The sequence below is a fragment of the Plesiomonas sp. genome (genome assembly GCF_051652165.1).
In the GTDB taxonomy this organism is placed as follows: Bacteria; Pseudomonadota; Gammaproteobacteria; order Enterobacterales; family CAMTGL01; genus Plesiomonas.
The window spans coordinates 1-57,671 of sequence record NZ_JBOFTR010000009.1 but is presented as its reverse complement, the minus strand read 5'-3'; the positions used below and the strand labels follow the sequence as shown (position 1 = coordinate 57,671).

General features: G+C 45.6%; 47 protein-coding genes (1 of these 47 running past the window's edge). 21 read left to right on the top strand and 26 right to left on the bottom strand.

The window, feature by feature from the left end:
• Positions 1-475: the 3' portion of a nitrate/nitrite two-component system sensor histidine kinase NarQ gene (gene narQ / locus ACRC53_RS07520; RefSeq protein WP_438642874.1), read on the top strand. 1,229 nt of this gene lie to the left of the window's left edge; the window shows 475 of its 1,704 coding nt (coding positions 1,230-1,704); its start codon lies beyond the left edge, outside the window; it ends in the stop codon at positions 473-475.
• Positions 476-564: 89 nt separating this feature from the next.
• Complete coding sequence (locus ACRC53_RS07515) at positions 565-1,194, top strand: response regulator (RefSeq protein ID WP_438642873.1); 630 nt, start codon at positions 565-567, stop codon at positions 1,192-1,194.
• 88 nt (positions 1,195-1,282) lie between these two features.
• Here ACRC53_RS07515 and ACRC53_RS07510 read toward each other — a convergent pair whose 3' ends face one another.
• Both ACRC53_RS07510 and ACRC53_RS07505 read right to left on the bottom strand, forming a co-directional pair.
• Positions 1,283-1,702, bottom strand: coding sequence for a VOC family protein (locus ACRC53_RS07510; RefSeq protein ID WP_438642872.1), 420 nt, complete (start codon positions 1,700-1,702; stop codon positions 1,283-1,285).
• Positions 1,703-1,905: 203 nt separating this feature from the next.
• Complete coding sequence (locus ACRC53_RS07505; protein WP_438642871.1) at positions 1,906-2,196, bottom strand: helix-turn-helix domain-containing protein; 291 nt, start codon at positions 2,194-2,196, stop codon at positions 1,906-1,908.
• A gap of 277 nt (positions 2,197-2,473) precedes the next feature.
• Here ACRC53_RS07505 and ACRC53_RS07500 point away from each other — a divergent pair, with 277 nt between their 5' ends.
• The 4 genes from ACRC53_RS07500 (at position 2,474) to ACRC53_RS07485 (ending at position 5,446) form a co-directional block, all read left to right on the top strand.
• Positions 2,474-2,839: an ArsC family reductase gene (locus tag ACRC53_RS07500; protein ID WP_438642870.1), complete on the top strand. Its 366-nt coding sequence runs from the start codon at positions 2,474-2,476 to the stop codon at positions 2,837-2,839.
• A 100-nt stretch (positions 2,840-2,939) separates the two neighbouring features.
• The gene (gene dapE / locus ACRC53_RS07495; protein ID WP_438642869.1) at positions 2,940-4,067 is read left to right on the top strand and encodes a succinyl-diaminopimelate desuccinylase; all 1,128 of its coding nucleotides are present in this window, start codon (positions 2,940-2,942) and stop codon (positions 4,065-4,067) included.
• Complete coding sequence (locus ACRC53_RS07490; protein WP_438642868.1) at positions 4,064-4,732, top strand: M15 family metallopeptidase; 669 nt, start codon at positions 4,064-4,066, stop codon at positions 4,730-4,732. Before dapE ends, ACRC53_RS07490 begins: the two co-directional genes overlap by 4 nt.
• Positions 4,733-5,080: 348 nt before the next feature.
• Entirely contained in the window at positions 5,081-5,446 is a 366-nt protein-coding gene (locus tag ACRC53_RS07485; protein ID WP_438642867.1) for a DUF2897 family protein, read from the top strand.
• A 346-nt stretch (positions 5,447-5,792) separates the two neighbouring features.
• Here the strand turns inward: ACRC53_RS07485 and ACRC53_RS07480 are convergent, their stop codons facing one another.
• From ACRC53_RS07480 to dapA, 6 genes are all read right to left on the bottom strand, one after another.
• Positions 5,793-8,171 (bottom strand): tRNA(Met) cytidine acetyltransferase TmcA, encoded by a 2,379-nt coding sequence (locus ACRC53_RS07480; RefSeq protein WP_438642866.1) that lies wholly within the window; start codon positions 8,169-8,171, stop codon positions 5,793-5,795.
• A 244-nt stretch (positions 8,172-8,415) separates the two neighbouring features.
• A complete protein-coding gene (locus tag ACRC53_RS07475; RefSeq protein ID WP_438642865.1) occupies positions 8,416-17,097 on the bottom strand; it encodes a GH36-type glycosyl hydrolase domain-containing protein in 8,682 nt (2,893 codons plus the stop codon).
• Positions 17,098-17,513: 416 nt separating this feature from the next.
• The gene (gene ypfJ, locus ACRC53_RS07470; RefSeq protein ID WP_438642864.1) at positions 17,514-18,452 is read right to left on the bottom strand and encodes a KPN_02809 family neutral zinc metallopeptidase; all 939 of its coding nucleotides are present in this window, start codon (positions 18,450-18,452) and stop codon (positions 17,514-17,516) included.
• 483 nt (positions 18,453-18,935) lie between these two features.
• A complete protein-coding gene (gene purC / locus ACRC53_RS07465) occupies positions 18,936-19,649 on the bottom strand; it encodes a phosphoribosylaminoimidazolesuccinocarboxamide synthase (RefSeq protein WP_438642863.1) in 714 nt (237 codons plus the stop codon).
• Between the two features lie 174 nt (positions 19,650-19,823).
• Entirely contained in the window at positions 19,824-20,900 is a 1,077-nt protein-coding gene (bamC, locus tag ACRC53_RS07460) for an outer membrane protein assembly factor BamC (protein WP_438642862.1), read from the bottom strand.
• A gap of 15 nt (positions 20,901-20,915) precedes the next feature.
• Entirely contained in the window at positions 20,916-21,794 is an 879-nt protein-coding gene (gene dapA, locus ACRC53_RS07455) for a 4-hydroxy-tetrahydrodipicolinate synthase (protein ID WP_438642861.1), read from the bottom strand.
• A 152-nt stretch (positions 21,795-21,946) separates the two neighbouring features.
• Between dapA and ACRC53_RS07450 the strand changes: the two genes are divergently transcribed.
• Complete coding sequence (locus ACRC53_RS07450; protein ID WP_438642860.1) at positions 21,947-22,516, top strand: glycine cleavage system transcriptional repressor; 570 nt, start codon at positions 21,947-21,949, stop codon at positions 22,514-22,516.
• 105 nt (positions 22,517-22,621) lie between these two features.
• Positions 22,622-23,092, top strand: a complete 471-nt coding sequence (gene bcp, locus ACRC53_RS07445) for a thioredoxin-dependent thiol peroxidase (RefSeq protein ID WP_438642859.1) — start codon at positions 22,622-22,624, stop codon at positions 23,090-23,092.
• 87 nt (positions 23,093-23,179) lie between these two features.
• On the opposite strand, the gene ACRC53_RS07440 is transcribed toward bcp, so the two are convergent.
• Complete coding sequence (locus tag ACRC53_RS07440; RefSeq protein WP_438642858.1) at positions 23,180-24,250, bottom strand: AI-2E family transporter; 1,071 nt, start codon at positions 24,248-24,250, stop codon at positions 23,180-23,182.
• A gap of 24 nt (positions 24,251-24,274) precedes the next feature.
• A complete protein-coding gene (locus tag ACRC53_RS07435) occupies positions 24,275-24,496 on the bottom strand; it encodes a hypothetical protein (RefSeq protein WP_438642857.1) in 222 nt (73 codons plus the stop codon).
• A gap of 117 nt (positions 24,497-24,613) precedes the next feature.
• Between ACRC53_RS07435 and ACRC53_RS07430 the strand changes: the two genes are divergently transcribed.
• Both ACRC53_RS07430 and ACRC53_RS07425 read left to right on the top strand, forming a co-directional pair.
• Positions 24,614-26,125 carry a beta-barrel assembly-enhancing protease gene (locus ACRC53_RS07430; protein WP_438642856.1) on the top strand — a complete coding sequence of 504 codons (1,512 nt, stop codon included), beginning with the start codon at positions 24,614-24,616 and terminating at the stop codon, positions 26,123-26,125.
• A gap of 76 nt (positions 26,126-26,201) precedes the next feature.
• Complete coding sequence (locus ACRC53_RS07425) at positions 26,202-26,651, top strand: DUF2069 domain-containing protein (protein WP_438642855.1); 450 nt, start codon at positions 26,202-26,204, stop codon at positions 26,649-26,651.
• 39 nt (positions 26,652-26,690) lie between these two features.
• Here ACRC53_RS07425 and hda read toward each other — a convergent pair whose 3' ends face one another.
• The 3 genes from hda to upp form a co-directional block, all read right to left on the bottom strand.
• Positions 26,691-27,392: a DnaA inactivator Hda gene (gene hda / locus ACRC53_RS07420; protein ID WP_438642896.1), complete on the bottom strand. Its 702-nt coding sequence runs from the start codon at positions 27,390-27,392 to the stop codon at positions 26,691-26,693.
• 82 nt (positions 27,393-27,474) lie between these two features.
• The gene (locus tag ACRC53_RS07415) at positions 27,475-29,046 is read right to left on the bottom strand and encodes a DUF2066 domain-containing protein (RefSeq protein WP_438642854.1); all 1,572 of its coding nucleotides are present in this window, start codon (positions 29,044-29,046) and stop codon (positions 27,475-27,477) included.
• Between the two features lie 231 nt (positions 29,047-29,277).
• On the bottom strand, positions 29,278-29,904 hold the full coding sequence (upp, locus tag ACRC53_RS07410; protein ID WP_438642853.1) for a uracil phosphoribosyltransferase: 627 nt from the start codon (positions 29,902-29,904) through the stop codon (positions 29,278-29,280).
• A gap of 234 nt (positions 29,905-30,138) precedes the next feature.
• Between upp and purM the strand changes: the two genes are divergently transcribed.
• Entirely contained in the window at positions 30,139-31,179 is a 1,041-nt protein-coding gene (purM, locus tag ACRC53_RS07405; RefSeq protein ID WP_438642852.1) for a phosphoribosylformylglycinamidine cyclo-ligase, read from the top strand.
• A complete protein-coding gene (gene purN / locus ACRC53_RS07400) occupies positions 31,179-31,829 on the top strand; it encodes a phosphoribosylglycinamide formyltransferase (RefSeq protein ID WP_438642851.1) in 651 nt (216 codons plus the stop codon). The genes purM and purN overlap by 1 nt, the downstream gene beginning before the upstream one ends.
• A gap of 136 nt (positions 31,830-31,965) precedes the next feature.
• Here the strand turns inward: purN and mscS are convergent, their stop codons facing one another.
• The 8 genes from mscS to ACRC53_RS07360 form a co-directional block, all read right to left on the bottom strand.
• On the bottom strand, positions 31,966-32,850 hold the full coding sequence (gene mscS, locus ACRC53_RS07395) for a small-conductance mechanosensitive channel MscS (protein ID WP_438642850.1): 885 nt from the start codon (positions 32,848-32,850) through the stop codon (positions 31,966-31,968).
• 496 nt (positions 32,851-33,346) lie between these two features.
• Complete coding sequence (gene fbaA, locus ACRC53_RS07390; protein WP_438642849.1) at positions 33,347-34,423, bottom strand: class II fructose-bisphosphate aldolase; 1,077 nt, start codon at positions 34,421-34,423, stop codon at positions 33,347-33,349.
• Positions 34,424-34,533: 110 nt separating this feature from the next.
• Complete coding sequence (gene pgk, locus ACRC53_RS07385) at positions 34,534-35,697, bottom strand: phosphoglycerate kinase (protein ID WP_438642848.1); 1,164 nt, start codon at positions 35,695-35,697, stop codon at positions 34,534-34,536.
• A 114-nt stretch (positions 35,698-35,811) separates the two neighbouring features.
• On the bottom strand, positions 35,812-36,828 hold the full coding sequence (gene epd, locus ACRC53_RS07380; protein WP_438642847.1) for an erythrose-4-phosphate dehydrogenase: 1,017 nt from the start codon (positions 36,826-36,828) through the stop codon (positions 35,812-35,814).
• A gap of 159 nt (positions 36,829-36,987) precedes the next feature.
• On the bottom strand, positions 36,988-38,985 hold the full coding sequence (gene tkt, locus ACRC53_RS07375) for a transketolase (RefSeq protein ID WP_438642846.1): 1,998 nt from the start codon (positions 38,983-38,985) through the stop codon (positions 36,988-36,990).
• Between the two features lie 232 nt (positions 38,986-39,217).
• Positions 39,218-39,664, bottom strand: coding sequence for a flavodoxin (locus ACRC53_RS07370; protein ID WP_438642845.1), 447 nt, complete (start codon positions 39,662-39,664; stop codon positions 39,218-39,220).
• A gap of 78 nt (positions 39,665-39,742) precedes the next feature.
• Positions 39,743-40,573 carry a tRNA pseudouridine(65) synthase TruC gene (gene truC, locus ACRC53_RS07365; protein WP_438642844.1) on the bottom strand — a complete coding sequence of 277 codons (831 nt, stop codon included), beginning with the start codon at positions 40,571-40,573 and terminating at the stop codon, positions 39,743-39,745.
• Positions 40,573-40,896, bottom strand: a complete 324-nt coding sequence (locus tag ACRC53_RS07360; protein ID WP_438642895.1) for a YqcC family protein — start codon at positions 40,894-40,896, stop codon at positions 40,573-40,575. Before ACRC53_RS07360 ends, truC begins: the two co-directional genes overlap by 1 nt.
• 103 nt (positions 40,897-40,999) lie before the next feature.
• Between ACRC53_RS07360 and ACRC53_RS07355 the strand changes: the two genes are divergently transcribed.
• Together ACRC53_RS07355 and ACRC53_RS07350 are read left to right on the top strand one after the other, a co-directional pair.
• Positions 41,000-42,058, top strand: a complete 1,059-nt coding sequence (locus ACRC53_RS07355) for a DUF3549 family protein (protein WP_438642843.1) — start codon at positions 41,000-41,002, stop codon at positions 42,056-42,058.
• A 1,984-nt stretch (positions 42,059-44,042) separates the two neighbouring features.
• The gene (locus ACRC53_RS07350) at positions 44,043-44,324 is read left to right on the top strand and encodes a hypothetical protein (RefSeq protein WP_438642842.1); all 282 of its coding nucleotides are present in this window, start codon (positions 44,043-44,045) and stop codon (positions 44,322-44,324) included.
• Here ACRC53_RS07350 and syd read toward each other — a convergent pair.
• A complete protein-coding gene (gene syd, locus ACRC53_RS07345; RefSeq protein WP_438642841.1) occupies positions 44,321-44,932 on the bottom strand; it encodes a SecY-interacting protein in 612 nt (203 codons plus the stop codon). The genes ACRC53_RS07350 and syd overlap by 4 nt on opposite strands.
• A gap of 60 nt (positions 44,933-44,992) precedes the next feature.
• Between syd and queF the strand changes: the two genes are divergently transcribed.
• The 5 genes from queF to xni all read left to right on the top strand — a co-directional run bounded on the left by queF (position 44,993) and on the right by xni (position 52,295).
• Positions 44,993-45,847, top strand: coding sequence for an NADPH-dependent 7-cyano-7-deazaguanine reductase QueF (gene queF / locus ACRC53_RS07340; RefSeq protein WP_438642840.1), 855 nt, complete (start codon positions 44,993-44,995; stop codon positions 45,845-45,847).
• Between the two features lie 142 nt (positions 45,848-45,989).
• Positions 45,990-48,305 carry a tetratricopeptide repeat protein gene (locus ACRC53_RS07335; RefSeq protein WP_438642839.1) on the top strand — a complete coding sequence of 772 codons (2,316 nt, stop codon included), beginning with the start codon at positions 45,990-45,992 and terminating at the stop codon, positions 48,303-48,305.
• 115 nt (positions 48,306-48,420) lie between these two features.
• Positions 48,421-49,941: a diguanylate cyclase gene (locus ACRC53_RS07330; RefSeq protein ID WP_438642838.1), complete on the top strand. Its 1,521-nt coding sequence runs from the start codon at positions 48,421-48,423 to the stop codon at positions 49,939-49,941.
• 142 nt (positions 49,942-50,083) lie between these two features.
• Entirely contained in the window at positions 50,084-51,445 is a 1,362-nt protein-coding gene (gene ppnN, locus ACRC53_RS07325; RefSeq protein ID WP_438622799.1) for a nucleotide 5'-monophosphate nucleosidase PpnN, read from the top strand.
• 79 nt (positions 51,446-51,524) lie between these two features.
• Entirely contained in the window at positions 51,525-52,295 is a 771-nt protein-coding gene (xni, locus tag ACRC53_RS07320) for a flap endonuclease Xni (protein WP_438622798.1), read from the top strand.
• Positions 52,296-52,503: 208 nt separating this feature from the next.
• On the opposite strand, the gene rlmM is transcribed toward xni, so the two are convergent.
• The 3 genes from rlmM to ACRC53_RS07305 form a co-directional block, all read right to left on the bottom strand.
• Positions 52,504-53,625, bottom strand: a complete 1,122-nt coding sequence (gene rlmM, locus ACRC53_RS07315) for a 23S rRNA (cytidine(2498)-2'-O)-methyltransferase RlmM (protein ID WP_438642837.1) — start codon at positions 53,623-53,625, stop codon at positions 52,504-52,506.
• Positions 53,618-54,010, bottom strand: coding sequence for a DUF423 domain-containing protein (locus tag ACRC53_RS07310; RefSeq protein ID WP_438622796.1), 393 nt, complete (start codon positions 54,008-54,010; stop codon positions 53,618-53,620). Before ACRC53_RS07310 ends, rlmM begins: the two co-directional genes overlap by 8 nt.
• Before the next feature lie 94 nt (positions 54,011-54,104).
• Entirely contained in the window at positions 54,105-55,019 is a 915-nt protein-coding gene (locus ACRC53_RS07305) for a transcriptional regulator GcvA (RefSeq protein WP_438642836.1), read from the bottom strand.
• A gap of 490 nt (positions 55,020-55,509) precedes the next feature.
• On the opposite strand from ACRC53_RS07305, the gene csdA reads away from it, so the two are divergent.
• Both csdA and csdE read left to right on the top strand, forming a co-directional pair.
• Entirely contained in the window at positions 55,510-56,754 is a 1,245-nt protein-coding gene (gene csdA / locus ACRC53_RS07300; RefSeq protein ID WP_438642835.1) for a cysteine desulfurase CsdA, read from the top strand.
• 1 nt (position 56,755) lies between these two features.
• Positions 56,756-57,190 (top strand): cysteine desulfurase sulfur acceptor subunit CsdE, encoded by a 435-nt coding sequence (gene csdE, locus ACRC53_RS07295; RefSeq protein WP_438642834.1) that lies wholly within the window; start codon positions 56,756-56,758, stop codon positions 57,188-57,190.
• Between the two features lie 7 nt (positions 57,191-57,197).
• On the opposite strand, the gene ACRC53_RS07290 is transcribed toward csdE, so the two are convergent.
• Complete coding sequence (locus tag ACRC53_RS07290; RefSeq protein ID WP_438629869.1) at positions 57,198-57,458, bottom strand: hypothetical protein; 261 nt, start codon at positions 57,456-57,458, stop codon at positions 57,198-57,200.
• Between the last annotated feature and the right edge of the window lie 213 nt (positions 57,459-57,671).

Genomic DNA, 57,671 nt, shown 5'->3' with positions numbered 1-57,671 from the left:
ACAAGCACTGACCGATGCCTACCGGCAACTGCGTGAACTACTGGCCACATTCCGCCTGACGGTTCAAGAAGCAGACCTACATCAAGCACTTGAGCAGATCCTCGCGCCGTTACAAGCACAAACCTCTGCGCACATCAGCCTTGATTGTCGCCTACCTTCACAGGTATTAACCGCTCAACAGCAGGTGCATGCACTGCAAATTGTTCGTGAAGCCGTACTTAATGCGATAAAACATGCGAATGCCCATGTTATCCGTGTCAGCGGACACATCGCCGACGATGGCTGCAATATCCTGAGTATTGCCGATGATGGCATAGGTATTTGCAGCACAGAAGAACCTGAAGGCCATTATGGATTAAGTATTATGAGTGAACGAGCAACCCGCTTAGGAGGGGAGCTTCGTATTCAACGTACCGAACCACATGGCACAGAGATTCAACTCACCTTTCGGCACCACCCAGCACATCCTCATTAGATTAGCGGTAATCTTTAGCACTTTGAGTTACATTACCGCCTACTTAATGAGGATAATAACACCATTAACGCAGTACTGAAGGTAACGTCGTGACCGAACAATATACCCTTTTGATTGTTGATGATCACCCGCTGATGCGGCGTGGAGTTCGCCAGCTTGCTGAACTTGAGCCGATATTCTCTGAAATCCGCGAAGCCAGTAATGGCAGTGAAGCCATTGCATTGGCTCATGCTAAGCAGCCTGATATGATCCTGCTCGACCTGAATATGAAAGGCATGTCAGGGCTTGATACACTCAAAGCATTACGCCATGAAAATATTGATAGCCGGATTATTATCCTAACAGTTTCTGACTCACGTGCTGATATCTATGCACTGATCGATGCCGGTGCTGACGGTTATTTGCTAAAAGATACTGAACCCGATTTATTGCTGGAAAAACTGCAGCAGGCAGCAGAGGGAAAAACCGTTTTCAGTGATATTGTGTATGAATATTTGCAGTCAAGAAACGATAACCCAGCACCGCTGGCCGGGCTAACCGAACGTGAGCTCGATGTGCTTAAAGAGGTGGCACTTGGCCAGTCAAATAAGCAAATTGCGCTGCAACTGCACATTTCAGAAGAGACTGTAAAAGTGCACATCCGTAATATGCTTCGCAAGTTAAATGTCAGGTCACGGGTTGCTGCTACGGTATTATATCTAGAACAACGCGGTAGTTAATAAGTGCTATTACAGCCATAAAAATAACCCGTGGTTAAGGGCTGGCACAATATAGCGTTGCTAGATCCTTAACCTAAGGTTAGGCTATCTACACACGATGATGTGCCTTATTTAATTGCAATAAATCCCATTTGTTTCCATAAAGATCTTGAAACACAACTACTATGCCATACTCTTCAATGCGCGGCTCTTCATTAAAAATCACACCATGAGTTTTCATTAACTCATAATCTCGCCAAAAATCATTTGTTTGCAAAAATAAGAACACACGGCCTCCAGCCTGATTACCGATACACTGAAACTGTTCTTTTGTACTCGCTTGAGCAAGCAGCAAATGTGTGCCATTAGAATTTGGTGGTGAAACTTGAACCCACCGTTTACCAGCCCCTAAATCGGTATCTTCACACAACGTAAACTGAAGTTTTTTTGTATAAAACTCAATGGCATCATCATAGTTTTCTACAACTAAGGCGATATTGCCAATGTGCTGTTGAATGGAAGTTGACATGTCAGTATCTCAATAAATTTGATAACCCGATTTTACACAGCTTCAGTATTTTTCGATAAAAGACATAACAGCCTATAACAAGAAAGTCAGCGCCTAGCTCTACACTGAAAGCTGACTTAATGTGCCATTTGATACTGTTATTTAATGGTATCAATCAATAGAGATGTTCATTTCCAGATAGACGCTGATATCGAGGCTATAATCTAAGGCTGATCAGATATCAACACCGTTTGAATTTCATCGAGGTGATCAGCAACCCACTGTGCCTCTAATGGCCCCCAGTTTTGCAACTGATAATAACCGTCATTATTACGAATACCATCTTGCACAAAATGGACTTCAACCCCTAACCCGTGCAAAGCTTTCATTGCATCTTGCAGTGTGCGGCGTGGCCAGCCGGTTGTCGTCATTAAAAAAGGGATATTTGGCCGCTCAGTTGTGGCTAATAAATGACATAAATACAAACGGCGGGCAAAAACAGAATTTAGACGCATAATGCACTCCTTGGCAAACATCATATTTGCCATTATTCCACCGCCTGATCATCTCATACGTATTAAAATCCCATAACTGTGATCCAATAAGAATTTTACTCGCGCTTTAACCCCCTCTTTACCTACATAGCAAGCTCGCGGTATAACGTCTGCATAAATACACGGGTATTTCCCTTTTGGGTTTCTCAAACTATATACACTATCGTCTAAAACAAAATGGGTGTAAAAATGGGTGTATTAGTGGCTATCACGTAAAAGTAAAAAAAGAGACAATCTCATGTGTGTGATGTACGGAATAAAAAACTGCGATACCGTGAAAAAAGCCCGCCGCTGGCTTGATGATCACAATATTGCCTATCGTTTTCACGACTACCGTGCTGATGGCCTTGACGCTGATTTACTCAACACATTTGTGGAACAACTCGGCTGGGAAGCACTGCTCAATACCCGAGGCACAACGTGGCGAACGCTGTCTGACAGCGATAAAGCAGATCTCTCTGTAGAAAAAGCCTGCGTGCTAATGCTACAACATCCAGCTATGATCAAACGCCCGCTGTTGGTCTACCAAAACCTTACTGGCAGCCAACCGCAATATCTACTTGGTTTCAAAGATACGCTGTATCAAGCAACATTTGCAGGCTAATGCCCGCCAATTATTGGTAGGTAGAGATGATAAAACGATAAAAAATGCAGGCTAAAAACCGGCCTGCATTCCTACATTTTACAGGGAGAGTACCTGCACCATGACAACCGTTGTTGATTTAGCCAGTGAATTGATTCGCCGCCGTTCAGTCAGCCCTGATGATGCCGGCTGCCAAACACTGTTGGCCGACCGTTTAGCCGCCGCAGGTTTTACCCTTGAGTGGATGCCCAACGGTGATACCCTCAATCTGTGGGCCAGACGCGGCACCGCACGCCCCTGTTTCACCTTTGCCGGACACACCGATGTTGTGCCAAGTGGCGATACAACCCAGTGGCAGACCGACCCTTTCACGCCTACTCTTCAAGACGGCATGCTCTACGGACGCGGGGCGGCAGACATGAAAGGTTCACTGGCCGCAATGGTGATTGCCGCCGAGCGTTTTGTGCAGGCAAACCCCGATCATCAAGGTTCGTTAGCATTTTTGCTGACCTCAGATGAAGAAGCCAGCGCGGTGAACGGCACGGTTAAAGTTGTCGAAACGTTGATGGCACGTGATGAGATGATTGATTACTGTCTGGTTGGTGAACCATCAAGCACCACACAAGTGGGTGATGTGGTGAAAAATGGTCGCCGTGGTTCAATGACCGGCAATCTGTATCTAAAAGGTGTGCAAGGGCATGTTGCCTACCCACATCTAGCCGATAATCCGGTGCATAAATCGCTGACCTTTTTGAATGACTTGGTCAATATTGAGTGGGATCAGGGCAATGAATTTTTCCCGCCAACCAGTTTGCAAATAGCCAACGTGCAGGCAGGTACAGGCAGTAATAATGTGATCCCCGGTGAACTGTATGTGCAGTTTAATCTGCGTTTTAGCACCGAAGTGACTACCGCTCAAGTTCAGCAGCGGGTTGCAGATTTGCTGGCACAGCACGATTTACCCCATACACTAACATGGGCTATCTCTGGCCAACCGTTTTTAACTGCACAGGGCCAACTGGTGGATGCAGTGACTACAGCCATCCAACACTCAACAGGCATTACTCCACAATTGCTGACCACTGGTGGCACATCTGATGGGCGCTTTATTGCCCAAATGGGCAGCCAGATTGTTGAATTGGGGCCAGTTAACGCCACTATCCACAAAATTAATGAGTGTGTGCGGGTTGCCGATCTGGAACAATTAACCGATATGTATCAGCATACACTGGAGAATTTACTGTTGTGATCACCGCGTTTGACCCGCTCTGTTTAACTGGAAAGAGCCGCCGGCATTTGCAACCGCTGGATAATCACCATGCCTTGCAACCACAAGCCTGTACCGCGTTCATTGCACTGCAACAGGCAGCCAAGCAGCAGGGGTTCAACCTGCAAGCAGCCAGCAGTTTTCGTGATTTTGCCCGCCAGCAGACTATCTGGAATGCAAAATTTTCCGGTCAACGGCGGGTACACGATGATCAAGGGCAAACAGTGAATGTGCTGACACTGGATGAACTGGCTCGCTGCCATGCCATTTTACGCTGGTCAGCGTTGCCAGGAGCGAGCCGACATCACTGGGGAACCGAGATTGATATTTATGATCCCGACTGTTTACCGGTTGGGCAACATTTGCAACTCGAACCGTGGGAGTATCAAGATGGCGGTTATTTCAATGATCTGACGCTCTGGCTGCTCGATGCACTGCCACAATTTGATTTTGCCCTGCCTTTTACCCATGATAAGGGAGGGATAGCGATAGAGCCATGGCATATCAGCTATCTGCCACTGGCTGAAAAACTGGCTCAACAACTGACGCCACAATCTCTCATCAATGCATGGGAACAAGAAGATATTGCAGGAAAAACAACCCTGATCACACACCTTGATACGCTGTTTGAACGCTATATTCGCTAAAGATCTCCTCTTTCATCAAGTGGATTTCTATTGATAGCGATACCGGTTCAATACCTTATGATTTGCTCTTTAATCACCATAGCGATTTAGTCACTATCGTTATTTAAGAAGAGTAATCATTTAAAAACTATCGTTATTTAAAACCTACGGCGCTATTTAAAACCTACGGTGCTATTTAAAACCTGCAGTGCTGTAAAAACAGTAATCACTCACAACAATGGCTATTGAAACGCCATTGTTGTGTAACAGCTTATGCCCACTTGTACTCAGCTACGGGTTCATTGCATTTTTGCTAAATTATCAGCAATCAGGCAACAATGCGTCACAAAACAACAAGGGATGGTATTTATGGCACTGCTTGCTGACATATTTTCCTATAAATGGCTCATTATTATTACTGTGATTGCCATTATTGGTGGCAATCTGGCGTTGTTAAAAGCAACCGCTCACATGAAAATGCCGAAAGGGAAGCCCTATCCTCCTCCACGCACACCCTATGACAATGATGAAGATAACGACCAAGATGATGATAATTGGGGATATAATTCGCAAAAAGAGGCAAAAATAGAGCCTGCATGTGTAAAAGATACGCTGCGAGATCTTAATACCTTATCAGAGATAAACGATGCTTCTCTGATAAAAAATGCAACCACTACGCAACAAACTAAAGTCGGTAGGAAAGAAGATCACAATCGTAACAATGGCCTACAATAACTTCAGCAGTACGTCACGTTTCTGTAGGAATCCCTCTTTTAACCACAGTGAAAGTGGCTATTCTTAGAGCACTTATTACAACAGGGAGGACATGAATGACTTACCACGATGAGTATGAAAAAGCAGTTGCTGAATATTCAGAAAATCAGTCAGCAATGCCTCTTACTCCTGATGAAACGCCCGTTACTGAATCTATAATGTAACGGTTTTATCTTTCCAGCGCACTGTCTCCTCCTTATTTCCTACAGTGCGCTGACTTTTCTTTTATCCCATGTCATCCACCTCCTTACAATAAGCTTGTATCCTATCAGGTGATTTTATTTTCGTTATCTTATGGCCTTTTTTTTCAAACCCACTTCAACTCACCTGACTCTAGTTCTGCAGCAACTTCATGTCGGCATGCACGTAACCATGCTTTGTAATTCAAGTGTTTTTCACTGTATGGCTGTAATAATGCCTCTTTTAACGGGTATGTGGGCAACAAAATACCTGAACGCAAATTTGGTAATGCTGCCACAGAAGCTTTAAGCAATCGACATAGCGAAGGCCAACTGGTTTCAAGTGTACGATGAGTATATGCAAACCCCTCTAGTTCACGCCGGTCAGCCGGTGACAGTAGCCAGTCAGGTTGTGCGCTGAGTGCCAAGGGAAGATGCGCGTTGGTGGGAAAATCCATCCAATCACTGGCAGCAATCAGCGGCCAACGGTGAGCTAAGTCTGCTTGTGCGTGCAGACATAACTGCGCGCCTTGTGCTGAACACGCTTTTAGCGCCATCGCCGCATAACAGCCGCTACTAGCCTCTTTTTGTGTACCAATACGAGCCAGAACAAAGCCACAGTGCTGCCAAAACAGCCAAAGTTCCGGTGTAAAACCAAAGCTGACCGACACAAAATCAAGCCCCGATACCGCAGCATGCTCAACCACCTGATCCACCAGCTTGGCCGCCAGCCCTTGCCGACGGTAATCAGGCGCAACCGCAATCCGGCTGATCCGTACTGAGTTCAATTGGCAGGCTTGCGGTAAATCTGCGTGTGCAGCCAGTGATTGCACCAGTAAATTCCCACGCGGACGGCGCTCTCCCCGCCAAACCGCCTGTGCCAGTTCAGCACTTAACCCGCCCTCATTAATTAGCCAAACACCGCCAAGTAGTGTAGGTGTGGATACTGAACCTGTTTTATCTACTGTCTGACACTCGGCCAAAAGAGAGTGGTTATCTGACGCATCCAATAACCGCCGTAAATCCAGCGGCGTGGTGCGGTAGTGCGCACTGGTTAGCAACGCATAAAAACGCTTCAGGCGTTCAGGTTGTTGTCTGAAATCTGCGGTGATACAGCGGTTATACTCAATCAAATCAGGTAATGCCGCCGGTCTATCACCGAGTGCTGTGGCCGCAAGGTTTATTTCATGCTCGGCCTCCAGCAACAGCAGATCGGCAATGGTCTGCTCTAGCGGATCACCCGCTGCCCAGCGCATCGGTTGTTGTAGTCGCAACGCCTGCCAGTGATAACCTTGCTGGGCGAGCCCTGCACAAAATTTCAGCTCAAAACCGCGCCCCGTCCCCTCATACCCCTGAACTGTAGTTAACAGCAATATTCGCGGGAAAAAAGGCAGCAATGCCTGTAACAACGGTGCGGGTATCGCTGCCGCTTCATCAACCAGTAACCAGTCTGTTTGTGCAAAAATCTGTGAGCGACCCTGTTGCTGACAGTGTGCTAATAAAGCATCAGGAGCATAAAACTCGGCATGCTCAGTTGCATACAAAAACAGTGTATCAACGGAAGCACGCTTAGGTGCTGTTACCCATACTTTACCGCTACCTGACCAGTTAGCCGCCAACATTCCTGCCACAGCAGATTTTCCCCGACCACGTGCGGCCGTCAGGCTCAATATCCCTGATGTAGTAGCCAGCAAACGCTGCAAAACATCCCGCTGTTCTGTGGTCGGTGTGCCATCTGGCGGCAACCATTGCACCGGTGATTTAGCATATGCTGATGTATTACTTTGTGACCACGCTGTCAGCCATGAGATAGAAGGAAGCGATATAGCGGTAGATTGTGTGTTAGCAGACTGTATACCGGTAGGCTGAGAATCTGTAGTTTGTCTCTCAGTGAACGGAGCGGCAGTAAATGGAGCGGTATTCAATAACACATCGGCCACACGCTGTTCACGCTCATTCTCCTCGCACCAACAAAAAACAGACGACTGTGCAAAAACACGCTGGCAGTGTGCCACAAAATGCGGTGTTGCAATCGGTGAAGTCTGTTCTGACCAGCGTAAGCTATCGCTATCAGGCGTGGCAGCCCACTCAGCCCAGCGGGGCAGCAGCAAAACCAACCAGCTTCCTGCGGTTAATGTTCCGGCCACAATTGCCAATGCCTGTACATCAAATCCGGCACGGGCATCAAACACTGCATGCTGAAACTCCTGCCCAAGCAGAGTTTGTGCAGATCGAAACACCACCTGCTCAGGCATCTTAAGCCAATCCCCCCGCAATCGTTGTTGTATCAACAAAGATTGCCTATCAACCCAATCAGCTGAACCACTGATCACCAATAAACGGCGATGACCGGCCAAATGCAGCCGTGCCGTTTCCGCCACACTCTGCTGTAACCATTGTGGGTAAGCAGTATCAGGCATATCAGAGATAACAGCGTTTGGTATCACAAACTGGGGATCAGAATTGACAGGTGTAACCATGCGGGAATAACTCGGTGATGGATTCATAAAGGTAATTCATGCAGATATTGCATATTGCCTGCATGGAGATCTGTTTATTATGCAGAGGTGGCGGAAAAACTGCACCTGAAACAGAAAAAGAAAATCACGGGCAGAGGTTGTCTGCCCGTGATTTGGATTGTAGTCACCAAACGTGGTGCGCTATATCTCGGCTAACCATTGCGTTAGCCGTTGAACTAGCCATTTGGTTTGTAATAACCGTTCCTGAGATTTATGCCAGCGGGCGCGCTGGTTATGCCCGCTGGCGCGTTTCACGCTTATCGGGCAACCCCTTTTCCCGCAACACACGAATACTCACCTGATGCGTTTTTCTATCATTATGTAACTGAACACCCTCGTGCGGGCTGGCAACACCATCAATGGTTATCCCTGCATCGCTATCTACCTGCGATACAATGATCAAATACAGCGTATCTTGATACTGGTAACGCAGGCTATAACTCTCCCACTCCTCCGGCAAGCACGGTTCAATCAGCAAACGTGTACCACTGCGGCGAATACCCAGCAGTGACTCGCTCATCAAACGGTACATCCAACCGGCAGAACCGGTATACCATGTCCAGCCACCGCGCCCTGTATGAGGCTCAACTGCATAAATATCGGCAGCGGCCACATATGGCTCGACCTTATATTGTGCTACCTGTGCCAGTGTTTTACCGTGGTTAATCGGGTTTAGCATGCGGGTTAACTCCCAAGCCCGCTCTTTATCCCCCAACTTGGCAAAAGCCATGGTTGCCCACACCGCCGAATGGGTGTATTGGCCACCGTTCTCACGCACGCCGGGAACATAGCCTTTGATATAACCGGGGTTGAGTGCCGCCTGATCAAACGGTGGGTCAAGTAACTGAATAATATTTTGTGGCCGTCTGACCAGATGGGTATTGAGCGAGTGCATCGCCAAGCGGCTACGTTCAAGTGCAGCCGACTCTGACAATACCGACCAGCTTTGTGCGATAGAATCAATACGGCACTCGATATTACTTGCTGAACCGAGCGGTGTGCCATCATCAAAATATGCACGGCGATACCATTGGCCATCCCAGCCTGATGTCTCTAAATTCGCCTGTAACTGCTGGGCCTGATCTAAACAGAGTGCGGCCATGTGCAGATCATCAGTTCGTTCAGCCAAATCAGCAAAGCGTTGCAATACATCGTACAGGAAAAAGCCCAGCCACACGCTTTCCCCTTTCCCTTCAATTCCGACCTGATCCATACCGTCATTCCAGTCTCCCGACCCCATTAACGGTAAACCATGTACGCCAAAACGCAGACCGTGCATCACCGCACGAACGGCATGTTGGTAGAGGCTTTCACTCAGCTCACTGATCTGCGGAGCATCGTAATATGACTCTTCACCTTCTCTGAGGCTGCGCCCTTGTAGGTAGTGAATGGGCTCGTGCAAAATGCTGATATCACTGGTGCTGGCTACATAATGGCACAACACATACGGCAGCCAGAGGTAGTCATCAGAACAGCGAGTACGCACCCCTTGCCCCATTGGTGGATGCCACCAGTGTTGTACATCGCCCTCGGAAAACTGGCGAGATGCAGCCAGCAGTAAATGCTGGCGTAACAGTTGCGGAGCCGCATGAACCAGCGCCATACAATCTTGCAACTGATCACGAAAACCAAATGCGCCGCCTGATTGATAATAACCACTTCGGGCTTCAAAACGGCAGGTCAGGGTCTGGTACAATAACCAACCATTGAGCAGCAGATCGAGCTCTGGCTCCGGCGTTGTTACTTGCAGTGCACCCAGCGTGGTGTGCCAGAAACATTGTACGGTGGCAAATTCCTGATCAGCATGTGCTACCAGTGTCATCGTGCTGTCAGCACCTATCCCACGTAAATGCTGTAAAAGTGCCACGGCCTGCTCTGGTGAGTCTTCTGCCCCCAGCATAAACACCACTTCACGCTCTTCACCCGCCAGTAGCATCAAGCTAACTTGCAAAGCGGCACAAGGGTCAACGGCACCGGTTTTACCGTTGCTACTGGCCGTATTGCCTGTCCCCTGAGTCACAAATGCGGTATTCAACCCAACCGGCTGACTTTCACGACCCAATGCACCTAAAAATGCGCGCCTGTCAGTACAGAGCGTACGCTCAGGTAAGTTGACATCAAAAAAGACCGTGCGAGTATCCCCCGATTGGTTATAGCTGTTCCGTGCCAGTACCGCACGGGTTTGCGGTTCAACCGACGTGACTACGTGTGCCGCAGTTTTATTTTTCAGATCACCTAAAATCCACTCAACGAATCCGGTAACACTCAAACGCCGACGCTCCGTTGAACGGTTAATCAATTTCAGATGGAAGAATTTTACTGGCCGTTCACGCGCGACAAACACACGCAACTCAGAGGTAATTCCGCGCTCGGTATGCTCAAACAAACTGTAACCAAACCCGTGTCGGGTACGATACTCCCCCGTACCGGGGCAAGGTAATGCCGTTGGCGACCAAACTTGCCCACTGTCTTGATCACGAATATAGAAAGCCTCACCGCTGCTATCACTCACCGGATCATTATTCCACGGCGTTAAGCGGTATTCGTGCGCATTTTGATACCACGTATAGGCTTGCCCGCTTTCACTGATCACTGAGCCAAAACGTGGGTTTGCCAGAATATTTGACCATGGTACTGGCGTTCTCCGCTCTTGATCGAGCAGCATCACATACTCACGGCCGTCTGTGCTAAAACCGCCTAATCCATTAAAAAAGCGCAGATCACTCTGGGGATAGTGGCAGACCGGTTCACTCTCTATTTCTCTTGCAGGCGATATATTTTCAGGGATATCAAGCTGACGAGGGAAAGATCGAGCAACACTGAGCTGATCGGGTAGCGATCCGAACTGATCGTCAAGAATCAGCGCGGCAACCGACTGTAATAAACGCCGATCATCTGCCGGCATCGCCTGACTTGCGCGTAAAAAGACCCCAGCGGGTTGATCAATACAGCTTGCAGCAGGGCCTGAGGTGAGTAGGCTGCCTAAGTGAGTTTGCAGCTCTTGCCGATAACCGGCCACCTCTTCGTTCAATATCACCAAATCAAACGCAAAACCTTTCAAGCGCAGATAGGCATGCGCTTGTACCAACTGTTGCATCAAGCGAACACCGTCTGCTTGGTGGATAAAGAGCAACACGATAGGGTAATCGCCCGAAATGGCATACGGCCATAAGCCCGATTGCCCCAACCGATTCTCAGCCAGTATCTCGGCAGCAGCACGTAACCGTGCATCAGGGAACAGAATCAAGCCAGCCAAGCGATTAAACAGCAGCGTTTCAGTTTCAACGGTGTTGATTTGATGCAGAAAAACCTGACTGTGTGTCCACGCCAAATGGGTAATTCGGTCGGCTAAATGCCGATCATGGTATTTTTCAGCCAACTGCAAACAGAGCTCACGTTCCGGCGCAATACCTAGCAGTAGATCGACTGTAACCTCGGCATTAGGCTCGAGTACTATTTTCCGGCGAATCGCCACGACCGGATCAAGTACTGCACCTTGTGAATTACTCAACACTTGCCCTGCCTGCATCGCTAACGGATTTACCGCACTGCGGCCTCGGCCAATAAATTTTGCCCGATCAGTTTCATAACTCACGCCATCTAGCACTGAATCATGCACATTTAACTGATGAAACAGCCATGGATTTTGCTCTTTTGCAGTACGTGCCCGGCGATGACAAAGCAGCGTTTGCAGCCCACCAACAATCTCGGTTTGCATAAACAGATTACTAAATGCAGGGTGTAACTGATCGGTAATCAGTGGAGCAAGCACCACCTCCGCATAGCTGGTGAGCTCAATTTTTTTACGCTGATAGCTCAGGTTTGTCAGGGTAATTCGGCGTAATTCAACGTCATCTTCCGGTGAAACCACCACTTCGGTATGTACTTTCAACTGTGACAATGCTTGTTGATATTCGACCTTTGACTCTGAAAATACGGCCTGATAGTCGCTATCAAACAGTTCCGTTGTTACCCCAAGTGGCTGGCAACTGATACTGCTATAACTGCCTGTATCCAGATCACGGATATAACAAAATAACCCGTATTTCTCGGTGGTTGAGTCGGCCCGCCAGCGAGTGAGCGCCAGATTTTGCCACCGGCTATAACCGGCACCGCTCTGGCTTAACATCACATGATAGCGTGAGTTTGAAAGCAACTGGATTTCAGGCGAGCTCAGATCTTGTGCATAGAACCGCCGCTGCACATCATCACTGTGCTGAGTCTCATGAGTAATGGGCTCAAATTGTTGGCGTTGTACGTACAAATTAATGGCTTTTGGCATTTTTTCTTGCAGCAACAAATGTGCCGCTCTAAACAGCGGTTCAGCAGTAAAACGCTGCGGCATTTTTTGGCCAAGTAATTGATGAGCCAGTGCTAAAAAGCCCATTCCCTGATGATGAGCCATATAGGAGCGAATTAGCACATGTGGCTCACTACGGTTTAACCGGCTCGGGGTAAAATCCAACGCTTCATAAAAACCAAAAGTACCGCGAGCGCCGATCGCTTGCAGCGCCTGAAGGTTCTGACAAGCCGCATCAGGCTCAAGCATTAATGCCATCATAGTGGCATACGGGGCAATGACCCGATCTTCGGTCAAACCGCGTTTTAGCCCTAAGCCAGGTACACCAAATGCGCGATATTGATAGTTAAATTGCCCGTCAACTTGGTTATAACCTGATTCTGAGATCCCCCATGGGATCATCATCTGCTTACCGTAACTGATCTGCTGCAATACAGCGTTGCGGCAAGTTTGAGTAATCATCGTATCGTGATAAGAAGGCATCACCAACTGCGGCATCAGATATTCAAACATCGAACCGCTCCATGATGTCAATACCGCTCGCCCTTCAACCACTGAAAGCAACCGCCCCAAGTTAAACCAACTTTTTACTGGAATTTGGTGTAGTGCAATAGCCAGAAAATGCCCAAGCCGCGCCTCTGACTGTAAAAGATCATAATGCCCCTGATCAAAATGACGAGAGTCAAGGTTATAACCGACCCGTAATAGCTGCTTGGCAGGATCAAACAAAAACTCAAAATCCATTTTGGCAAAATCAAAGAGCCGTGCCGCAAGCTGGGTAATCTGTGCATTTTGTTGTAGCAGTTGCTCCTGACTTAGCGCCAGCTCTTGCTGTATATCCTCAACCTGCTGCACTAAAGCCTGTGACCAGCGGCGAGCAACATGGCTACTGTAGGTATCTTGAATATAGAGATTAAGTGCGAAAGCCTGTTGGTACAGATCGCCAAACCAAGTATGCGCAGAATCACAATCGGTAATACGGTGAGTAAGATCATCAACCAACGCTGTTTTTAGTGCGCTAATCTGCTGCTCACATATTGGCGATGCCCTGTCAGACAGTGCTCGACAAAGCAAATTCAGTGTGTCTGTCATTCCCTGCATAGCAAGCTGTAAACGTGCAATATCAGGGGCCGAATGCAATACGCTATGTTCGTTGTGTTGTACGGAGTCATGTTGTAATGGCGCGCGCAACGCCAACAATCCACGACGAAGGATCAGCAAATGTCCAGCCAAGTTACCGCTGTCTACTGTCGAGATATAGCGTGGATACAGTGGCCTGAGTGTTTGTGTATCGTACCAGTTATAAAAGTGACCTCGATAACGCCCAAGTTGATCAAGTGTATTGAGTGTTAATGTGCAACGTTGTAATAGGTTATGGCGGGTAATATAACCAAAATCAAATGCCGTTAGGTTAGCTAACAACAATAATCCAATATTGGTCGGCGAGGTACGGTGAGCAACGACAGGTTCAGGCACTTCCTGAAAATTATCGGGTGGCAGGTAATTTTCATCTGCATTGACGAACGTTTCAAAAAAGCCCCATGTTTCACGGCTCAACTGGCGTAAATAGGCCTGTTGTGACATATCCAGCGGTATATTTTTACGCGTAATGGGCTGACTGATATAAGCTAATAACGCAGGTGCAACCAACCAGCCAACACCGAGTAAAAGAGCAATTAGACTATTATGTGGAGCAAACCACCAGACCATCGCAGGGATCAGCAGCGCACATACCACCGAGAACCACATCCGACGATAGAAGATACTGACTTCGTTTTTTGCATTTTGCTGTGTAACTTCCGCTGTAGTCCACTCTAATAATCGGACTCGGCTCACTAGCATTCGCCAAAGTGCGGTTGTTATCGCGTTGGTTTGGTAATGCGCTTCAAAAGGTAATAACAAAAGCTCAATACTGCGCTGAGATAGACGAGAGAACATCTGTTTCACGCTCAAACGCCAGTATTGATATAAAACAATCTCAGTTGGCATCGCTGCTATATCAAGCAATAACGCCATGAGGGGTAATCCAACAAGTAATGCGGCCAATAAAACAGCCACAACAAGCGGGGAACACAACAATAAGCTACTCAGTAACACAACGAGTGTCGTTATCGGTACGATACTACGTCGCAGGTTGTCAAACAGTTTCCACTGTGATAATGCCGATAAGGTATTGTGCTCATACTGGCCTTGTGTGTTGCGCAGCTTACGGCGTAACCATGGAAATAATTGCCAATCTCCTCTGATCCAACGGCTACGACGAGCAACATCAACCAGATAGTTTTCAACCGGCGGCTCATATAGCGTAATATCACTGATCAAGCCAGATCGGGCGTAACAACCTTCAAGTAAATCATGGCTTAATACTTGATTATCTGGCCAGCGATCAGACAAGACACGCTCAAATACCGCCAGATCGTAAATCCCCTTACCGATAAAAGAGCCTTCACCAAACAAATCTTGGTATACATCAGAAACAGTACGGGTATAAGGATCAAGCCCTGACTCTGCGCCACAAATTTGGGTATATCTATTTGGCCCCTGTTCGGGGATCATCTCTGCAATACGTGGCTGCAAAATAGCATAGCCAGTAATTACCCGCTGACAAATAGGATCATAAACAGCCTGATTCAGTGGATGGGCTAAAGTACCAATGAGTTGGCGTGCTACACCGGGTGGAAGTTGGGTATCGAGGTCTAGAGTTATCACATAACGCACATTACTCAGTACTGCACGTCGCCCAGTTATACTGTCAAAGGCATCAGCATTACGCCCTAATAAAAAGGCATTCAGTGCAGCCAATTTCCCACGTTTACGCTCATAGCCCATCCAGCACTGCTCACCGTTATTCCAGCGTCTGTTACGGTGAAACAAAAAAAAGACGCTGCTACGCGTATCATCATTAATTCGCTGGTTTAAATTCAATATTTGCTGTTTAGCGTGTGCCAGTAGAGCACCGTCTTCAGGCATAACTTGTTGTGGCGCATCAATAAAATCTGTTAACAATGCAAAATGCAAATAGGCATCTGGGTTAGCCAGATACCGAACCTCCAGTGCGGCAACCGCCTCATCAATCTGAGCCTTGCTGCGCAATAGCATCGGCACAGCAACTAAAGATCGGCACTCAGGTGGCAGCCCTTGTGAATAATCCACTTTTGGAAGATGTGCCGGACGCACCTGCCGCGTCAGCAGTTCGTTAATCAAAGATAATGCTAACTGACTAAATGCGACTAAACCGCTAATACCCAGTACTGCCTGTAATAACCAATGAACAGGGCGACTAACCAATGCCATCAGCCCTACGGGTAATATTGCCCCTACCACAATAGCCAAAATATACGCGTGTAGCGCATACTTTTTTAACGTTTGGTGTAAAATAGCACTTACACCTCGCCGAATACCGAGCATCACCTCAACGAAAGCAAGACCATCACCAATCAGGTAGTAGCCAACGTGAGTATGTCTATCATCTGTTGCACAGCGTAATGCTGCTTGCTCTGCCAACTCTAACACCTTACGAGCAACAACCGGTTCACTGCATTTATCGCGGCTTCCACGTGCTAAACGTTCAATAACATGCCGATAAGTATCACGAGTAGTAAAATCCATTTTCGCATACACACCACAAGGGTCTGTGCGTAAAATGTGCTCAGTCACACTCATTGTTTCAACAAACTCAAGCCAGTTCATCTCCTCTAAACGGCGTAAGCTACTTATACAGTTACTGATTGATAATTGGCGAGTAGACTGTAACTGGGCTTGTGTTTGTATCGCTAACTCAATGGTTGTACCTTGCTCTTGTAAGCGCAACGTTAACCAGTCTGTGGCCAGCGTTAATGCAGCACCTTTTCCTTGCAAACGGCGAGTAAATTCAGCAACAAAACTACTCGTTAAGGGAAGCTGTGCAGCCGCCATTTCTGCTACTGCCTGCAACTGCTGATCTGAAGATGCTTGCGCTACACTCAATAAACGTTCGGCCCAGAGAGTCGCCAGTGAGACCTGTTGTATATCCTCTATCTGACACAGTGCAATGCGGCGTAAGTTTTCAATCAGTGCAAGGCGTAACATAATAGGCAGTGCCCACAGCTCACCTAAACTTAGATCAGATAACGTCTGATAAGCACTGATAAAACCACTAAAACTGTCGGCATCCCAATGGCCATCACTGTGTGCAATCGCTTCTAATGCAATATCATAGACCCGTGGAATACCTTGCTGATTAGTATTGCTTAAACGTGGTAATCCCCGCCCATATTTTTTAGGTAAGCTCTGGTGAATTAAATGAATTTGCTCCTCAACCAGATAGTAGTTATCAAGTAACCACTCTCCGGCAGGGGATAATTGCTGAGTTTGTGTTGAGGCTTGTAAGAGTTGGCAACAGCGCACCAAAACCTGTTCGTTATCTTCTAAACGCTTTAATAGCCGATCAGGGTATGCTTGTGTTGTGATTTTGTGCGATCGTGCCAGCACTTTTCCATGGCGCACCATTTGCTCGACACTAAAGAGTTCTGCCCGTAATGGTGTATTTTCTTGCAAACCGGCTGCTTCTGGGTGTTGCCAATGTTTCCAGCGATTTACCCACGTGTGTATTACTGAAAAAAGATTCTCACTCACGATACAGTCCTGTTATCAGTGCGAGTTAACCTAAACCTCGCGGCTGTAAGAAATGACAGCAATATACATTCACGTCCATACACTGAACGCCCTGTTGTATAACTATAGGCTACAAATGCTTAGTACGTCGGCACACAGAGAATTAATACTTTGGTGGGATAAACAGCAGAAAAAATAGCATGATTATTTAGTTAGCACTGAATAATCAATAAGATATAAAATTACTCATGCCATATATTTAACGTATGATTAACACTAAACAATATTAACCATACACAAACTTTGGTATACGATAGCAATCTGTATACCAAAGCAGTAAAACGATATGCATAATGGGTACTACGCGAATACACCACTCATGCTTAATGTTTGATTATCTTCTTATGCATATACCGTTAAACAGACTCATCAGCAAGTTAACGTGTTGCAGTAGAAAACGTGTCGCATTGAGAAGGTTTTCCTGAATTAAACCCTCGCTGAAACCAGTTGACTCGCTGTGCTGATGTACCATGGGTAAAACTATCAGGAATAACACGCCCACTGGCTTGTTTTTGTAAACGATCATCGCCAATAGCCTCTGCCGCATTCAATGCCTCTTCAATATCCCCCGTTTCTAGTGATTGCTCTTTTTGAATATAATGTGCCCAAACACCAGCAAAACAGTCTGCTTGCAGCTCCATTTTAACGGACAACTGGTTTGCCTTAGCTTCACTCAAACCTCTTTGTGCTTTTCTGACTTTCGCCTCAATACCCAGTTGTTGCTGTACGTGGTGTCCAACCTCATGCGCAACCACATAGGCTTGAGCAAAATCACCTGGTGCTCCCAGCTTATTTTTTAGATCTTGATAGAACGACAAGTCAATATAGACTGTTTTATCGGCTGGGCAGTAAAACGGCCCCATGACCGCTTGCCCTGTTCCGCAACCTGTTCCTGTCATATTTCGATATAGCACTAAACGCGGTTGTTGATATGTTTGATGATTTTGCTGAAATAACTCCCCCCACACATCTTCGGTTGATGCTAAAACAACCGAGGTAAATTTTGCCAGCTCATCGTTGGGTGTAGTTTTCTTCATTGGTTGCACTGAACCTGAAGGCGGTAAAGGGGAAACCGGAATAGATTGCACATTATCTGTGGGCAAAATACCCGAAAGACCATTTCCAGGGCCGAGTAGTCCGGTTAAATCAACACCAAAAAATAGCCCTCCAATCACGATCAATAAAATAATGATACGGCCCTTTCCACCTCCTATCGGAAAACCGCCTCTCATTTCACGATTATCAAAACCACTATCTGCTTGATCATCTCTACGATCTTCCACATTTGAACTTTCTCGTTTATCACGCCAACGCATACAGCCTCCAGTGACAGCATTATTGAACTTACATAGCCCAGTATTTTGCTGCCATACACACTTTTATGCATACAGGGTAACGTCTCAACAACGCCATATCCACATACCGGCTCTCAACAGGTTAAAGCGTAGGCATTTGTGGCTGTTTTTTCCTCTATTTTGCCCGATTGAATTGAACATAGCCTACTGAATAGGCTTATTAGCATCACTGTTCATATCAACAATAAAAATGAGATGAGATGAGATGAGATGAGATGAGATGAGATGAGATGAGATGAGATGAGATGAGATGAGATGAGATGAGATGAGATGAGATGAGATGAGAAAACAGCATAATGCGAAAAATCAATCAATTTCACTCAAAAAACACACAGCGATTACTGATTTTTTAGAAAAAAAGACAGGGCAAATACTCAGCAGTACATGCCCTGTTGTATGGAGAGCGGCAAAGGTAAACGATTGCTTTTTTTTTCAAAAAAAACGTTAAGCCAATACGATACCTAAACGTTGTGCGACCTCTTCATAAGCTTCAACTACGCCTCCTAATCCTTGACGATAACGGTCTTTATCCAACTTTTTCAGTGTATCTTTATCCCATAAACGGCAACCATCTGGCGAAAACTCATCACCTAGAACGATCTCACCGTGAAATAGGCCAAACTCAAGTTTGTAATCAACTAAAATCAAACCTGCATCAGCAAACAGAGCTTGTAATACACCGTTAATCTGAAAACTCAAGGTCTTCATGCGATCAAGATGTTCATCACTGACCCAACCAAATGAACGGCAATGGTACTCATTGACCATTGGATCATGCAGCTCATCATTTTTTAGGAACATCTCAAAAGTTGGCGGAGTCAGCTCCATGCCCTCTTGTACACCTAAACGGCGAACTAATGAACCTGCAGCACGGTTACGTACCACGCACTCAACCGGCACCATATCCAGTCTCTTCACCAAAGCTTCGGTATCAGAAAGCAAACGCTCCATCTGAGTCGGGATCCCTGCCTCTGCCAATTTAGTCATAATGAAATAGTTAAATTTATTATTCACCATTCCTTTACGATCAAGCTGCTCAATACGCTGACCATCAAAAGCAGAAGTATCATTACGAAACTCTAAAACCAAAAAATCTGGATTTTCAGTATTGTAAACCGTCTTTGCTTTACCACGATACAGTTCAGCTTGCTTCTGCATTGTTACTACTCCATGTCCATTTCAATGATTGAAGGTGCTTCAGTAAAATCGTATACCGTCTCAATGCTCACAGCACATGTTTATGTTTGTGCAGTAAGCTTGCCCATTTAAGCGTAAAACCGGTTAAATATTAAGGATAAAAAAAGGGGCTTTAGCCCCTTTTTATCATCATAATTATGGTGTTGCATTATTACCAAATGCAGCTTGCATCGCGGGCAACAAGGCCTTAAATACACTGTCTGACAGCGGTTTTCCATCAGAGTCAGTCAGTGCTATTGTTGTGCGATTACCTAAATCGCCCACTTGCAGTTTATAGGCTTTTCCTGGCAATTCAGGGTCTGAAGTGCCTAACGCTTTCCAACCATCATCACCGATATTTCGATATGACAGTGTTAGTTGACCTTGTGGACGATTACGATCATCAACACTAAAGCCTAACTTCGCGAGTGTTTCTGGTAAGCGAGCCCAAACACTGTCATATCCAGCACGTACAACATAAACCGGTAAACCGGTATTATCTTGGCTGGCAATCACAGGCATATCACTATTTTCTGTGGCTAAACGCGCCGCTTCTTCTGTGCGAACCTGCTCATCCATACTCATCATAATACGGTTGAGCATCATTGCATTATAACGTGAGCGTTCAGTTGCTACAGTAATGCTTTGGCCGGTACTATCTTGTAAATCAGTCAAACGGCTAACAAGCTGAGTATTGTAATCTTCACCCTTCACGCTGATCTGGTAACGAGCACGTACCGTTTCATTATCAGAACCTTGTCTCCAACTAACCCAATCGGTTGTCAGTGTCATATCAGCAGGCGTTTGAGCTGCAATCGCAATTTTCTCGCGTTGTAGTGTGCCCAATAAATTACGCCATAAATTGTCAACAGAGTACACACTAGAATCAAGCGTAACGACAGCAGTATCACTGTCTAACTGCGTGCGTGCCCCTTTAAGTAATGGCATAACTTGTACAGGTGGGCGAATATCAACTTGTTTACCAACTGCACCTTGTGTTGCAGCTGGAATCAAATAGTCATTAGAGGGCAGTGGTGCTGAAATCCCCGTCGGCCAAACGAGTGTCTCTGGTGCAACACTATTTAGATAACTGTCATTACCATTTACTTCACGTTTATAACGATTAGCATCAGATGAACAGGCGGTTAACGCCATCACTAACGATAATCCGAGCACACTTTTCACTGACAGCGTATTTTTTAGCACCGCAGTGCCTTTAAACAAGTGAGCCATTCCAACTCCCCAAAATTAGAGTAAACCTGCTGCAACTAATGCCTGTTCAACACGTGGCGTTGCAGCATCACTCAACGGCAATAGTGGCAAGCGTAACATGTTACCACTCATCATACCTAAACGATAACAAGCCCACTTTACCGGAATCGGGTTGGACTCAATAAATAACTCATGGTGCAATGGCATTAATTTTTCGTTAATTGCCTGTGCAGCAGCAAAATCACCAGCTAAAGCAAGTGCACACATTTTACTCATATCAGCAGCAGCAACGTTAGCGGTAACAGAGATGACACCACAACCACCTTCACGGATAAAATCAAGTGCTGATGCATCATCACCACTGAGCAATGCAAAGTCAGAGCCCGTTAGTGCATGAATTTGCTTTACCCGTGCAATATCACCTGTTGCCTCTTTGAGTGCCACAATATTGGGGATCTGAGCCAAACGCCCCACTGTTTCTGGTAACAAATCACACCCTGTACGGCCTGGTACATTATAAAGAATTTGCGGCAAATCTGTCTGTTCAGCAATGGCTTTATAATGGTGGAATAATCCCTCTTGGGTAGGCTTATTATAGTATGGTGTAACACTCAAGCAGCCAACAACACCGGTATCATTAAACATTTTAGTCAGTGTAATCGCTTCAGCAGTAGCATTAGCCCCTGTACCTGCAAGTACAGGAATACGCCCACTGGCATACTCGAGTGTCTTCAATACAACTTTAATATGCTCTTCTACACTCAAGGTTGCTGATTCACCGGTGGTTCCCATCGCAACAATCGCATTTGTGCCACTGTTGATATGATACTCCACCAATTTTTTCAGGCTTGCATAATCAACTTCTCCGGCCTGATCCAGTGGCGTTACTAGTGCTACAATGCTTCCTGAAAACATCTGATTTTCTCCCTTGAGTTTTGGCTGATCATGGTACTTTTTACTGACGCACAAATGCAAGTAACACAACACGAATCTCGTTGCGTTTTGCCCCGCAGAAACGAAAATTTTTGTGTTAACATCAATAATCCATGCTTTTAGGGGAGATTGTCGTGCAGGATATTCAAGCACACTATTTAGTTCTTACGGCTCTTGGCGCTGATCGCCCAGGCATTGTGAATACCATTACTCGGCATGTCAGCAGTTGCGATTGCAATATAGAAGATAGCCGACTAGCACTGCTTGGTGGCGAGTTTACTTTTATTATGCTGCTCTCTGGCAGTTGGAATGCGATTGCTCGAATTGAATCTACACTGCCTTTAATCGGTGCAGAGCTGGATTTGATGATTGTGATGAAGCGTACAGAATGCAACCCCAAACAGCCTTATCCTGCCACAGTTTGGGTACAAATAGATGTTGATGACTCAGCGCATATTATCGAAAAATTCACTGATTTTTTTGCTTCGCGCCAACTAGATATTGCAGAGTTAGCCTCAAAAACGGTTGCACGACCGCACAGCACTCCTCTACTGAGTATTCAAATTGCAGCGCACAGCCACATTTCAGCCCCCAAACAGCAAACATTGATTGATGATTTTCATGCATTATGCCAAAAATTAGGGGCACAAGGTATGATTAATCTTGTACTGCATACACAACCACACGCTATGCAAAATAGTTGAAAAATAAGTTAATGAACTGATTATATTCACAAAAATACGTTGCTCGTTAGCTTACTTGATAACTCGATTAAAAAAATCCATCATCGCAGCAAGGATTATGATGTTATGCACACACTGAAAGTTGGTGATAAAGCCCCTGCCTTTACTCTGCTTGATCAAGATAGTGAAGAGATCAGTCTACATGATTATCAAGGTGGAAAAGTATTGGTGTACTTCTACCCTAAAGCCATGACGCCCGGTTGTACGGTACAGGCGTGTGGCTTACGTGATAGCAACAGTGAACTCAAAGCCTATGGTGTTGATGTTTTAGGTATTAGTACTGATAAACCAGAAAAGCTCTCGCGGTTTGCTGAAAAAGAGATGCTAAATTTCACACTGTTATCCGACGAGCAACACCACGTTGCTGAATTATTTGGTGTTTGGGGTGAGAAAAAATTTATGGGGAAAGTGTATGACGGTATTCACCGTATCAGCTTCCTCATTGATGAAAATGGGGTTATTGCCCACGTGTTTGACAATTTTAAAACCAAAGATCACCACGAGGCCGTACTCAGTTATCTTGCCACTGCGCAATAACTGGCTTCCCGCTAGATAAAACAAAAAAGGGCATGAGATGCCCTTTTTTTATTACCTGATTCAACATTATCCGCTTCAAAAAAGTGTTTATGCCACTTCCATCGGCGGCTCTTCTGCCGCAGGCCAAACATTAACCACAGCCTTAATAAGGGTAGCCAGCGGAATGGCGAAAAATACCCCCCAAAAACCCCAGAGCCCGCCAAAAACCAGCACGGAAATAATGATCATCAGCGGATGCAGGTTCACAGCTTCCGAGAACAGCACCGGCACCAGCACATTACCATCTAGTCCCTGAATCACCAGATATGCCACCAGCAAATACCAGTATTCGGTTGAAAGCCCCCATTGTGATAGCGCCACCAGTGCCACCGGAATCGTCACCAATGCCGCACCAATATAGGGGATCAAGACCGATAGCCCGACCAGCACTGCCAACAGCAGTGGGTAATGCAAACCAAAGAAGATAAATGTCAGATAGGTAGCAATGCCGACCACCATAATCTCTATCACTTTCCCACGAATGTAGTTGGTGATCTGCTGATTCATCTCAGTCCATACTTTGCCAACCAGATAGCGGTTTTTGGGCAGAAAACGCATCACACCCGTAAACATCTGGGTTTTGTCTTTGAGCAGAAAAAAGACCATTAAAGGCACGAGGACTAAATACACTGCCAGCGCAACAAGATTCACCAGTGATGCTAATGACAATTTAAGCACTGATTCCCCTACAGCCAACAATTTATCTTTTAAGCTAGAAGTCAGGGTATCAATCATCGAGTAATCAATGTAATCAGGATAGTGATCTGGTAGCGAGCCGACATAATCGTGAAATTTATTCAACATTGCAGGAGTATCGCGCGCTAAATTAGCGCACTGCTGCCACAAATTTGGTACTAATACCAATAAAGAGACGAGCATAATACCGACAAAAGCCGACATCACGATAGCCACTGAAGCTGTACGTGGCAAGCCCCATTTGACCAAACGAGTTACTGGCCACTCAAGCAAATAGGCCAACACCAGTGCCACTAAAAGTGGCGTAATTAAACTGCTAAAAAAATACAGCGTGCCAAATCCAAGCAGTAAAATTAGTGCCAAACTAATTGCTTGTGGATCAGAAAAACGCTGACGATACCAACGTAACAAAACATCTAACATGAACAACAAACTCCTTGTGAACGCTCATGCCCGCTCAATTTCAACGACAACGGCCTGAGATTCGAGGTAATGAGAAACGCGCCAACCAGCAGCTTGTACCACACGCGCAATATCGGTAAGTTCTGCAGTACTCGCAAGGAAAAATTGCATATAACAAGCACTGGGGTTCATTCGCAATGCTGTTTTTACCTGTAACAATACAAGTGGACAACGCAGCGCACGTAAATCAATCTGAATCATTTCCATAACATCTTGCTGACAGTGTAAGATGTGGCGATATTGTAAAGGAGAGCACTCATCAGCAGAAGAACTTCCCGTGCTGATTTGGGTCTATTGTAAACTAAGGATTGTATAGAGAAGATCATGATGCTCCGACTATCTCGTTCAGTAATCGCCACACTTCTTACTGCCGCATTATTGAACAGCAGTGTAATGTTACCATCAGCCAATGCAGCGATACCACAAACACTGCCGGGGTTAGGTGCAGATCAATCCATCAGTCAAGATTTACCCGATATTGGTACCGCAGGCGGTAGTGTTCTGAGTATTAATCAAGAGCTCGAACTTGGTGATTTTTATCTGCGCCAAATGCGTGGCAGTGCACCACTCATTTATGACCCTCTTTTAACTGGCTACTTGAATAACTTAGGTGAGCGTTTAGTTAAACAAGCTGACTCCGTACGCACACCCTTTCATTTCTTACTTATTCGCAATAATAACTTAAATGCGTTTGCTTTTTTTGGTGGCAATGTTGTTTTGCACTCAAGTTTGATTTTAACGGCTGACAATGAAAGCGAGCTCGCCTCTGTGATGGCACATGAAATTTCACATGTGACTCAGCGCCACTTAGCACGCGCAATGGAAGAACAACAACGCTCTGCGCCTCTAACATGGGCAGCTACTATTGGTTCAATACTGTTAGCAATGGCGAACCCGCAAATGGGAATGGCAGCCCTGAGTAGCACGCTTGCGGGCTCACAACAAAATATGATCTCATTTACACAAAGTAATGAACAAGAGGCCGATCGTATCGGTATTGCTTTATTATCGCGAGCCGGTTTTGATCCGCAAGGTTCTCCTTCCTTTTTGGAAAAACTCGCCGCACAGTACCGTTATGCCAGTAAACCCCCTGAAATTTTATTAACACACCCACTGCCAGAAAGCCGTTTAGCCGAAGCTCAAACGCGTGCAGGTAGCATGCCACAACGCCATCCGGCACTATCACTTGATTTTCAATTGGCTAAAATTCGTTTATTGGGTATGTATGGTAGTGGTGATCGTATGCTGTCAAACGCTCTGCTTGATCAACAACTTAAGCAAGGAAACGCACAGGAAAAAACGGCCGCACAATACGGTAAAGCGTTATTTAATTATCAAAATCGTAAATTTGATCAAGCCCGAAGCGAGCTGCAGCCGTTACTCAGCCAACAACCTAATAACCTGTGGTATATCGATTTAATGACAGATATCGATATCGAGCAAAAACGCAGTGCTGATGCAATCAAGCGTTTACAAAAGGCGCTGCAAGCTCGGCCAAATAATCCCGTTTTACAACTTAATCTTGCCAATACATATTTAAAAGCAGGCCGAAGCCAAGACGCGGCACGTTTGTTAGAGCGTTACACATTTGCCAATCCTACTGATATGAATGCATGGGGTTTATCTGCCGAAGTATATGCAAACTTAAACCAGCGAGATGCCGAACTTGCCGCTCGTGCAGAAAACAGTGCGTTACAAGGAAACTTTGACGAAGCGATTAATTTGCTCTCTTCGGCAAGCAAAATGGTCGCACTCAATAGCCTCAAACAAGCGCGCTACGATGCACGCATAGATCAATTGCGCCAACTGCAAAGCCGCTATAGCAAGTTCAAATAATGGGGCTATTTACGCAAAACAGGACACCGTTGCCATACGTTGTGTAGCAACGGTTTAATAACAATAGGATGTTTCTATGTCATCTCGCACTTGTCAGCAGCAACTTCATCAACCATGCTCAACAAAACAGCACAGTATCTTCCCAATGCCAGAAAATACTGTGCGCTACTGGCAGGCTTCACGGCTCTTTTGGCTCAGTTTATTGTTCTGGCAAATACTCTGGCATGCTCTGTTATCACCGCACCCACATGTTGCTTCGTGGGCAATCACTCTTGGCTGGAGTATTCCATTACTGTTTCCATTAAAAGGCATTATACAAGGAAAAGCATATACGCATGCATGGGCAAATTTTATCCTGATGCTCTACTTTCTTCATGCACTAACCATTATCAGCATTGATGAGGGAGAACGCCTCTTTGGTATTATTGAGCTAATACTCGCCAGTGGTAGTTTTTGCGTTAATCTACTGTTTGCTAAAAAGCGCGGAAAAGAGCTGGGGTTATCGTTGAAAAAACAGCAAAGATAAAATCAATGATAAGCAGGAAGGGGCAAATGATCAGTGCCCCTATAAAAATAAGATCTCTTTCACAAAAGGAATTGTTAACTTACGTTGCGCAACCATAGATGCTCGATCAAGAGTATCTAACGTATCAAAGAGTGTACGCATATCACGGCTTAATCGCTTAAGTAAAAAACGTCCAACATCTTCAGGCATATCAAAACCACGCAATTTTGCCCGTGATTGTAATGCTTGCAATTTATCATCATCAGCCAATGGATACAGCTTATAGATTTGCCCCCAATCTAAGCGCGAAGCCAGATCAGGCAGTGTCAATTGTAATTGGCGAGGTGCTTGATCACCTGCGATCAGCAAACGTGTCGTTCCCTGCTCTTTAATTCGATTATACAGATCAAAAAGTGCCAACTCCCACTCAGGATCATCAGCGATCAGATCAATATTATCGATACATACCAGTGCTAAATGTTCCATTCCTTCTAGAACATCAGGGCCAAAATAGGCCCGTTTATCCAAAGGAACATACCCTACCGCTTGATTTTTCTGTGATAATTCAGCACAAGCTGCATGCAACAAATGGCTACGTCCTGCGCCTTTACGTGCCCAAAAATAGAGATACCCTCCACTATCGGTACGGATCAACGTTTGAATGGCATTCAGTAATTGCTGGTTTTTTCCCGGATAAAAACTAGAGAATGTTTCATCATCAGGAAGATTTATCGGTAACGACAACTGAGCCGGTGTATTCAGATCCACTCACGTCCACTCTTAGCTAAGACTGTTGCTAAGTCTATCATGTTCACTGCAACGAGAGAACCGACCTAAAGATCCGTTATGATCCCCATTGATATTTTAGTACTTTTCCTTGTGTTGTGTTACCTGAGTCCATTTTAAATGATCCACTCGCGGCTAACTCACGTTCAGCATCTGTTAACGCGCCTTTTAACTGTACATGATACTCAACTTCACTGCCGGCAAGGCCAATCATTTGAACATCACCAAAAGCGTTAATTTTTGCCAACGCTTTCCCCGTATTAACCAGTTGATCGGGTGTGGTTATCCCTGTAATCACAATGGCATATTGGTTATCTGCCAGTGGTGTAGAAGGGTAATTCATGTTCGGTAATATTGCTGAAGGTGCAGGTATTGAAGGTGACGTTGGGTTTGCTGTTCCTGCATATCCCCCCACTGTCGCGATATCTGGCATTGTGGCAATAGGGCTATTTTGTGAAGGCGAGGCTGATGCAGAAACATCCGTCGGACTGTTTCCAGCAGATATTGAGTGCTCTTCAGGGCCGGTAATAGCGACTGTCGCAGGAGAAGAGACAGATGCTGGCACAGAAGCAGTTAATTCTTTCTCTCCGGTTTGCTCGGCGACCATTGCAGAGACTGTTGATGCCGGTTCTGCTGCACTTTGATCAGAAGAGGATTCTAGATCAGGAGAGGATTGTGGATCACGAGAAGATTGTGGTTCAGCAGACGATTGCGCCGCATAAGCTTGTGCCATCGAAAGAGGTTTTACTGGCGCTGGTGTTACTGGTGTTGCTGGTGTTGCTGGTGTTGCTGGTGTTGCTGGTGTTGCTGGTGTTGCTGGTGTTGCTGGTAATAATACATGGCTTTCATCATGTACATCACGTGATTTTTGTGCATAAAAATCAGCAACTTGCTGAATCATCTCAGTAACGGTATGATCAGGAGATCCAGTTAATGCGTGTGCAGATACATCAGGTTGCACGGTTAACAGCGTTTCTGGTTTCCCAGTATAAAGCCGCCATGTGAGTGAGTCTTTATTTAAGGAAGCAACAAGAATAGCATCAGGCTGATAACGCTCACTGCCTTGCGCTATTGGTTTAACAACATCATCTTGTATATCAGAGGGAGAAACTGCCATATTGTCATCCAGATCGCCAAGCGGCAGCAATACGGAAATACCTCGCTCCATCGCTGCAACACGGATCTGCTCTCGAACTGCAGAGTACTCTTGATCCAACATAATCCGTTGAGTTTCATCAGCCTTATTAGATTGGTTATCCACTAACCACAACATAATCGTTGGCCGATGACTGTTCCACTCTGGTAAAGCTAACTCTTGTGCTAACTGCTGTATGCCACCTTGATCAAAACTAATATCAACAGTACGTGCGCCGTTCTCGTTCCGAATATGAGTTTGGCTAATATAACGTTGTGCCTGTTGCTGTGCCGTTTTCAATGCTGGGGTATCAGGCAATGTGCGTAACCCACTAAAACGAATGAGCATATCATCAAGTGCCTGCACGCGCTCTGCATCAGAGAGTTGATCACTACTAACTGGTATACGTACTAGATAAAAATCCCCCATTTCGGCTGCTTGTGTTCCTACAGTAAATAGCAGTAACCCACCTACGAAAAGATTTCTTATCTGCATACCTTTTAGCCTCTTGATAACAACAAACTGAACATAAAATATTAAGATATAACTTAAATAGCCTAGCGCAATCCGCTTCGAACATCACCTCTCTTTATAACATCATCAAAAAAAAAAAATGTTTTAAGGATAGATAAGCCTTGTATAAAGTACCAAGCCATCAACAGCTCTTACAATACAAAACGCCGCATTACGCGGCGTTTATTGTTATGCTCAGATAACTATTATTGGTTATTTAGTTCCAAAAATTTTATCTCCAGCATCACCTAAACCTGGAATGATATAACCGTGTTCATTTAGACATTTATCTACTGATGCGCAATATAATTCAATATCAGGATGTGCTTTTTCCAATGCAGCAATGCCCTCTGGTGCAGCCACTAACACTAAAACTTTAATGCTATGACAACCTGCATTTTTTAGCAGATCAATAGTAGCAATCATTGACCCACCAGTGGCTAACATAGGATCTACAACCAAAGCTAAACGCTCTTCAATGTTCGAGACCAGTTTTTGGAAATAGGGAACAGGTTCAAGAGTCTCTTCATCCCGATAAATTCCCACAACACTGATACGGGCACTCGGCACGTGCTCTAATACACCGTCCATCATCCCTAATCCAGCACGTAAAATAGGCACAACGGTAATCTTCTTACCTTTAATCTGCTCAACTTCTACTTTACCGCACCAGCCATCAATGATAACATTTTCGGTTTCCAGATCAGCTGTTGCTTCATACGTTAATAAACTGCCGACTTCAGATGCCAGTTCTCGGAAACGCTTAGTGCTGATCTCAGCTGCACGCATCAACCCCAGTTTATGTTTCACCAGAGGATGTTTGACCTCAACAACTTTCATCGCTTTACTCCTTAACACCTGACTGAAATAAAATCGACAGATTATACACCGAAAAGTAACTTATACGGTAGCAAACACTCTCCTAACTGCATAAAATATCACCGTTCTTCCTCTTTTTTTCTGTCTTGATCTCTGTTTAGTATGCTTTTAACGCAACACCTCGCAAACGATTGCCTTCACTGATAGAATAGCAAAGCCTAGTTTAAACCTTGGACTAAACCGCGAGGAATCCCCGTGAGCAACAAGACCTCCCTAAGCTACAAAGATGCTGGTGTAGATATTGATGCAGGTAACGCGTTAGTTGATCGGATCAAAGGTGTTGTCAGCCGAACCCGCCGACCTGAAGTTATGGGTGGATTAGGTGGTTTTGGGGCACTGTGTGCTATTCCCCAAAAATACCGTGAACCCATTTTAGTTTCAGGTACCGATGGCGTAGGCACAAAACTTCGCTTGGCAATGGATCTACAACGTCACGATACTATTGGTATTGATTTAGTGGCGATGTGTGTTAATGATCTGATTGTTCAGGGCGCTGAACCTCTCTTTTTCCTCGACTATTATGCAACAGGTAAACTGGATGTTGATACTGCAGCATCTGTTATCACGGGAATAGCACAAGGCTGTGAGCTTTCTGGTTGTGCCTTAGTCGGAGGTGAAACCGCTGAAATGCCGGGGATGTATCACGGTGAAGATTACGATGTCGCCGGTTTTTGTGTTGGTGTCGTCGAGAAATCAGAGATCCTTGATGGCAGTAAAGTACAACCTGGCGATGCTCTCATTGCATTAGCTTCAAGCGGCCCACACTCAAACGGTTATTCATTAATACGTAAAATTTTGACCCTCAGTGAGCAAGACCCACTGACCACTGAGCTCGAGGGCAAACCGCTGGCCGATCACCTGCTTGAACCTACCCGTATTTACGTTCGTTCAGTATTGCAGTTGATTGCACAAGCCAATCTGCATGCCGTTGCCCACCTGACCGGTGGTGGTTTCTGGGAAAATATCCCGCGCGTTCTGCCAGAAAATACTAAAGCTGTTATCAACGAAAGTAGCTGGCAATGGCCAACTATTTTCCACTGGTTACAAGAGAATGGTAATGTCTCTACCCATGAAATGTACCGCACATTTAACTGCGGTGTCGGCATTATTATTGCCCTTCCGCAAGCTGAAGTTGAAAATGCGCTAAAAATTCTGACATCAGCAGGTGAAAAAGCGTGGCAAATCGGTATTATCGAGACAGCAACTTCTCATGAACAACAAGTGGTTATCCGTTAATGCATTCGTCATCCAAAAATATCGTTGTTTTAGCTTCCGGCAATGGCTCTAACTTACAGGCTATTCTTGATGCTTGTGAGTCTGGCCGTATTCAGGGTCAAGTCACTGCAGTGATCAGCGATCGCGCTGATGCCTTCGCACTTGAACGCGCACAATCTGCCAATATTCCGACTAAAGTGCTACGCCAGCGTGATTTTGCTGATCGTGATAGCTTTGATGCTGCACTTGCTAACGCGGTTTCCCACTATCAGCCAGATCTGGTGGTCTTAGCCGGATTTATGCGTGTACTCAACAGTGCGTTTGTACAACAGTTCAGCGGTAAATTGCTGAATATTCACCCTTCGCTGTTGCCAAAATATCGTGGATTAAACACACACCAACGTGCTATTGATGCTGGCGATACCGTGCACGGAGCCAGTATTCACTTTGTGACTGAGCAACTCGATGGTGGCCCGATTATTTTACAAGCGCAAGTACCGATTTTTGAAGATGACACGGCTGCTGAGGTTGCTCAACGTGTACAAGAACAAGAGCACCGTAGTTATCCATTAGCCATTAATTGGTATCTTGATGGCCGTTTAAGCTATCAAGATAATCAAGCGTGGATGGATGGAAAGCCTCTACCTGATCAAGGTTATGCCGCAGAGTAACCGTTGGCTCTCAATCATCTATTTTATCAAAACCCGCTTTAGCGGGTTTTTTTATCGTATAACAAAAAAGCGCCCGTCTTGGCGCTTTTTTGTCATTGTGTAAATTATCTACATGATGAAGATTTCAAATAAATAATTATTCACCGATTTTATTTTGCTGACGAACATGAACATCCATTTGCGGATACGGAATATTAATATTATTTGCATCAAGTGCTTTTTTAATATTTTCCATCAGATCAAAATAGACATTCCAATAATCTGCATTTTTAACCCACGGGCGAACAACAAAATCAAGTGATGATGCCCCCATAGTCATCATACGAATTGTACAGCCTAAATCAGCTAAAATACGGTCATCAGCGTTAACGACCGAAGCTAATACCTCTTTTACCTGATCAATATCGGCTTCATAACCTACGCTAATCAGCAAATCAACACGGCGATTCTCTTCCAAAGAGAAATTAATAATCTTGCCATTCATGATTGTTGCATTAGGAATGATGACTGTTTTTTTATCTACAGTACAAAGAATAGTAGAGAAAATTTGTACACTTTCAACCGTACCAGATACGCCACCTAAATCTACAAAGTCACCGGCACGAAACGGACGAAAACCGACAATCAATACACCGGCAGCAAAGTTAGAGAGTGAACCTTGCAATGCTAAACCTACCGCTAAACCGGCTGCACCAATCACGGCAATAACAGATGATGTCTCTACCCCTAGTCGGCCTAATGCAGCCATTAGAGTAAAAATGATAATCGCATAACGCACTAGTGAGCGAACAAAGTGGCTCACTGCACGATCGACTCCTTTTTTTAGCATCAATTTGCTAATGGTATTAGAAACAATGCGTGCAACTAACCAACCAAAAATAAAGATTAAAAATGCGGCAACCAAGTTAACTGCATATTGAATCAGTAATCCTTGGTTATCAACAACCCAGCTTCCTGCATGTTGAATAGAGTCTACTACATCAAGTGGATCAAGTGGATTTAAAGGGTCAGTAGGCTTCATTTTATGTCCTCTGTGCTGTCATGGTTTATAATAAAAACAGTATTGCGGTAAAACCAAAATAGTTATTTTATGCTTATTTAATGCATTAATTATCACCAAAACCCAAGGGATGGAAATAGAGCACGTCAATGAGCGATATCATCTTTATCACTGATAAAATAACAAGCTCTATATAATAAGCTAAAGATATTTTTCAGCTACAGATGCTGAGCTTTTAAAGAGGCAAAAAATAAACATAAATGGTGTGGTACGCAATAAAAAAATCGAAACAATACATGCACAGAAAGAAATATTGATATTGTCTTTGCAATCAAAAATGCTAACTATAATAAGTTATCTATAACTTAGTTGATAAAAATGTAGATTGTATTGTTCTCAAACAATCAGCCTATTCAACGCTCACTCACACACAAAAATCGCTGCACGAATAAAGAGTAAACAAACAAAAAAGCCACTGAATATCAGTGGCTTAATATTAAAAAAATGCTGTTCTCAATTACAGAACATTAACCGCATTCAGCTCTTTAAATGCTTTTTCCAAACGTGTAATCATGGTGCTTTGTGCAGCACGCAGCCATGCACGTGGATCATAGTACTTTTTGTTTGGCTTATCAGCGCCATCTGGGTTACCCAGTTGACCTTGCAGGTAAGCTTCGTTTGTTTTGTAGTAATCCAGAACACCTTCCCACGTTGCCCACTGGGTATCAGTATCAATGTTCATTTTCACTACGCCGTAGCTGATAGATTCAGAAATCTCTTCTGCCGTAGAACCTGAACCACCGTGGAATACGAAGTCTAGGCTTTTCGCTGGGATACCAAATTTCTCAGAAACGAACTTTTGAGACGCATCCAGAATAGATGGAGTCAGCTTCACGTTACCCGGCTTGTATACACCGTGTACGTTACCGAAAGAGGCAGCGATAGTGAAACGTGGGCTGATTGCGCTCAGACGCTCGTAAGCGTAAGCCACATCTTCTGGTTGGGTGTACAGAGATGACTGATCCAGATGGCTGTTGTCTACGCCATCTTCTTCACCACCGGTGCAACCGAGTTCCAGTTCCAGAGTCATGTTCATTTTTGCCATACGAGTCAGATACTCGCAGCAAATGTCGATGTTCTCTTCCAGTGACTCTTCTGACAAATCCAGCATGTGAGAAGAGAACAGTGGCTTACCGGTTTGTGCGAAGTGCTTTTCACCCGCATCAAGCAGGCCATCGATCCATGGCAGCAGTTTTTTCGCTGCATGGTCAGTGTGCAGAATAACCGGCACACCGTAGGCTTCAGCAACAGCGTGAACGTGTTGCGCACCTGTGATTGCACCCAGAATCGCGGCTTGCTGGCCTTCAAGTTTCAGACCTTTACCCGCGAAGAACTGAGCACCACCGTTAGAGAACTGAACGATCACTGGTGCACGAACTTTCGCTGCAGCTTCCAGTACGGCGTTAACAGAGTCAGTACCTACTACGTTTACCGCAGGCAGAGCAAATTGGTTCGCTTTTGCAACTGCAAAAACTTTCTGTACGTCATCGCCAGTGATAACGCCTGGTTTTACGAAATCGAAAATTTTAGACATGTTCCTAGTCCTGTATCGTCAGCCGTGATTAAATCAATAAGACGTTTGTGCTGACTATTCATAATAGTCAGCCACAAAGAGCGGGAGGCATTTGCCTCCCGTCGGTAATATTACGCTTTAGCGCGTGCTTCTAGCATAGCGACTGCTGGCAGTACTTTACCCTCAACGAACTCAAGGAAAGCGCCACCACCGGTAGAGATGTAAGAGACTTGATCAGCAATACCAAACTTGTCGATAGCTGCCAGTGTATCGCCACCACCTGCAATAGAGAATGCCGGAGACGCAGCGATTGCGCGTGCGATAACTTCCGTACCTTTTGCAAACTGGTCAAACTCAAACACACCCACAGGGCCGTTCCACAAAATGGTTTTCGCATTCATGATGATCTCAGCCAGCACTTCTGCAGAATCAGGGCCGATATCAAAGATCATGTCATCATCAGAAACATCGCTCACCGCTTTGATGGTGGCTGGAGTCGTTTCAGAGAACTCTTTACCCACAACAACATCTGTGGTTACTGGAATGTCACACTCGGCAGCCAGCTTCTTAGCTGTATCAAGCAAGTCAGCTTCACACAGGGATTTACCCACGTTGTGGCCTGCCGCAGCAATAAAGGTGTTAGCGATACCGCCACCGACAACCAGCTGATCAGCAATTTTAGACAGTGACTCAAGAACGGTCAGTTTGGTTGATACTTTTGAACCACCCACGATAGCGATCATCGGGCGAGCCGGCTCTTTCATGGCTTTGCCCAGAGCATCAAGCTCTGCTGACAGCAGCGGGCCTGAACAAGCGATAGGGGCAAATTTTGCTACGCCATGAGTAGACGCTTGTGCGCGGTGCGCAGTACCAAAAGCATCCATCACAAAAACATCACACAGTGCTGCATATTTCTTTGACAGCGTTTCGTCGTCTTTCTTTTCGCCTTTGTTGAAGCGAACGTTTTCCAAAACCACCAGCTCACCGGCAGCAACATCAACGCCATCAAGATAGTCTTTTGCCAGACGCACAGGTGCATCCAGTACATCTTTCAAATAGTTTACAACAGGCAGTAAAGAGAACTCTTCGTTGTACTCACCTTCAGTCGGACGACCTAAGTGAGACGTGACCATCACAGATGCGCCTTGTTTCAGGGCCAGTTCAATGGTCGGGAGAGAAGCACGGATACGTGCATCAGAGGTCACTTTGCCCTCTTTTACAGGTACGTTCAGGTCAGCACGGATCAGTACACGTTTTCCAGCCAGTTCCAGATCAGTCATGTTAATAACAGACATGGTGAGTCCTCTTTTTAATTCCATGAAGATTTTAAATGCAGACGGTAAAAGTCATCATAGTGCCAAACACTGTGGCTATTTTGCCGATATCTACACGTTAACAATCAGTATCGTTTACAACCCTATCTCTGCCATAACGCATGTGGTATCCAACATTCGGTTGGCAAACCCCCACTCGTTATCGCACCAGACCAGCGTTTTTACCAACCGCTGCCCACTGACACGGGTTTGTGTTCCATCCACAATCGCACTATGGCTATCGTGATTAAAATCGATCGAAACTAAAGGTGCTTCAGTATAATCAACTATACCATGTAATGTGCGACGTGCCGCCCGTTGCAGGGCTTGGTTTACGTTGCAAACTTTCACATCCGTGCTCAATGTCACACTTAAATCCATCGCGGTGACATTTATTGTGGGCACTCGCACAGCGATAGCTTCAAATCTGTCAGAAAATTTCGGAAAAATCCGTTCAATGCCTTTTGCCAGTTTGGTATCTACCGGAATAATTGACTGGCTTGCCGCACGTGCCCGACGTAAATCAGTATGGTAGGCATCGATAACTGGTTGATCATGCATGGCTGAGTGGATCGTGGTGATCGTGCCTGAATCAATACCAAATGTATCATCTAGCACCTTGATAATCGGTACGATGCAGTTGGTAGTACAAGAGCCATTCGAGACTATCTTATCGCTGGCCCGCAACTGGGTATGATTCACACCATAAATAACGGTGGCATCAATATCATTATCTGCCGGATGCGAAAAAAGCACTTTCTTCGCCCCGGCTTGCAAATGCTGCTCACCGTCAGCCCTGCTGCCAAACTTTCCGGTACAATCGAGTACAATATCAATGTTTAATTGCGCCCACGGTAACTGCGCTAACTCACGGATATGTAATAGCTGAATCGTATCACCTTCTATCGATAATGTCTCTTCCTCTACGTGCACACAGCAAGAAAAACGCCCGTGAGTGGAGTCATATTGCAGTAAATGTGCAATCCCTACGGGATCAGCTAACTCATTGATTGCCACAATGTGAATCTGCTCACGCTTACCGCTTTCATACAAGGCTCGAACAATACTGCGACCAATACGGCCAAAACCATTAATTGCTACCCGAATTGCCATGCGGTGTTCCTTAAAGGTGGTTTTCCCTAAATATATTCTCTAAACAAAAAAAGCTGCCTAAGGCAGCTCTTTGTTGAAAATAGGGATGAGAAATACAGGATAAAGCTCACCGCCATGCAAGGCGATAACGGCAAGCTTTTGTCATTAACATCACGTTAATTACAGGATCTCTTTCGCTTTTGCGACCACATTTTCTACAGTGAAACCAAACTCTTTAAACAGCAGTTCAGCCGGCGCTGACTCACCGAAGGTAGTCATACCCATGATACGACCACCGAAGCCCACATACTTGTACCAGAAATCGGCGATGCCAGCTTCAACAGCAACACGCGCAGTTACTGCCGCAGGCAGTACAGACTCACGGTAAGCGGCGTCTTGCTTGTCGAATACGTCAGTAGCCGGCATAGACACTACGCGTACCTGACGGCCTTCGGCAGTCAGTTGTTCAGCCGCTTGCATGGCCAGCTCAACTTCTGAACCGGTTGCAATGAAGATAAGCTCAGGCGTGCCGGTACAATCTTTAAGTACATAACCACCGCGAGCAACATCAGCCAGTTGCGTTGCGTTACGATCCATCTGCGCCAGATTTTGACGAGAGAAGATCAGTGCTGATGGGCCATCTTGACGCTCAATGGCATATTTCCACGCGACTGCAGATTCAACCTGATCACATGGACGCCATGTGCTCATGTTTGGCGTCAGACGCAAAGAGGCAATTTGCTCAACCGGTTGGTGAGTCGGGCCATCTTCACCCAGACCAATAGAGTCATGGGTATAGACAAAAATAGCACGTTGCTTCATCAACGCTGCCATACGCAGGGCATTACGGGCATATTCCATAAACATCAGGAAAGTTGCGCCGTAAGGAATGAAACCACCGTGTAGCGCAATACCGTTCATAATGGCTGACATACCAAACTCACGCACACCATAGTGAATGTAGTTACCGGCCATATCGTTACCGCTAAGCGATTTAGAACCAGACCACATAGTCAGGTTAGACGGCGCTAAGTCAGCAGACCCCCCCATGAACTCTGGTAGCAATTTACCGAATGCTTCGAGTGTATTTTGTGATGCTTTACGGCTGGCAATTTTCGCCGGATTCGCTTGCAGGTGCTCAATGAACTGTGTAGATGCTTCAGCCCAGTTAGCTGGCAGTTCGCCTTTGATTACGCGACGATCAAACTCAGCGGCCAGTTCAGGGAATGCGGCGCGGTACGCGGCAAATTGCGCATCCCACTGCTGCTCTTTGGCTGTGCCTTGCTCTTTGGCATCCCACTGCGCATAAATATCCGTTGGGATAACAAACGGCTCTTCTTTCCAGCCCAAGAACTCACGTGCTGCGGCAATTTCTTTGTCACCCAATGGTGAACCGTGGCAATCGTGCGAACCGGATTTGTTTGGTGAGCCAAAACCAATGATAGTTTTGCAGATGATCAGTGATGGCTTATCCGTCACCGCACGCGCTTCTTCAACTGCCGCTTTAATGGCCGTTGCATTGTGGCCATCAACACCACGAATAACATGCCAGCCATACGCTTCAAAACGCATACCGGTATCATCAGTGAACCAACCTTCTACATGACCATCGATAGAGATACCGTTGTCATCATAGAACGCAACCAGTTTACCCAGACCCAGTGTACCGGCCAGTGAACAGGCTTCGTGTGAAATGCCTTCCATCATGCAGCCATCACCCAAGAAGCAGTAAGTGAAGTGGTCAACAATGTCGTGGCCTGGGCGGTTAAATTGTGCAGCCAATGCTTTTTCTGCCATGGCCATACCCACCGCATTGGTAATACCCTGACCTAACGGGCCAGTGGTGGTCTCAATACCCGGTGCATAACCATACTCTGGGTGGCCTGGTGTACGTGAGTGCAACTGACGGAACTGCTTCAAATCATCAATAGAGAGATCGTAACCGCTTAGGTGCAGCAGGCTATAAATCAGCATTGAACCATGACCGTTAGAGAGGATAAAACGGTCTCGATCAGCCCATGCAGGGTTGGTCGGGTTGTGCTTTAAAAAATCACGCCACAGAACTTCGGCAATATCGGCCATTCCCATCGGAGCGCCGGGGTGACCTGAGTTGGCTTTTTGTACGGCATCCATACTCAGTACACGGATGGCATTAGCAAGTTCTTTGCGAGAAGGCATTTTCTACTCCTGAAAATTAGCAGGGCGGAAGGACAAAACACGAAATAGGGAATCATTTTCTCAGAGTCGCCATTAAAACGGCAAGTGCAGACCCAATAACGTGCCAGTGATCACGTTTTTATATTATAAATGCACCGTTACCGACATAAAAACAAGCGTCAGATCGATTCAGCAAATCACATCACTGCCGCAGAAAATAAAAAAACCCGCCATGCGGTTTTTTTTATGATGTTTAGATTGCGCGTGAAAATGCTTCAATCCATTCACGGGCTGTGAGCTCTGGTTCTGGGTGCGAGGTAGCATCTAGCTCTAAACGCGCCTGTACACGCTGTGCACCCTGCTCATGCAGCAGTGTATCAAATTGCTTACCTGCACCGCAGAAGGTCTCATAGCTGCTATCACCAAGAGCTATCACGCCATACCGCAATTTAGGTTGCCACAATCCGGTATCTTGCATCGCGAGGTATAACGGGGCAATTGTATCGGGCAAATCTCCTTGCCCAGTGGTTGAGGTGACCACCAACACCACGGCTTCCAAGTATTGTTGCCAGTCTTCGAGCGACCCTTCTTCATAGATATTCGCATCGTGTCCGGCAACACGTAAAATCCGTTCGGCTTCATCGGCAACCAATTGTGCGTTTCCATACACAGTTCCGACAAAAATCCCCACCCTGGCCATGCAGTTTCCTTTTGTTAGGTATTTCAACTATCCTGCCGTGTTGTATGACGTTGTGCAAGTCGATTACGTCACAGGATCTTACACAGACCAGCCAAATTGTTGCATCAAGTGTTGCCATGTTTCATCCCATGGCGCAGTGATGTGCAATGGCTCACCCGTTACAGGGTGATTGAGCACCAATTCACTGGCATGCAGCATCAAACGGCCAGCACCAAAGTTGGCTTTCAGGGCACGGTTTTGTTTTAAATCACCGTGGCTTGAATCCCCCATAATCGGGTGGCGCAAGTGGGCCATATGGCGGCGCAATTGATGTTTCCGGCCGGTTTCAGGTTTCAGTTCAACCAAACTATAACGTGTGGTTTCATAACGCCCTGCCGGATACGAGGTCTCTACTTTCGCCAGCGCGCGGTAATGCGTAACGGCAGGTTGTGCGGTTCGCTCTTGGCTAGCAAATTTATCGGCGATCTTATCGAGCTCTTCCACCAGTGGATAGTCGAGTACCGCTTCACCTTCAAGATAGCCGCGAACCACCGCATGATAGGTTTTCTTTATCTGCTGCTGTTCAAACATACCGGATAACATGCGGGCGACCTCACTCGACAGTGCCATCAATAAAATACCTGATGTGGGGCGATCAAGGCGATGCACGGTAAAAACATGCTGGCCAATCTGGTTACGTACTGTCTGCATCACAACCACTTTTTCATGACGATCAAGCCAACTACGGTGCACTAACCAGCCAGCCGGTTTATTTATCGCGATAATGTGCTCATCCTGATACAAAATCGGTAAAGTCAGGGCAGGATCAATCGGCGTATTAAGGGCATTATTGTCATCAAATTCTGATGAGATCACACTGTCAGGCAAATCGGTCGACATTAATGGGTGAAACAGGGCAGACTCAGGCATTAGGCTTCTCGTGTAAACAGGCTATCAAGCTCTTGTAATGGAGCAAGTAACAAAGATATCTGTGGGTGTGTTTTTAACGCTTCTTCTACATAAGGCGCAATAGAAAAACGGGTCGGCAGTGGGGCTTTAGCATCAAGCAATGCTTGCATTCGCGGTAAAAACACCCATTGTAACCACTGCTCAGCTGACATGGTATCAATACTAAAAGGCTCTGTACTTTCAAAAGCAGCCGCCTCAGGTGGCATCGCTTGCCATAAATTCAGCGTAACCAGTGCTTGCTGAATATTATCTAATAATAAAAAGGTATGTTGATACTGATCCATCATTATCCCTAAATTAAAAAGTGGCATTTAAGCATATCACCGAACGGTTATCCTCCCTATAATTTAGCCTTTAATGTTAACTTGCCTGAGCAGATACTTTTTCATGACAGCTGCACTGACCGAACTACTGACCTTTGCCGATGTGAATGCAACCTTTTACGATTTAGGTCGCCGCCCCCATTTGCTCGCTTTACCTACTTTTTCACTACTCGAACGCCAGTTACGGCCCTATCCTTACCCACTGCGTGGGCAAGCAAAATTGGCGCTAGTCTGTACACCCCCAGCCCCACTTTCTCTATCTTGTGATATGACAGAAAACGTGTCTTCTACCCTTCCTATTACAGAGCCTTGTATCTGGTTTTTAACGCTCTCACTTGATGAGCAAGGCATGCTAATTCCTGAAGAGTGCGCCCGTTTTGCCCGTTTATTGCAACGCACACTGGGAAGCAAATTAGAGAAAACACCCACACTAGAGGATAAAAAAGCCCTCGCAGAACATCCACAGCACTGGCAGCCAACCCCTGAGCGAATGGCAATGTTTCATGCATTATTATCCCAGCATTATCAGCAAGTACCTTCACGCTTTTATCTGCCTGCACAACGTTATCTTTCGGGGGAACTGGGCTGGCAGCAGTGGCAAGATGTGGGGTTGCAGGGGGTAGCTGAGGTGATCACCTTTGATCGTACAGATCAACATCAGAATGTGCTATGCCAGGCTATCCATGCGATGCCAAGCATTCCACTGCACGCCTTATGTCTGTGTCTTGAACAAACTGAAATCAGTACTGAGGTTGCCAACACACTGTTTGCACGTTTAACACACAGTGTCGCACAAGACGATCAATTACTGCTCCTACGGGCATTAGCATATGCTCCCGATTCTGATGAGCAACAAGCCTTTATTTTACAACAATTACAACAAGATAACCCAGATGCATGGCTGATTGTATTAACTGCCCGTTTACCACATAGATTGAGCTCTTTAGCACTACTCATACCTTATCTACATGCGCTAGGAAACTCCGCACTGTTTGAACAACTTTATCCTGAAGTCATTACCCAGCCCTTGTTACGAAAGCAGATTTTTACGCTGTTACAGCAAAAAAATGCGCCTGAATCACTGGTTAATGCACTCACTAAATTACATAAAAAACTGCACTGATCTCAAGTGCTACAACAAAGATAATGTGTTATCAAAGAACATTGAGCTCCCCAGAGCAAGAGAAACCGTATCAAAAAGCGCAATAAAAAACAGAGAAGGGATAGAGATAAAGGCAACCTAGACCATCTGGCTGCAATACTGAAAACGCACAATAGAGAAAGGGATACCGTTTCCGGCATCCCTTTCTGGTCTTGCTACAGCTTATCCTGCTGCACAGGTGCTCCCTGCATCACTCCGTGATAAGCATCAAATCCGTTGATGTGTTCCTTAAGATCCCGCATCCGTGGGGCTGTCCTTTACGCTATCCTCGCGTATCATCCTTAGCCATCCGTGTGCGAACAGACATCATGTCTGATACCCGTCTCCGTCCTGGAGGTGTCCTTAAGCTTCATCCTAAAGCGTCCACTTCCTCATCCTGAGGCAGTATCCTAAACTTCATCCTGAAGTGTATCCTTGCATCGTCCTTAATCGCTCACATCCTGTCAGCGCACCTGCATCCTTACAGGGGATCCCTTTATTTCTCTTCCTGAGAAAGCCTGTTTTCCTAAAGACTATCGAATCCGTTTCGATGGAGTAATCATACTCGTTTACCAACACAGCTCAATGCACTTATCACAAAATGAAAATAAACATTTCAGAATGTTTCTTACTGTTTTTTTCATAACCATATGATTTTCAAAGCAATAATAAGATAACCATTTGGAGGTACTCACGACATTTATAGGGATATTCCCACACTCTTTGTAAGAAATATCCTACAAAAAAGTGAGAGATCGACCATTTTAAAAATGAAAGTTACCGGTAACTTGTCAAGTTAAAAAAATGCCACATGAGGATTTTAAAGCACATACAGCACAAAATGCTTATTTGATGTCAGTTTGTACGATAAATATAGTGTACCTGGACGGTATTTTAATGGTGGAGATAAAATGAACAGGCTGTATAACATTAAGAAACATAACATCTGTTATGAATAGGTATTATGCACTGATATTTATCTTTTAGTCATAACGAAAAGAAGAAAATGCAGCATGGCAAAATGGCATACACTATAACGGTGACTAGAAAACGTGACAATAGAAGAAGGGGTATCGTTTTACGATACCCCTTCAGGTCTAGCTACAGCTTATCCTGCTGCAAAGTGTGCTCCCTGCATCACTCCTTGAAACTCACCCCATCCTCGGGTTTGTCCTGTGATCTTCACTCCGTGAAGCTGTCCGTTCGTCATCCTGACGTGTATCCTTTTGCCGTTCCTTGTGCTGCTGTTTACATCCTTATATCAGCTCACTTCTCCGTCCTGGAGGTGTCCTTGACTTCATCCTGAAGCTATCCTAACCCCATCCTGAGGCTTGTTCCCTACGCATCCTCGCGTTATCCGTTGTCATCCTTAACCCATTAGCATCCGGCTAATGGCTTTAGCATTGCTGCTAAATGTTCCTGTAAGACATCCGTTTCTGGTGCATTCATCCTAAATGCTTGATGTGTCATCCTGACACCATCACCGTACTCCTTGGTGGCTTTGTATTGCTACAAATGCCGTGTCCTTTCGACGGGGTTAAGACTACTCCGCTCTTATTTTTCTACAAGGCGTTTTTTGAATTTATATGTGAAATGTATTCGATTTCAATTCCACTCGCTTTAGTTAATTAATTGATTTATATGTATATAATTTTTTATGCAATGAGATGACCACGCAAATACTTTATTTGTTATCTCACAGCATATGTAGGAGATATCTTACATAAAATGCAGGCTATCACTGACACGCCACGCGCTTGGTTTTCATGCATGTCAAACGGCTCTCTACACGCTGTTACGCTGATATGATAAAGATGTCTGATGTATGTAGCTGTAATGCTGTTTATATCCTAATAACGTTGGTTTGTGTGTTTTACAATATGCGTAATCATGTGGTGTATGCTTATGATAAAAAAATATTGTCACACACGTAACTATAATCATGGTGTAAGTTAAGGAAAGAGTGATGGATGAGGTTGTACAGGTTTTACAGCAGTTAAAACGTGAAGGAAAAACACCGTCAATTGCATTAATTAAAGGGCGTTTATCTGTGCCTGTTCCGTTACCTGTAATTGTAAGTCTTTTGGCAAAAGAGAAAGCCAATGTGCGACACGATACTAGATTGTTGCCCGAAAATGTGGAACGTGCGGACTCTGCACTCTCTGTGGCTGAGTTAACTGAGCGAGTTCAAATGCTTGAGCAGCACGTTGCAACATTACAGCGTGCTGTAGCGGAATTGCAGGCTTAAAGTACGGTTATTTGTGGTGTTAACTCAGCCAGAAAATCAGGCAGGTTATTCGCCAAACAAGTGCGTTTTGCTGTGCCGAGGGTTTCAAGCAGTACTTCGCCAGTTATATTGCACAATGAGATGATCTGCATGTCATCATCAGTCAGGGCAAGAAAGAGCGTTGGGCTCTGCTTGAGCCGCCGCTGGGTAACAAGATGACCAATTTGGTTTTCCAGCATGCGGGGAAAGTCATCAGCGTTCCACACTTGCAAAAGTGTCAAGGGGTTTCCCTGCCACTGGGCGGCTATGTCTCCAGCAAATTGAGCAGAGAAGTAGGCATGGGCTTCTGCTCGGATTTGAATATTCAATGCCTGCTCTACAGGGTGCAACGCAGGATTTTTGCTATATATACCGGGCCTAACAGGTTGCCAATAGAGGCTGTTTTCTGCGGTACGTACAATGCAAGGTGAGGCGATACCTAACAAACTCTCACTTTCCGGTAAGGTCTGCTGCTCTACCTGCCAGTGTTGTATGTAGCGGTCAGTAAAGTGTATCAGGGCTTGTGCGCTTTGTAGCGCGCTGATAGTCAGGTTCTCTTGCGTAATATTTTGTGTGTTTGGTTGAGGCATTCTCTTGCTCTGAATTTAGGTTACACTGCTTAAGATTGTAACTGACACAGAGCAGATGTAATGAGTAAATATGATCAAAACCCGGTGCTATCGGCACTGACATTGGGTAAAAAAACCGATTATTGTGATCACTATTCCCCGGAATTATTGCAGGGTGTTCCACGGGCGCTAAACCGTGATGATTTAGCACTCAAAGAGACGCTTCCCTTTCACGGTGAAGATCTCTGGACGCTATATGAGCTCTCCTGGCTTAATTTACACGGTTTACCACAAGTTGCCATTGGTGATGTACGCATTCCGGCAACAAGCCACAATCTGATTGAATCAAAAAGTTTTAAGCTCTATCTCAATAGTTTTAATCAAAGCCAATTTGCAAATTGGGATAGCATTCAAGCAACATTGCAACGCGATTTAAGTGCATGTGCCCAAGCTGAAGTTTCAGTGGTTTTACATCGATTAAGTCAATATGAGGACCAGCAAATAGGTTCATTCGGAGGTGAGTGTATTGATGAGCAAAATATCATCATTGATGGTTATGATTTTAATGCCCACTATTTACAAAATGCTGTTAATCTGCACGATGATGCGGTTATTGAAGAGGTATTAGTGAGCCATGTTCTAAAGTCAAATTGCCTTATTACGCATCAACCTGATTGGGGTTCAGTTAAAATTCATTATCGAGGGAAAAAAATTGATCGTGAAAAACTATTACGCTATTTAATCTCTTTTCGCCATCATAATGAATTTCATGAACAGTGTGTTGAACGTATATTTACTGATATTCAACATTTCTGTGCACCTGAATGCCTAACGGTGTTTGCCCGTTATACCCGCCGTGGTGGATTAGATATCAATCCATTCCGTTCTAATTGGGAAATGCCTTCATCTTTTAATATTCGTTTGCCTCGTCAATAATACGTTAAATTCTTTGCGGCATACTTGGTTTCATGTGCCGCATACGTTACACTGCAAGTATTAATTCCCAAAGCGAAAATATTAACAATAATAGAATGAAATGATTTTAATACGCTGCCTTCTCATTTTTTCATTATACTTTGTGCAGCTTTCGGTAGCTCATGCCATTGTGCTAACAGAAATTCCGTTTGAAAAACCAGATAAAGCATTACTGGATATTGAGCAGTTATTAAAAACACAGCCTTTAGTTGCTATTGCTCGTATTAATCAATATATCAACAAACCTTATAGTAATTTATCGACAAGTACGACAGCTCGCAACCTAAATACTCAATATGTGAAACAACATCAGCAAAATATTTTATATTCTTGCTTACTAAAAGGTGTGGCCCTTGCTAAATTAGGGGATAATAAACAAGCTATTGAAACACTCAATAATGTGATTTCTCGCACAAAGAATCCATCATATAATATTATTTATGCTGATGCTCAGTTAACTAAGTCTGAATTAATTTGGCAAGTTACACGTGATAAAGATCAAATATTATTAGCGTTACAAAAATTTGCCGCACAGCCTGGATTACTGAACTCTTCAACCGATATCACAGTGCGCTATCATCTACTACAAGCCAAAATAGCACTGCATGATTGGCAATTACAAACACCTAACCACAGTGCTCTGTACTCTGCTAAAAAAGCACTATTGTGCGCACAAAAACACCTGCCGCTGATGAAGTATCCATCATCGCGAATCAATTACTACCTATTAGCCAGTCAGTTACAGTTATTTGAGCAAAAACGTGATTTAGCGCAAGAGAGTTTAATGACGGCTTTAAGCCTTGCAACAGAGTTCGACCAACCTGCTCTTTTAGCTGCCACACAACTGCAATTAGCTCAATTTTATTTCACATTTGGCAGCTACTCTTTAGCTCTTGATTATGCCAATCAAGCAGCCAATTTTTATCAAACGACACAAGATAAAGCCCCATTAGCAGCCACATTAAAGTTGATAGGCCATATTCATCGGATGGAGAACCGATTAAATTTAGCGTTGGTCAATTACCTCAATGCGCTGGATATAGAAAATTCTCTGCCCAACGGGAATAAACTGATCAGTATTAAAATCGGCATTGGCTATATCTATCTAAACACGAATGAATTGTTAAAAGCAGAAGAGTACATTAAGCAAGCTGAGCGAAATTTAAGCGAAGATAAAAATTCACATGGATTTTATCCTGCGTTTTTTTTGCTCAAAGGTGATTGGTTATTACACTCAGGAAATACTGACGATGCTTTAAAATTAATCAAAAAAGCAATGGCTACCATTCCTGAATCAGAGCTCACCACGCGCTTATATGCTTATGATTTACTCATTAATGCATATCAGAAAAAAAACCTGTATAAACAAGAGAACCTTTATTTATATCAAAAAATTGCGCTGTTACGCCAAATTCAAAAGCAGCATCTGTTTCTTAATACGGAAACACGTGAACAACGTGAGAAGTTAGTCACTAAAATCAACACTGAACAACTACTCAATGCCAACTATCACGCAATAAATGCACAAAAAGAGGAAATACAAAAATTTAATCGAGTACTCTTGTGTATTATTTTAGTGCTATTGGGTATTACGTGTTATTTCTTGATATTAACGCCTACTCTGCGTAAAAAACTCAGGCAAGTGCGCAAAAGCCACTATTTACACCCACGCAGTGAGTTACCTAATTTGCGCAGTATGCATGCGCGTATGCCTAAAAAATTACAGCGCACCTTGATGCTATGCGAGCAAGCAATGGCCATACAAGCGGCTGATGCATCAGTTCAAATTGCACACACAGATCCCTTTGCGGCGCTGCGTTTAAACGTGGCATTTATCCATTTACACTGGTTGTCTGAACTTCATCAAAATTTTGATATTAATTTTACTGAATCGAGCAAAATAGAGGCCGCTCTTGGGCTGTATCTTCGCCAAACGCTTGGTCATAATGGAACGTTATTCCAGATAAGAGATGGCACTTTTTTGTATTTTCAACCGCAGTGCCATGAGCAAGGTGGGGTTGAGCCAGAGAAGTTTGGTGAGAAAATATTAACTGTTTTCCAACAGTTTTCTGGATATAACGCTCCAACAGGCAGTATCAGCATTGGGGCATGCCAATACCCTTTCCTACCACGGGCAACAGCAGGGGTAAACCTTTCACAGTTACTCAATATTTTGCAACTAGCACAGTGTACTGCCAACGATCTCAATCAGCGTAGCCAGCAAGATAATTGGGTTTTTCTTATGCCAATTCAACGGGCTACACCAGCGTGTTTTCAGGGCAATTTACATGCAACATGCATTGATGCTATTCGACGTGGATTGGTTAAAGTTTGGCATTCACAAACGGAATACCCCATTAATTGGGCTGCCATTGAGCAATTCACGTCTCAAATAGTAGCCAAAGAAACACCAAAATAATCTGTTGATCAGCAATAAAACTCTCTTTTTACAGTACTTTTTACACAAATAATATAAAGCTCATTATGTTGTTTATAGAATCAACATTTATAGGATCACGTAATGGATAACGTCAATGGATAGCAACGTTGATTTGCGACGACAACTTACTCAACTTGAAGAGAATTATCAGCAATTATCAAGTAAACAAACGCGTGAAAGCGAGTTATTGCGGCGCGTGCTTGGGCGTGTGACTCAATCTTTAGAGGGCGCAGATAGCGAGCTCGATCGTATTTTGGTTGATATTCGTATTGATCTTGATCGCGCTAAAGAAACCTCACTGATGATCCCGCGTCTGGCACTGCTTGAACGGCTTGCATTTAAATTCAGTCAACAGCGTATTGCACAGCAGCAGCGGCTCAATGACAATTTAGTACAAGCCGCTGAGTGCCTGAAAACAACGGCGATTCTCTCACCACAATTACGCCAAGATGCAGTGTTACAATTAAGCCACCAGCATACTCCCGACTTAATGTTGCGCACTGAGCGTATCTTGCACTTATTTAGCCGAGCTGTGCGAATGTTAGCGGCACTCGGTGAGCAACACACTGAACAACTTTCATGTGCCACATTGACACTTGATATCCAGCAAAAAGTCTCTGATGAGCTACAACACTTGATCTCTGAACTCGATTTTGATGCAGAGGCGGGTCAACGGCTACTGGAGATCAGAAATCATCTGCTTATTGGCACAGATATAACGCAACTGATTCAATATAGCTTTGAAATTATTGAGCTAATATTACAAGGCACACGCAGCGAAAGGCGTAGCTCACACCGTTTTCTGACCAGTTTGAATGATGATCTTGGTCTGTTACATCACAGTATGAATAAATCGGTTGAACATGCTTATCTTGATCACCACCATATGCAGCACCTTAATCAAGAGATGCAAAACACTCTCAATACGCTCGAACAACCAGAAACACTTTCAGGTAGCCAAATTCAGCAAACCGTGCAGACACTGCTGCAACAAACACAGCAGCATCAGCAACTTTGCCAGCAAATGCATGCCACCATTGAGCGTATCCAAAGTAATGAAAATGTACTCTGCACCATTCTTGAACAGACTACCGATTACCGAAATCGCTTACTTGATCAGCAACACCGGCTGTTTTTAGATCACTTGACCAAAGTGTATAACCGCGCAGCACTGCAAGAACGGCAAGATCTCGAATACAAACGCTGGCAACGTTATCGGCAACCTTTATGGTTTGTTATGGTTGATCTTGATTGTTTTAAAACACTCAATGATACCTATGGCCATTTAGCCGGGGATAAAGCACTAAAAATTATCGCCCGCGCCATTCAGCAATCACTGCGTGAAACTGATTTTATCGCCCGTTACGGTGGGGAAGAGTTTGCACTGATTATTGCTGACTACACAGAGGCTGAGATCACTCTGAAACTTGAAGAGATCCGGCAGAAAATTCAGCACTTACCGTTCAAATTCCGTGATGATAACGTAACTATTACGGTATCGCTCGGTGTTAGCTGTTTACAAGATGCCGACAGCATTAATACCTGGGTTGAACGTGCTGATAAAGCACTTTATCAGGCAAAAAATCAAGGTAGAAATCAAATCTTCATATTTTGAGAGTTGGCATATGCGCCTTAGCGCGTTAACGTGTAACACACGGGTGGGTTAAGTTATTACCACCAAACGCACGATCAGCCTGCATTTCGGCCTCAACAAGCCAACAGTACACTGCGATCGTTGTTATTTGAAAGGAGTCACTTTGATTACACATCTCAACCCCATTGGCGCTATGGATCAGCTCTCACAACTCGAAGTTGATATGTTAAAGCGCACTGCCTCAAGTGAGCTGTATCAAATCTATCGCAACTGTTCACTGGCGGTATTAAATTCCGGCAGCCACACAGATAACAGTCAGGATTTACTGCAAAAACATCACGATTTTGACATTAACGTGGTTCGCCGTGAGCGTGGTGTAAAACTTGAACTGATCAATCCACCGGAAACTGCATTTGTTGATGGAAAGATAATCCGTGGCTTGCACGAACATTTGTTTGCTGTACTGCGTGATATTTTGTTCGTTAACGCTCAACTTAATTCACACATTACCCAACTCAATCTGCACGACTCCACCCACATCACCAATTTTGTGTTTGCGCTGCTGCGTAATGCCAAACTGCTGCATACCGGTGAATACCCAAACACTGTGGTCTGCTGGGGCGGGCACTCCATTAACGAAAAAGAGTATCTGTATGGCCGTTTAGTCGGTCACGAACTGGGTCTGCGTGATCTGAACATCTGTACTGGCTGTGGCCCTGGTGCTATGGAAGCACCAATGAAAGGTGCAGCGGTTGGCCATGCCAAACAACGCATCAAAACCGGCCGTTTTCTGGGCATTACCGAGCCTTCCATCATCGCCGCTGAGCCACCAAACCCACTGGTTACTGAGCTGACTATCATGCCGGATATTGAAAAGCGCCTCGAAGCGTTTGTGCGCATGGCACACGGCATTATTATCTTCCCTGGTGGTGTGGGTACAGCCGAAGAGCTGTTATATATTTTAGGGATAATGATAAACCCAGAGAACAGCCACCAGCCGATGCCGATAGTCTTAACTGGCCCGAAAGAGAGCGAAAGCTACTTCCAATCTCTGCACGAATTTATCGGCGCAACCCTTGGTGCTGATGCGCAATCACGCTATCAGATAGTCATTGATGATCCGGTTAAAGTGGCGCAGATCATGAAAGAGGGCATGACCGCCGTTAAAGAACACCGCATGGAAACTGGCGATGCCTACAGCTTTAACTGGTCACTAAAAATTGAACCCGCTTTCCAGCAGCCGTTTGAACCGACACATATCAACATGAGTCAGCTCAACTTGCACCTTGATCAACCGGCTGAAGCACTGGCCGCAAACCTGCGTCAGGCGTTCTCCGGCATTGTTGCGGGTAACGTCAAAGAGAAAGGATTGCAGGCCATTGCCGCACATGGCCCGTACCAGATTGACGGTGATAAAGCCCTGATGCGCCGGATGGATAAACTGCTAGAAAGCTTTGTTCAGCAGCACCGGATGAAACTACCGGGCTCTACTGCCTACGCTCCGTGCTATGAAATCATCACCTGATATTCTGCCGACGTAATTTGCGCTCACCGCGCGAGCTCAGTACCATCGGATATTATTCCTGATCCGATGGTACTTTTTCATGGCGATTCACTTACTGGTCGTTGATGCGCTCAATCTCATCCGGCGTATTCATGCCGTACACGACAGCGGCAATAAACCGGTCGATATGCCGCGCTGCATCGAACAGTGTAACAGTGCCCTCAGCACCCTCTTGCAACACACTCAGCCAACACATGCAGTGGCCGTATTTGACTCTCCAGAGCGGCTCAGCGGCTGGCGACATCAGCTATTGCCAACCTATAAGCAGGGGCGATCACCGATGCCTGATGCACTGGCCGCCGCACTTAGCCAATTTCAAGATGCCTTTGCGCAGCACAATGTCAGTTCACTGACTGCACACGATAATGAAGCCGATGATCTGGCCGCCACACTCGCATGCCAAATAAGCGCACGCGGCCATCAGGCCACTATCGTCTCAACCGACAAGGGCTACTGCCAGTTGCTTGCGCCGACTCTGCAAATTCGCGACTACTTTCAAAAACGCTGGTTAGATGCCCCGTTTGTCGCGCAAGAGTTTGGTGTTAGCCCTGCACAGCTCCCCGATTACTGGGGGTTAGCCGGTATCAGCAGCAGTAAAATTCCAGGTATTCCTGGTGTTGGGGGGAAAACGGCGGCAGCTCTGCTGCAACGTTATGGCTCGCTAGATACCGTATTGCTCGCAACCGATCACCCGCCTGCGCTGCTTAAAAAAATACAACAACATGCGGAGCTGGCACAGTTAAGTCGCAAAATTGCTACATTGCAACAAGACTTACCCTTAGGGATAAATCTACAACAGCTACGGTGCTAACCCCTCTTACGGTATAAAACGCATCAATATCATCACTGGCAGCAACGCCTACTGCGTCAATGTGCACCACACATAACACGGCAAATAAACCTACACATAAAAAAATCCTGCGGCACGAATGCGGCAGGATTTTTATCACAGAAGATCTATTTCATAGCATCTCTGTATTACATCAGATTACACCGAGCACCTATGACCGACACCGCGCTTATTCATCATCACGGTAGCTGCGGTAGGCATTCGCTTTCGGGCTGACAGCAACCCACATACGACGAACATGCACGGTCACTTCCTCACGATCATGGTACAGCTGTTTGGCTGCAATCTGCACATTCACACCCTTATCTTTGAGTGCCAAGTGCAGTTTTTCCAGAATGTGATTAACCTCTTCGTAGCGTTTTTTCATTGGCAGTTTAAGGTTGAAAATCGCTTCACGACACCAACCGTTAACCAGCCATTCTGTCATGCGGGCAGCAACTTTGGCTGGTTTTTCAACCATATCACACACCAGCCACGCAATATTCTGGCGTGGTGGCTCGAATTTAAAGCCATCCTCGCAAATATGGGTCACTTGGCCGGTCATCATCAGACTCTCTGCCATCGGGCCATTATCTACTGCGTAGACAAACATACTGCGTTTTACTAGCTGGTAAGTCCAACCACCTGGGCATGCACCCAGATCTACCGCCCACATACCTGAGCCTAAACGCTCATCCCACTCATCATGTGGGATAAACAGATGAAACGCCTCTTCTAATTTAAGCGTAGAACGGCTTGGTGCATCAGAAGGGAATTTCAGACGTGGAATACCCATGTAGAACGGCGAGTTATTATTGCTGTACGAGTACCCAACATAACAGCAACCCGGCGCAATAAAGAACACATGCAACACAGGGCGATAAGGGTTCTCTTTCGGCAGTAAAATACCGGCATTGCGCAATGCACTGCGTAACGGCACCGAGAATTTACGACAGAACTTGGTCAGCTCTTTCGCTTCATTGGTGTCAGGCACTTCAACACGCAGCTCGCCTGGCCCGTCAATCACATTGGTCAGCATGCCCACAATCGGGGTGATCCGATCTTCCGCCGGCAGATTTTTCAGCAACTCACCGACTACCAAGATCTGGCGGGCAAAAATCAGCTCTTTAAACGGGACAAGCTGCGCTAATTTATCTGCATCTTCATACTGATAGCATTCAAACAGCACATAACCACTGTTATCTTTCACACGTGGGAAACCGTATACCCCGTGTTGTGCTGCTTTATCGGTAATCTCTGCCGCACACTCTTTTTCAAAGCCTGGACGACAATACAGCGCCAGTTTATTCATGCGCGGTTCTCCTCAAACGTAATAGACCAGTGAACAGTGTCAGCCAACCGGCCAGAAAACTCACGCCCCCAAGCGGGGTTACCCACACCAGCATGGATAGCTGAGTGAGTGCGTAGCCATATAAACTGCCACTGAATAATAAAATACCTAATGCAAACAATAATCCGCTGTAAACAAACTGTTTTTGCGCATATTGCAGCGATACAATGCCTGCCGCCAACATAGCGACAGTATGAAACATCTGATAATTCAAGCCGGTTTGGATCAGCGTCATCTGTTCGGGCATCAGCATGCGGCTCAGAATATGCGCACCAAATGCACCGAATGCCACCGTAAAAAAGCCGCTGATCGCGGCCAATGGCAACACCAGATTGCGTAATGTCATATCTCATGACTCCCTGATAGGTTGCAACAAGTCAGCTCATCTCGCATCACTTGCTCTTTTCCTCTGAAATACCGCTCATCAATAGGCGATATTTTCAGGAAAAACGGCTGCGCAGCGTCTCTTGTTCTTGTTGTGCCCGTAGCAGCATCCATTGCCGAAAGGCGGCTATTTTACCCAGTTCTGCCTGGCTGTCATGGCAAACCACATAAAATGCGTTTTTACTCATCAAGAGATCATCAAACGGGCAGACCAAACGCCCTGCTTTCAACTCAGGCTGCGCCAGCACATTATTGGCCAGTGCAACGCCCTGCCCGTGAATCGCTGATTGCAGTACCAGTGCCGTATGGCTAAAAATCGGCCCCTGATTGACATTGATATCCTGCACCCCTAACTGCTTGGTAAACGCTTGCCAGTCGCGGCGCGAGGTATCATGCAGCAGGGTGTAATAACGTAAATCACTCGGTGTCAGTAGCGGGTGTGCTCCGCTCAACAGTGCCGGAGAGCACAGCGGGATCAGGTATTCGTTACAGAGCAAATCAACCCGTAACCCAAACCACTTACCGCGCCCATAATAAATAGCCACATCGACATCATCAGTCAGTGAGCCTTCATCAATATCCACCGCTTTAATCCGCACATCAATATCAGGATGAGCTGCATTAAAGTCAGCCAAGCGCGGAACTAACCATTGTATCGCAAAACTGGCCGGAAGGCTGACAGTCAATGTGCCTTTTGCCGTGCGAGCCAGTAATTTTTCGGTTGCCTCTGATAATGAACTGAAAATTTCTTTCATATCCAGAAAATAGGCTTGCCCCTCTTCTGTCAGCAACAGTGAGCGGTTACGCCGCCGAAATAATTTTAACCCTAAAAACGCTTCTAATCCCTTAATTTGGTGGCTAACTGCCGCCTGAGTTACAAACAGCTCTTCAGCTGCACGGGTAAAGCTTAAGTGGCGCGCCGCTGCTTCAAAAACCTTTAAAGAATTTAGCGGTGGAAGTCGTCTTGACATGACCGTAACAATTCCAAAACATATTAGATATTCTAATGTCCGGCATTATAATTTGTCCGTTGTTGAAGGGCTAGCAAATCCCTATAGTGGCTCGTGCAGGGTAAGCCTAAACGGCAAGTGTTTCTGCGGAAATGCTTTAGGGTTACTGCTTGCAATGTTGTGTTTGCACGTTATCTGGGAGACCAGATAGGTGGCGAAAGCCACTATGTTTCACTTCCTGTACAAATTTTGACCCTATCTGTCAATAGCGAATTCTTTTTCTGCACTGCCTCTGGCGGTGCGTTTTTTTATCTGCTGATTGCCGCATCTCCCTTTCACTTTCCCTGATAAATACGCTTTTGTATGTGTGCCTCTCTCGTACTATAGGTTTTCCCCTAAATAATGTATTGCTATGGGATCAAGGCTAGGCCTGCGGTATTCACAGCAAACTTGCACTCAGCGCCAATTCACGCCAAGATCGCACCGTATTCTCTTTGGTTGACACAATTTCATGCCCATGACTTTTACCTCTTCGCATACTGCATTGTTTGACCCGCTGACCTTTCGCCAGCAATTTCCGGCACTGCTGGATAATGAGGCAGGGATCTACCTCGACAGCACCGCGACCATGCTCAAACCGTATCCGGTTATTGATGCAATCAATGCGTATTACCGCAGCAACAGTGCCACAGTTCACCGCAGCCAGCACACTGCCGCGGCCAATGCAACGCAGGCCTTTGAACAGGCGCGCAGCACATGTGCGGCATTTATCAATGCCAAGAGTGCAAGCAATATTGTCTGGACACGTGGAACAACCGAAGCGATTAACTTAGTAGCACAAGCCTATTTGCGCCCGCGATTACAGGCCGGTGATGAGATTTTGGTCGGCGAGATGGAGCATCATGCCAACCTTGTGCCTTGGCTATTACTGGCCGAACAGACCGGTGCAAAAGTCGTCAAACTGCCGATGACCACGCAACTGCACCTTGATGTGAGCGCGTTACCGACACTACTCAGCCCGCGCACAAAACTGGTGGCAATTGGTATGGTGTCAAATGTGACAGGTAGCCGACAACCCGTTGAGCCAATTATTGCCGCAGCACATGCTGTCGGTGCAGTCGTGATGCTTGATGCAGCCCAAGCCGTGGCGCATGAAATGCTCGATGTGCAAACGCTAAATGCTGATTTCATCGCCTTCTCTGCCCACAAATTATACGGCCCGACCGGTGTAGGTGTTTTGTACGGCAGACCGGAACGGCTGGCCGATATGCAGCCATGGCATGGCGGCGGCAAAATGATCAGTAAGGTGAGTTTTAACGGTGTCACACTGGCCGATATTCCGCAACGCTTTGAAGCCGGTACGCCGAATATTGCCGGTATTTTGGGCTTTGGCGCAGCATTGCAGTGGTGGCAACAGCAAGATTGTGCTGTTGTCGAGCAATATGCCAGCCAATTGGCCGCAGATACCGCCCGCCAGATGCAGCAGATAGCGAATGTCCGGTTGTTCCGGCCATGCAATGCCAGCACAATTATCGCCTTTACGGTAAACGGCGTGCACCACACCGATCTTGCCACGTTACTGGCAGAACAAGGTATCGCCCTACGCGCCGGTGTGCACTGTGCCCAACCGCTGACCGAGGCATTAGGGGTTTCCGGTACGGTACGTATCTCATTTGCCCCTTACAACACCCCGCAAGATGCAGCGCACTTTATGCATGCACTGCGTTATGCGATTGATTTACTGCACGAGGAATAACATGTATCCGCACCCATTTGGCCATGAGATAAGCTGGGATGATCTGCAACAGCGTTTTGAAGCTTGCCGTCTGTGGGAAGATCGCTATCGTCAGCTTATTTTACTGGCACGAAAACTGCCCGCACTGCCTGCAGAAGCCAAAACCGAGCAGATTGCGCTGGCCGGTTGTGAAAACAATGTCTGGCTTGGGCATCAATTACTGGCCGATGGAACGCTGCATTTTTATGCCGACAGTGAAGGCAGAATAGTTAAAGGGTTACTGGCGGTGATCCTGACATTAGTCGAAGGAAAAACACCGGCAGTACTGTTGAAGATTGATTTATCTGCTGCTCTGCAACAGATAGGGGTAGGCGACACGCTCTCAAGCAGCCGCTCTCAGGGGATAGCCGCCATCGCCGCACGCATACAGAGCACGGCGAACGCGCACGTAGTCTAAGACGATATTACGACCCTTTTGGTTCTTTATCGCTACCCTGATCCTGAGTGGCGAACGGATTACCTGCCGCCGCAAACGGATTGCCCGCACCAGCAAAAGGGTTGTTTTGCGGCGAATAAAAGCTGCCTAGTGGCGACATTTTCATTGCCTGCTCTGACATTTGACTCCAAAACTGCATTTGTAGTTTCTGCCAGATAGCCTGATGGTTCTCTGTCAGCTCTGCCAGCTCCTGTGGCGTTAAGTCCAACTCAACCCGTAATTTCATCATCTCACTCCTTGTTTTGATGCACTCTAATACTGCACCACACTCTGGTGCAGTATCAGTAATAATCGGTTGTTGCGGTGGCGATAGCGATAGCGATAGCGATAGCGATAGCGATAGCGATAGCGATAGCGATAGCGATAGCGATAGCGATAGCGATAGCGATAGCGATAGCGATAGCGATAGCGATAGCGATAGCGATAGCGATAGCGATAGCGA

Excerpts from the sequence above, each read along its gene's own strand:
- ACRC53_RS07510 (WP_438642872.1), bottom strand. The coding sequence starts at position 1,702 with ATGTCAACTTCCATTCAACAGCACATTGGCAATATCGCCTTAGTTGTA.
- ACRC53_RS07505 (WP_438642871.1), bottom strand. The coding sequence starts at position 2,196 with ATGCGTCTAAATTCTGTTTTTGCCCGCCGTTTGTATTTATGTCATTTA.
- ACRC53_RS07500 (WP_438642870.1), top strand. The coding sequence starts at position 2,474 with ATGTGTGTGATGTACGGAATAAAAAACTGCGATACCGTGAAAAAAGCC.
- dapE (WP_438642869.1), top strand. The coding sequence starts at position 2,940 with ATGACAACCGTTGTTGATTTAGCCAGTGAATTGATTCGCCGCCGTTCA.
- ACRC53_RS07485 (WP_438642867.1), top strand. The coding sequence starts at position 5,081 with ATGGCACTGCTTGCTGACATATTTTCCTATAAATGGCTCATTATTATT.
- ACRC53_RS07480 (WP_438642866.1), bottom strand. The coding sequence starts at position 8,171 with ATGAATCCATCACCGAGTTATTCCCGCATGGTTACACCTGTCAATTCT.
- ypfJ (WP_438642864.1), bottom strand. The coding sequence starts at position 18,452 with ATGCGTTGGCGTGATAAACGAGAAAGTTCAAATGTGGAAGATCGTAGA.
- purC (WP_438642863.1), bottom strand. The coding sequence starts at position 19,649 with ATGCAGAAGCAAGCTGAACTGTATCGTGGTAAAGCAAAGACGGTTTAC.
- bamC (WP_438642862.1), bottom strand. The coding sequence starts at position 20,900 with ATGGCTCACTTGTTTAAAGGCACTGCGGTGCTAAAAAATACGCTGTCA.
- dapA (WP_438642861.1), bottom strand. The coding sequence starts at position 21,794 with ATGTTTTCAGGAAGCATTGTAGCACTAGTAACGCCACTGGATCAGGCC.
- bcp (WP_438642859.1), top strand. The coding sequence starts at position 22,622 with ATGCACACACTGAAAGTTGGTGATAAAGCCCCTGCCTTTACTCTGCTT.
- ACRC53_RS07440 (WP_438642858.1), bottom strand. The coding sequence starts at position 24,250 with ATGTTAGATGTTTTGTTACGTTGGTATCGTCAGCGTTTTTCTGATCCA.
- ACRC53_RS07435 (WP_438642857.1), bottom strand. The coding sequence starts at position 24,496 with ATGGAAATGATTCAGATTGATTTACGTGCGCTGCGTTGTCCACTTGTA.
- ACRC53_RS07430 (WP_438642856.1), top strand. The coding sequence starts at position 24,614 with ATGATGCTCCGACTATCTCGTTCAGTAATCGCCACACTTCTTACTGCC.
- ACRC53_RS07425 (WP_438642855.1), top strand. The coding sequence starts at position 26,202 with ATGTCATCTCGCACTTGTCAGCAGCAACTTCATCAACCATGCTCAACA.
- ACRC53_RS07415 (WP_438642854.1), bottom strand. The coding sequence starts at position 29,046 with ATGCAGATAAGAAATCTTTTCGTAGGTGGGTTACTGCTATTTACTGTA.
- upp (WP_438642853.1), bottom strand. The coding sequence starts at position 29,904 with ATGAAAGTTGTTGAGGTCAAACATCCTCTGGTGAAACATAAACTGGGG.
- purN (WP_438642851.1), top strand. The coding sequence starts at position 31,179 with ATGCATTCGTCATCCAAAAATATCGTTGTTTTAGCTTCCGGCAATGGC.
- mscS (WP_438642850.1), bottom strand. The coding sequence starts at position 32,850 with ATGAAGCCTACTGACCCTTTAAATCCACTTGATCCACTTGATGTAGTA.
- fbaA (WP_438642849.1), bottom strand. The coding sequence starts at position 34,423 with ATGTCTAAAATTTTCGATTTCGTAAAACCAGGCGTTATCACTGGCGAT.
- pgk (WP_438642848.1), bottom strand. The coding sequence starts at position 35,697 with ATGTCTGTTATTAACATGACTGATCTGGAACTGGCTGGAAAACGTGTA.
- epd (WP_438642847.1), bottom strand. The coding sequence starts at position 36,828 with ATGGCAATTCGGGTAGCAATTAATGGTTTTGGCCGTATTGGTCGCAGT.
- tkt (WP_438642846.1), bottom strand. The coding sequence starts at position 38,985 with ATGCCTTCTCGCAAAGAACTTGCTAATGCCATCCGTGTACTGAGTATG.
- ACRC53_RS07370 (WP_438642845.1), bottom strand. The coding sequence starts at position 39,664 with ATGGCCAGGGTGGGGATTTTTGTCGGAACTGTGTATGGAAACGCACAA.
- truC (WP_438642844.1), bottom strand. The coding sequence starts at position 40,573 with ATGCCTGAGTCTGCCCTGTTTCACCCATTAATGTCGACCGATTTGCCT.
- ACRC53_RS07360 (WP_438642895.1), bottom strand. The coding sequence starts at position 40,896 with ATGGATCAGTATCAACATACCTTTTTATTATTAGATAATATTCAGCAA.
- ACRC53_RS07355 (WP_438642843.1), top strand. The coding sequence starts at position 41,000 with ATGACAGCTGCACTGACCGAACTACTGACCTTTGCCGATGTGAATGCA.
- ACRC53_RS07350 (WP_438642842.1), top strand. The coding sequence starts at position 44,043 with ATGGATGAGGTTGTACAGGTTTTACAGCAGTTAAAACGTGAAGGAAAA.
- syd (WP_438642841.1), bottom strand. The coding sequence starts at position 44,932 with ATGCCTCAACCAAACACACAAAATATTACGCAAGAGAACCTGACTATC.
- queF (WP_438642840.1), top strand. The coding sequence starts at position 44,993 with ATGAGTAAATATGATCAAAACCCGGTGCTATCGGCACTGACATTGGGT.
- ACRC53_RS07330 (WP_438642838.1), top strand. The coding sequence starts at position 48,421 with ATGGATAGCAACGTTGATTTGCGACGACAACTTACTCAACTTGAAGAG.
- xni (WP_438622798.1), top strand. The coding sequence starts at position 51,525 with ATGGCGATTCACTTACTGGTCGTTGATGCGCTCAATCTCATCCGGCGT.
- rlmM (WP_438642837.1), bottom strand. The coding sequence starts at position 53,625 with ATGAATAAACTGGCGCTGTATTGTCGTCCAGGCTTTGAAAAAGAGTGT.
- ACRC53_RS07310 (WP_438622796.1), bottom strand. The coding sequence starts at position 54,010 with ATGACATTACGCAATCTGGTGTTGCCATTGGCCGCGATCAGCGGCTTT.
- ACRC53_RS07305 (WP_438642836.1), bottom strand. The coding sequence starts at position 55,019 with ATGTCAAGACGACTTCCACCGCTAAATTCTTTAAAGGTTTTTGAAGCA.
- csdA (WP_438642835.1), top strand. The coding sequence starts at position 55,510 with ATGCCCATGACTTTTACCTCTTCGCATACTGCATTGTTTGACCCGCTG.
- csdE (WP_438642834.1), top strand. The coding sequence starts at position 56,756 with ATGTATCCGCACCCATTTGGCCATGAGATAAGCTGGGATGATCTGCAA.
- ACRC53_RS07290 (WP_438629869.1), bottom strand. The coding sequence starts at position 57,458 with ATGATGAAATTACGGGTTGAGTTGGACTTAACGCCACAGGAGCTGGCA.